Below are 52,074 nucleotides of genomic sequence, written 5' to 3' on the forward strand. Positions count from 1 at the left end.
CAGCTACGATACCACAAATTGCAGATACGACACCTACAATTGAGAATGCTGCTATATTACCGATAACATATTGGAAATAAAGCATTAATACCGCTGTTGTAGCTACATAACTAATAGCAAATAAAATATATGCTAAAGCTAACCACATTAATTGATCATTTTTAACAAGTGCACCAAAAACATCTTTAATTGAAGTTTTATCATTTTGTTTACGTAAAACACTATCTTCTTCTTTTGTTCCAAGGGCTGCAATCCAGCTTGTAACACCATATATAGCTGCAGCTATTAAACCAAAAGCAAACCATCCGCTAGAAGCTTTACCAGAAAACTTTGAAGTAAAAAATGCAACTATAGGAACTACTGCTAGAGTTGTACCATTTGCCCCTAATGATGAAGCAAAACGAGCAAAAGTTGCTAATTTTCCACGTTCGTTTGAATCTTCACTAAGTGCAGGTATCATTGACCAAAATGCTATATCTTTAAATGAATAAGTACAATCTAAAACAATAAAAACAATAATAAATGCAACTGTGAACAAAGTTTGATTACCTGTAGCTAGTCCAAAAAAATTAGTAAATAGCATTACTAGGCAAATTGCACTGACTGTTCCACCAAAACAAAGCCATGGACGAAATTTTCCCCATCTAGTTTTGGTAGCATCTATAACTCCACCAATAAGTGGATCAAATACGATTTCAATTAACCTAATACCAACAACCAATGTTGTAACTAAACCTATCATTTTCGTCTGAACTTCTTTTGGTGCTCCTTCAAACATAGCTTTGGTAACAAAAATCATAAAATATGTTGATAGTGTTGCATAATAAATATCATGACCAAATGCACCTAACGCATACGCAATTCTTTGTTTCATTTTTATACACATTCCTTTCATTTCTTTAAATATAAAAAGCTTAATGTCTTTAAAAGAATTTTTAGTTTATTATTAAACATATGAATTCAATTTCACTTTTAGATATAAATAACCTTTAATTACAGAAAACCTTTACTATAAACTTTCTAGTTACTTCACTTGCACATATAGTAGAACTGGTAAAATACATTCTTAATATAATACTGGATAATAAATATCATCACCTAATAGACAATTCTTTGTTCTATTTGTACACGTTCACATCCCTTTTATTTCCCTAAATACATAAAACATAATGTCTTTAAGAGAATTTTTTTGTTTGCTATTAAACATATAAATTCTATTTTACTGCAGATATAAGCAACCTTTACTTATAGAAAACCTTTACTATAATTTTTCTAATTGACTCATTACTTATATAATAACACCATTGAAATTTATCTGCAATATAATGCTGCGAAATTTTACATTTCACTGCATAAATAAATTTAAATTAATACGTATTAAGATATAAAATTAAGATAGCTATTTTAATTTTTATTCAATCAAGTTTAAAACATTCCTATAGAAAATGTTTTCTTTTATACAATTTTATTTTACCAAATATTTCTTAATAATACAATAGTTTTTTTTTAACGTTTTCAATAAGTTTAATAGTACAATTAATTTATTAAACCTAAAATTTTATTTAACCCCTCCCCAAGCGTTTGGTTTATAATGTAACAAAAAAAGAGTGGTAAAAATAAGTGATTTTGTAAAGTTACCAGAAACACTTTAAAAAAGAGCAAACTGACCTTAAAAAAAGTGGCTGCCCAAATATCTATAACTTTACTTAGCAAAAACAATTATTTTATATGGATTAGTCTTAGCAGTAATGCTCTTGGTTGTAAATCCATAGATAACGATTAGATTTATATTTCCAGGATACCTATAAACAAAAACTTATGGTAACTAGTACTGCACTATTTTTTAATTATATAATCAATATATCCCTGTTTTATTTTCTGCCCTTCATAGATTCTTTCTAAAACTCTATTTTCTTTAAATAATATCTTCATACCTTTAAAATATTTATCTGCTTCATTAATATCATATGTAGTGTAAAAATTTACATCTAAAATTCCGTAGGTACGGAGAATTTTTTCTCTTGAACTACCGTGGAAGCAAAGTAGCAATGCTGAAGGAACGATTAAAAAAAATCCTAATAAATCTTGGTTCAAAAATTGTAAAACACTTAGATATTTCAATTGTCCGAGTATTTTTTCAGCGAGTAAACATACACGGGGCTTGGGCTTTGCCAATTGTCCTTCTTATCTTTAGTATTTTATGACTTTTGAACCTTAGATTTATAGGACTTTTTTAACGCAACGAAGCATTGCTACTTTGCATTTTTTACACATTAACTGCTTCTTTTTCATTAACGCTTTGAGAATTTTCCTGTTTTTTATTAAAAGGCACAGCTATTAAACCAAATATTGATATAATTCCTGTTATCAAAAAGCATTTATTATAAACTTTATAGCTTTCTTCCTCCTTTATTTTTGAAGTATCATCAATTATTTTATCTACTTCTTTCTCCTGAACCTTAAAATTTTCAATTACAGAAGCTTTCATTTTGTCAGGCACAGTTTTTAATACTGCCGCTTCCTTACCTATAAATATATTGTGAACAGCTGACTTTGAAAAGCCACTAGAACTTTTACTGTTAGAAGTCTTTATTTTATCATTAAACGAAGTCTTTACTTGTGCTTCAAGAACTGTGCTCTTGTTTATTTCTGCTGATATCTTATCCTTTGTGTTTTGAACTGCAGTTGTCATAAAATTGCTGCTAAGAGTTGATACTAAGGCTATTGCTATGCAGGCACATAACTGTCTTAAACTATTTTGTATTCCTGAAGCCATGGCATTTTTATCCTTAGATATCTCTTCATAAGCAGTTTGATAAAGTGACGTTGTAATTCTGACACCAATTCCAAGGAGTATAAAAGCTGTAATAATTATTGTCATATGATTTTCCTTATTCATAAAGGCAAACATAAGATTTCCTACTGCTACTATAACTATGGATACAAAGGATACAACTCTATCCGAAATATTTTTAGCTATAAGTGGCAGAAGCGGTGCTGATATAAGTGCCGCCACACTTGGAATTCCCATCATTAAACCTGCCTTTAAAACTGAATAGCCAAGAGTATTTTCAAAATAGAAGTTAAGTAAATAAGATACAGGCATGTAAGCAAAGAAAAATACGGCTATTAAAATTATTGAAGCTGTAAAACTCTTAACTTTGAATAAGCTAAATTCAATCATCGGATTTTTTATTTTCATTTCATATATTGCAAAAGCAATTATAGATGCTGCTGAAAGTATAAACATAACAATAATTTTAGTGCTGCTCCAGCCATAATCATTTCCTTTTACAAGAGAAAAAGTTAAGGCACCGAGGCCAACCGCTAAAAGAATGCAGCCTATAAAATCTATTCTCTTTTCTATAGTTTCATCGTAACATTCGTTAACATATAGTGCTCCAAGTATAAATGCAATGATAACAAAAGGTGTATTTACATAAAATATAGCTCTGTAATTAAAATATTCATTTAAAATACCACCAATAACAGGACCAGAAGCTGCTGAAATGGATATTATCATTCCTACAATAACTGCTAACTTGCCCATGGCCTTTTTTCCAAAGAGTTCAATTCCCAGTGGTATGGAAAGTGGTGTTAATATAGCTGCTCCTACACCTTGAAGAATTCTAAAGGCTATTAGCATGTTTAAAGAATTTGCAAATCCACAAAATATTGATGCAGCACCAAATAAAATAAGACCAATTAAAAATAATTTTTTTCTTCCATATATATCTGCTATTTTTGAAAAATTAATAAGTAATGAAGAAAAGGCAATTAAATATGCAGTACTTACCCAGGATATCCCTGTTGTATCAGTATTAAAATAAACTGCCATGCTTGGAAGCGAAACATTTACTATAGTACTATCAAGCACTGTTAAAAAACATGCTATAGCTATTGATATAAAAGCTAAAATTTTTTGTGATTTTTTCATAATTAAATCAATTCCTCTCTTAAAGATAAGCCATTTTGATAGTTGGAACGGTTTATCTATATATGATACAATAATTTCATAACTTGAAGTTGAATTCAATTTCAATTTATATATTAGCATTATAATTTAACTAAGTCAATATGTCTTGATTTAAATTTACTTAAGCTATACAATAAAAAAAGCTTCTAATTTTATGAAAGGAATACAATAAAATGGATAAAAAAATAAAAAAGCCAACACAAAAAAGATCTATTGAAAAATATGAAAAGATTATTACAGCCGCTTTTAAGCTTTTTAATGAAAAAGGCTATTTTAACACCACTACTACAGATATTGCCAAAGAAGCCAATATTGCTACCGGCTCTGTATATACATATTTTAACGATAAAAAAGATATTTATATTGAAATTTCAAATAGAATAAGCAAAAATATATTTGAACCTACAGAAAGCTTTTGGGAGGAAAACAAGAAATTAGACTTCAAAAATATTGAAAATGTAAAAAAAATCTTTAGAATCTTTATTAAAGACATGATGGGTTATCATAACTTCTCAAAACTTTTTCATGATGACATGACAGCTCTAAAGCTTCTGGATAAGGATATTGCCTTATTAGACAAAAAAAATTCTAAAACACGTATAGAACGCACAAGAAACATACTCAATTTGCTTTCTATACCATTTAGAAGTAAAGAAGCTTCAGATGTATTTCTTCATTACTGTAATGTTCTAATAGATGACGTTTGCCATCAAGTTCTCTATGATAATTCTATTAAAAATACGGATTTATATATTGAGCAAGCTGTAGAGATGCTGTGCACTTTGTTAAAAAATACATCAGATATTTAACTATGTAATTACGTATTAAAAATATATATAAAGTTAATTTTTTATATTTCCATGGACAACAAAATGCACCTTCAATTTAAAGAAGGTGCATGAAAATTCCGTATCCACCATAACATGTTTTAAATATTGATTGCTGCGTAAAAGCTCTCTCTAACAGCTGAAGTAATATTTCCTATTTTTCTACAGTCACCAACAACATATGTTTCATCAATAATATGTGCTAACTCATCTGCTGCTTTGCTATTTGGTCTTACACCAAGCGATAAAATTACAGTATCACATTCTAAATTTTCTATGCTGCCATCCTCTTTAGTTATTACCGCTCCCTTATCTGTAACTTCTGTAAGTCTAACTTTTTCAATAACCTTAACACCTGCTGACACTGTCATAGCGCGAAGTGTTTTGGATACCAACATACTAGCTGCTCCCTTTGCATCAATTTCATTAATAGTAAGTATATCAATAATTGTAACATTATGACCAGACTCTGCTAAAGCGTATGCCGTTTCTGTACCTGTAAGTCCTGCACCTGCTAAAACTAAATTTTTACCGACCTTAGCTTTTCCTGTATCAACATCAGCTGCTAGAACTACATTTTTACCATTAATGCCAGGAATACTCGGAATAATGGGGCTAGCTCCTACTGCAATAATTAGAGCATCTGGATTTTCTTTTATAATAAGTTCTTTAGTTGCAGTGGTATTGAGCCTAATCTCAATCTCTTTAGTTTTATTTGTCATATTTACTGTCCAATCAAAATATCTCTTAATATCACCTTTAATTGGATTTGAAGCTGCTGGAATTAGGCTTCCCCCAAGCTTACCTTCTTTTTCAATAATAATAGGTCTATGGCCCCTTTCCACTAGTCTTCTTGCAGCCTCCATACCAGCACATCCTCCGCCAATAATAAGCACTTTTTTGCTTACCTCAGCTTTTTCAACCTTAATAAGCTGCCACTCTCTTCCAACCATAGGGTTAACTGTACACCTAATAGGCTTAGGGCAAGCATGTGGATCTGAGCCACCTGTACATATGCAACATCTAATACAAGGTCTAATTTCATCAGCTTTACCTAATCTTGCTTTATTTACAAGGTCTGGATCTGCAATAAAACTTCTAATCATGGCAACCATATCAGCTTTACCCTCTGCTACTGCCTTCTCTGCTAGTTCCATATTAAAAGAGCCAACTGCTACTACAGGTATATCTAATTCCTTTTTAAATTTTTCTGCTAAATGCAAATTTGTTGCCATAGGTACATATGATGGCTGAATCATCATATTAATTACTGCTAAATTATATAAGTTACCAGCAGAAACATGCATTAAATCAACTTTATCTTGTATTGCTTTAGCATATTTAATTGCATCATCAACACCAACACCATTTTCTGTAAGTTCATCACCACTTATACGCCACTCTATTGCCATGTCATATCCAATTCTTTCACGAACTGCTAAAAGAATTTCTCTTGCAAATCTTGTCCTATTTTCTATGCTGTCACAACCATATTCATCTGTTCTTTTATTCATGGCTGGAGAAAAGAAATTAGCAATGGTATGTCCATGTCCACCATGAATCATTATCATATCAAAATTAGCCAATTTACAGTTTTCTGCTGCATCTGCAAAGGACTTTACAATATATTTTATATCTTCCTTAGTATAGTCAGCTGGCAAATGTTCTTCATCTCTAAGGTTAAGCTCAATAGACGCAAGTGAACCATATCTGTGAATAGCATCCGTTAAATTAAAAAGACCATGTACAACATATTTATTTGACAAATTAACAACATACTTTGAATGACTTGCATATTCTTTAGTAACAGGACTGTCACCAACTGTCACAATACCTGCTCCTCCCTTAGCCATAGCTGCTGTATATGCAATAAATTCATTTGTAATATAACCATCTTCTGTAGTTGTAAAAGGTTCTGCTGGAGATACCTCAATTCTATTTTTTGCAGTAAGTTTACCAAATTTAATAGGTTTAAATATATTATCAAAAGTTTTCATTTTTACCCCTCCTATATTCCCCTAACGGTTAACTGCCCACTACTTAAGGTTTCTCTTTTTGTTAACAGAATGATACTGGCATGATATTATGTGGTCATCAATCATCCCAATTGCTTGCATAAATGAATAGATTATTAGAGGTCCAACAAATTTAAAGTTCCTCTTTTTCAAATCCTTACTAATTTTCTGTGATAGCTCATTTTCTGCTGGAACTTCGGATTCACTTTCCCATTTATTTATAATGGGTTTAAAGTCTACATATTTCCACAAATAGTTAGAAAAACTTCCAAATTCATCTTGTATTTTTAATACTTCTAATGCATTACTCCTTACAGATTTAAGCTTTAGCCTGTTTTTAATTACAGCATATTTCTGCCTTATTTCTTCAAGTTCCTCATCACTTAATTTTGAACAATACAAAATATCAAAATTATTAAAAGCCTTTTTATACTCATCCCTTTTAGAAAGCACAGTGCTCCAGGATAGTCCTGCTTGAGCTCCCTCCAAGGAAAGCATTTCAAATATATATGTATCATCATAACTTGGTATGCACCATTCTTTATCATGATATTTTTGCATTATTTCATTTTTACCAGGCCATTTACAATTATCCATACAATCACTCCAAACACTTTTAAGTACAGTTATTATAACATTTTATTTTGACAACTGCAGGTCATATTATGGATGAATAATTTAAAATTGAAAAATTCCAAATTCCAGTCTTATCCTAATAAACAAGGTAAATCATCCTTAACTGGAATCTTTTCACTGTTATGCCTTTCAGTTTACTGGCATATTTTTCGCATAGGCCACAGCAAAAAAATACTTATCTTTACAATTTGAAGATATTTTTTTATAAATCTGGACACTATTTTAGGAATACCCCAAATGTATACAGGATAAGCTATTCCAACCCTAGTATATCTGGTACAAGTTAACCTTTAGTTTATCATTTCCTCTACTAAATTGTATCACAAAATATCATCTAAACTATTGGCCTTATAATATAAAAAAGATAGCAAAGCTCTTAGCATTAGAGTTTTGCTATCTTTTTTGACCATACATTATAGATAGACAACGTGAAACTTAAAAATTTAAAATTCTAAGTTTATTCTGAAAAACTAGGATTTGACTTAGAGTACAGAGTACAATTAACAGAGGACAGTGAAGGATGATTTTTTTCTGCTATCGCTTCAAAAAATCTTAAACTTAATGCTTGCACATGGCTTAAAACATAATATTCAGCGCAGCCGATACTATAATAAGTTCTAAGATTTACCTAAGAGAAGCAAAAGATAAATTATCCTTAACTGTCAATTATCCTCTGTCCATTGTCAACTGATTAAGTCGTACAAAATATTACTTGTAAAATTATAAACATTGATCATTTTAATCTTTCAGGTTGTCTATCTACGTCCTTATACCCGTTGAAAAATGAATTTATATTTTTTACCATATATATTCTTTCTTTATAACTTAAATTTTTGTACCATCTCGCTGAGCTTCTGAGAAAGTTCTGCTTGACTTTGTGAAGATTTTGCAACTTCAGTAATAGCAGCAGTAACTTCGTGAACACTACTCATTATTTCTTCTGTACCATTAGCTGATTCTTCTGCCACAGCAGATACGTTCTGCATAGCTCCATTTATTTGCGTAGTTGCTCCATTCATTTGAGTTGAAGAAGAATGAAATTTATCTATAAGTTGAAGCATGAACCCAGCATCCTTTTCATATTGAATCCCCGTATTCATGAGAAGTTCATAGTTAGGCTTTACATTGCTTCCCATAAATTCAAGCACCTGCTCTCCACTTTGTGAAAGATTTTTAACTGCTGCTTCAACTTGCAACACCATACTTTGAATTCTAGTAACAGCTTCAGATGACTCTTCAGCAAGTTTACGTACTTCATCAGCAACTACAGCAAACCCTTTTCCATGTTCACCTGCCCTTGCAGCTTCTATAGCGGCATTTAAAGCAAGTAAATTGGTTTGCTCTGCAATGCTGCCAATAGAATCGGCCATTGTTTTTACCTCTTCTACAACTTTAACATCTTCAATTGCCTTTAAAATATTTGAGCGGCTTTCATCGTAAATTAAATTGCCCTTTTCTATACTTTCTGCAGCTTCCTTCTTTATTTTAACAGCACGATTTGTTATTTCCTTCACCGAAACCGAAGCGGACTTGGCATCTTCTAAAAGTATATCTGCAGTGCCATTTATCTCTTCTGCAGAAGCACTTACCTCCTCGGTTGTTGCACTTAAATCTTGAACTCCACTAGCTATTTCATTTGTAGATTCATTTACAGCTTCCATTTTTGCTGATATTTCTTCAGTTGTTGCCGAAAGCTCCTCACTTGTAGCACTTATGTCATTTGCGCCATTCATTATTTCAAGTATCAAATTTTTTATATTATCCCTTGCTACATTTAGTTCCTTTAACATATTGCCTATTTCATCCTTTGAATCTATTTTAATATCCTTAGTTAAATCACATTTACCAAAGGCTTCAGCAAATGACAAAGCTTCTTTTACCTGCTTTGAAATCATAATTGCGATAAAGGTCCCTAATAAAATTGCTACTGCAAAACTAAATATTACTACAAAACTTGTAATAAATAATGAATTTGTATAAGTTGAATTGTTTTCCTTGTATGCTTCATCAGCTTGATTTACATTATTCTTTATTAATTTGTCCATATCTGAGTAAACTTTTTTTCTAATTTCAGTAATTTTAGAAAATGTATCAGCAGCTTCAACATAATTGTTTTCATCCACAGATTGTATTACTGAATTACTCACCTCAATATATGAGCTAAAATTGTTCTTTAAATCTGAAAAATCGCTTTTTTCTGATTGTGAAAGTAAGGACTTTTCATATGTACTTATAAGCTTATTATTGGTGGAAAACATATCATTAATGTCACCCTTTATACTGTCTTTTTCACTGGCATTCTTTTGATATACAAGCTTTAATAAATCAGAACGCACATCAGAAAAATTTTCTTTAATAGTAGTTAAATTATTTATAGAAGCTAGATTATAATTATACATAGAAGCTGCATTGGAATTAATTTTATTCATATTAAATAGTCCAATTATTCCTATAATACCTACTAATATTGCTACTATAATAAAAGCCAATATTAGCTTTTTAGCTATTTTAAGATTTTTAAACCACGCCATAACTTTCCTCCTCTCATATACATTATAAAAACATTTTATAACATAAAAATCCAAGTCATTGATAAAAAATTGTTGTAATGGATATTACTTTGTCATAAAATTTATTTTCAACTAAATATAGCAAACTTTCCCTCGATATTTAATATATTTTTGAATAATATGAAAGGAATGGTTATAATATGGAGAATTTAGACATTAAAATAAGCAGCATACTAAATACTTTTTATAAAACCACTGGTATAAATGCAGCTTTTTCAGACACTAAGCTTAATCTCATAACCTTTAATACTGAAAAAAAAAACAGCTTATGATTTTTCTATTTTAGGCATGAGTGAAATATCTTCATATCTAGCAGAAGGCTTCTCAAAACCTCCAGTAAAGGAAGCTTCATTTTATACATATTTTTTACCAAATAATTTTATATTCAATATTGCTTTTGTAATTAACAATGGAGACTATATGGGTGCCTTTGTAACAGAACCAATGTTAATAAAAAGTCTTAATAAAAAAGAAATTGAAAAGCTTTTGTGCTATTCATCTTTATCCTTAAAAAATAAAAAGGTATTAGAAAATTTGATATTAAAAATACCTGTAGTGCATTATGATCAAATCAAGCCTATAGGTAATGTTCTACACTGTCTTTCAAAAACTGTTTTTGAACCAGAAGTACTCCAAGTTTTACATGGATCAAGTATTGATTCTAACACAAATATCAGTAATCTAAAAATCAATAAAGACTATGATTTTTCCATCCTGCCGCATTCAAAAAATAGTACTAAATTTACTTCTTTTACAAATATAACTACCTTGATAAAAAGTGGCAATACAGAATTGCTTATAAAAACCTTAAGCAAAATTAACATAGTAGAACTTCTGGATAATAACTTATGTGATTCAGATTTTATTAGAGCTTTAAAAAACAATTTTATTAAAATTTGCTCTATGGCATGCTGTATAGCAATCGAAGCAAAAGCTCCATATGAAAAAATCATGGACATTACTGATACTTATATATACAAGGTTGAAAATTTACAAAACATAAATGACATTTATAATCTAATTAAGGAGGCTTTAATTTCTATTACAAACATTATTGCTAAAAGCCATAGAAATTCTTATTCCAAATATGTTAACAATGCTATGAACTATATAGAGCAGAATTATGCAGAAAAAATTTCATTAGAAATGCTAGCAAAATACACAAACCTTAGTACTTACTATCTATCAAAACAAATAAAAAAAGAAACTGGATTAAATCTTCTGGATAATGTTAATAATATTAGAATTGAAAAAAGCAAATATTTACTACTTAATACAAACATAAGCATACTAGATATCGCTCAAAAGATTGGCTTTAACTATCAAAATCATTTTGCAGCAACTTTCAAAAAATTCACTGGCATTTCGCCAAATGAATTTAGAAAAACTCTTGGACATAAAGAAAATTTAAATAAAGACAACTGCTCTTCTGATAAATTTTCTAAACAATTAATTGAAAAAATTCACATTAAACTTTCTATGTTTTCAAATTTATTTGATACTGCACGTATTATAGATCCTATTAATCACAATTCCATTGTAATTAAAGATAAGGAAAACATTATGTGCAAATGCTGTAATCCTAAAAATCAAAACGACTACTGCGAAAATTGCATTTTTATTGCGGCATACTTACAAAATGAAACAATCTTCAAAATTTATAGTAAACATAAAAAGATTTTTTTAGCCGCGGCTATTCCCGTAACCTCAGGAAAGATTACATATATTGTAGAAGTATTAAAAAATGTTTCTAATAAAATTTCAATTAATGTAGATGAAAAAAATTTAAAGAAGTGCTTTCTAAATGTCAAAGAAGATTTTTTAATTAATAAAAATACTGAACTTACTATTCCTCAAAGTAGAATATATATTAACAAAAAACTTAATATAAATATCCGGAGCAGTGCTCTTTATAAAAAATCTCTCTTCATAATTTTATTTACCCTTGAAAACCCAAGTTCCACAACAAATTCCCACCAATATAATACATATGATTATGTAATAAGTACACTTTGTCACATCATATCAAATTCATTATTAAGTCCAAAAGATTGGGTTGGGCAATATACTAAAAATATATTTCTGCTGGCACTAAATGACATCAATTGCAAAACTGCCATGGATACTGCTAAAAAAATCAAAGAAAAATTTAATTTTACTATGCTTCGTAAAAATAAGGAATATTCAAAATTTGCTTTAACTTATGGTATTGCTTCTTATTCTAACAATACACCTAATCCAGAAACTTTTATAAAGCAAGCATTCATAAATATGAATAAAAATTAAAATAAATTTAAGTTAGAAAAATAACAAAACATCCCAAAATTTTGTTATTTTCTAACTTAGATTAATGTTTTTTAATTTTATATTCATTAAATTAACTTTGAAACCTTACTTAACTCTTCTGACCTTGCAGTTATTTCCTGTACACTTGCAGTTATTTCTTCCGTAGCTGAAGCCTGTTCTTGACTTGAAGCTAAAGAGTCTTTACTTTTTTCACTTACTTCTGTAACTTTCATTTTAATATCATCTGTCAACTTTTTAATTCTTGGAACTGTGCTTATTGACTGTTCTGACAGCTTTCTAATTTCTGATGCCACAACACTAAACCCTTTACCTGCCTCCCCTGCTCTTGCAGCTTCTATTGATGCATTAAGTCCCAGCATTTTTGTTTCATTTGCAACTTTTTTTATAAAAGTAGATACCTCATTAATTTCCTCTGAAAGAGTTATAATCTCTTCTATATTTGAATTAAGCTGCTGTTCGTTAGTATGTATTTCTGATGCAGAAACTGCCAATTGTTCGATTGCCTTTGATATATCTGTAAGACCATTTTCTACGTTTTCTGAAATTTCTCTAAGCTGAAAAGCTACTTTTTTTGGTGTTATGAATCCAAGTGTTGCAACAACTTCCGTTCCATTATCTTCATCATAAAGAGGATGGTTTACTACTAAAACTGGTTCACCGTACTTACTTGCATCAATTTCTATGAACTGAGGCTGCTTTGATTTTATCGCCTTGAAAGCTATATCTGTATCTTTAATCTCATATCCAATGCTTATTGAAGGCATATCAAATTTTTCAGAAGGCTGTCTATATGCAACCTTCTCAAGATCAGTCATGTAGATAAACGCTCCTTCATGAAACATATCTGCAAGAATAGGTGCAAAATCTTCAAAAGCTGCTGCAACAGGATGAAGTTTTGGAAATACTGCTGAAAAGCATCCATTTATCTTTCCGGATTCATTTCCCACAGGGATTGCAATAGTTATAAGCCTCCTTCCATATAAAGAACGCGGAATTTTTTCTGTAACAATTTTATCTTCACTCATGGCATGGCAAGCTATACTATCATTAGGAATTTTACTGCCAACATAAAAAATGTCCATATCAAATTTTTTTGTTGCCTTTTTCCACACTACTTCCCTTTCTTTAATATTTAAAAACATTATGCCTTCTGGAATCATATCAGCAATGATATCACAAAATGTCTTTATAGATTCTAATTCATTATACTTAATCATATATAGTTGCCCCCTTTTATTTGTTAAAATTTCACTTCTTATTCAGTACCGTAATTTAAGAACATAATTTGACATAATATTTTACAAATTTAATATCCTTAATTTGCAACTTTTTATAATTTATTTAATACTATATTCTTCTTATTTCTCAAAATTCCTCCTTTTTTAAATTTTTTTTATTTTCGGACATTATTTTTTATTCTTAGCTAATATATTAAAAAAATAGGCCAATTCCATATGCAGAAATTGGCCTATTGTAACACTACTTAGTTTATTAACTTTTCCATCTTTTAGCCTTATCTATAGAAATTCCAAATTGATCAAGTACTTTCATTATGTGATGGTTTATTATATCATCTATAGTCTTAGGGTTATTATAAAATGCCGGCATTGGTGGCACCAGCTTAACACCTATCCTAGACAATTTAAGCATATTTTCTAAATGTATTGAACTTAATGGAGTCTCTCTTGGACATAAAACTAATTTTCTACTTTCCTTAATCATAACACTGGCTGCTCTTGAAATAAGATTATCATCAAATCCATTTGCTATAGAGCCCAGTGTTTTCATGCTGCAGGGCAAAATCACCATTCCCTCAGTTATAAAAGATCCACTAGAAATACCTGATGCTAAATCCCTGTATTCACAATTAAAATCTGCTAATCCTTTTACATAATCCAAGGTATATTCTGTTTCTATTTCTAAATTCTGTTTTGCCCATTCGCTCATAACAAGATATACACTTATATCTTCAATGTTCTTTAATATTTCAAGTAACCTTACTCCATAAATCGTCCCTGTGGCTCCTGTAATTCCAACTATAATTCTCATATTATACTCCTTGCTGCATTTATTAAAGATAGCCCATCTGAAACTTCAAATTATTTGTACCAAAATACTGACTTATAATCACTTTGGTGGTTGGAAAGTTTTAGCTACATTTTAACTTTAAACACAATTCTTCTGTAATTTTAAGTGCTAAATCCTTAACACACTCTATCTCCTCTTTAGTTATATTGTCAAAATGTATACCGCAGCATATTACAAAATTGCCAGAGTACTTTTTATTTAACACCTCTCCAACAGCTTCTGTAACAAACTTTTCTTTATGTGTTCCAAAGCCAATCGTCTCAGCTTCTTTATCGTAACTAAAAGTTATTGAGCCAATATGCTCTTTTCCACCAGTTATGATTACACACAAATCTTGTCCCATTGCAACAGCCTGTAGTCTAAGCTTTATCCTTTCTACCTGTCTATCTATTGTTATCATTTGCTATTCCTTATCTTTAAGGATATCTGGAATTGGTGGCATTACTGGAAGAGAATTTATATCCTTACGATTTATTTTAAATCTTTTATCATATTTTTCTGGATTTATAATATCTTCACTTTCTGTAGATCTCCATGAAAAGTTACACTCATTGCATATATATACTTCCCATGCATCATCTTTAGGTGCTTTTGTTAACAATTCTACTTTTTCAGAATCACATCTTGGACAAATCATTTATTTATTCCTCCTTAAATTTTCCATGTAGTTATACCAGTGATTGCTCTTTTCTGGCGGATCTAATGGATTTACCTTCCTAGCCACATCTGGAGCAACAGGTGTAGTAGCATCAATAATAAGTTTTGTATGCATTCCAGCAGGCTCTGATGAAGGATCAAGCGGCATACCTGGCGCATTTGGGATAAGGACTACATCTTTATCTGGTCTTACCCTTGTAGTAAGTGCCCACATAACCTGTGGAAGATTAAATGGATCTACTGTTTCATCAACTACAATAATTATTTTAGAATATGGCATTCCATGTGGAGTTGATAAAAGTCTCATAGCTACTGACTTTCCATATCCTCCAAATCTGCACTTAGTAGAAATTATAACGCCAATTCCATGAGTGTACATTGCATTAACCGCTGCAACCTCAGGGAAATCTCTTTTTAACTGCCTATAAAGAGGCAAGCTTGTATTTAATCCAACTAAATAATCAACTTCTGTCCATGGCATTCCTATATATAAATTTTCAAATATAGGATTTTTTCTATAAGTTACTGCTGTTATTTTTATTTCTGGTTGAAGCCTAGCTCCAGAATAACTTCCCGGGAACTCACCAAAAGGTCCTTCTATTTTTCTAGCTCTAGGAATAATATATCCCTCTAATACAATTTCACTTCTAGCTGGAATATCTAAATTTCCATTTTCACTCTTTGTAAGTTCTATAGGTTGTCCTTTTAATGCTCCAGCAAATTCATATTCTGACTGAGCATATTCTATAGGTGTACTTGCCATAAGATTAAGTACCGGTTCATTTCCTATGCATATTGCTACTGGAAGCTTTTCATTTCTTTCTTCCGCTTTTCTTAAGTGAACTGCTATATCATGAAATTGGAGCGGCTGAATCCCAAGTAAATCTTTTCCCTTTACCTGTATTCTATATGTACCAACGTTCTGCTTTCCAAAATCATCTGGATCTTCAGGATCTCTTGTAACCGTAAGAGCTTTTGATAAGTAAAAACCACCATCATATTTATTAACTCTAAATAGTGGAAGTATATCAAAGAGATTGATATTCTCTGTTATCTTAACTTCTTTAACAGGAGCATCATTAACCCAAACTGGTTTTACAGGATAGTTTGACCATCTTTTATCTAATTCAAAAAACTGTTCTTTAACGGGAGTATTTTTAGGAAGCCCAAGCATAAGCGCGTGGTTTTGCCATGAACCATGTACATTTAATAGCACACTATTATTATAACCTTTAATATTTTTCACCAAAACAGCAGGTCCATTATCTATATCTGCAGCTGACTTCCCTATTGCTGCCAAATCTGGTTCTGGCATAACTTCATCTTCAATTTCTATTAACTGTTCTTCGTTTTGTAGTACCTTTATAAATTCTCTAAGATCTCTATATATCATATTTCCACTCCTTTATACAAAATTTTATTTTATTTTTTATTTTATGTCATAAATTATACTCTTAAAGCAATTTTATATCAAGATTTTACATATTTGCATTTATAAAATATAATATAACAACATTTTCTTACTCAATACTAGCTTTTTAATTACTTTTTTCGGTTTTATTTTAATAATTTATTTATATCTATCCAATTTTAAGCACAACTTATTTGATTAATATTTCCTATTGTACTATAATTTACTCATATTCAATTATTTAGTTTAATTACATTTTTTATTTTAATTTTCACTTTTTATGTATAGGAGGATATATGATGACACAAACTTATGAGAAATTTCTTTCAGATCCTTATTTTAATGAGAATGAGGATTCTTTACTACTGTACTTTTTAGATAAAGCCTGCCCTATGTTCCAGGAATCTTTCCCTTTAGATACTGCTATAGGTGTAACAGATAAAGAAAAATTTTTATGTTACTATAACGGTAAAGAATTAAATTGTGGTGAGCTTGAAGGTAAAGCAATTCCATATGGAGGACTTATTACAAAGGCTCTGCAATCTGGAAATATAGAAAGTGGCTTAATGCCTAAAGAAACTTATGGAGTTCCTTTCAAAGCATCAGTAATACCAATAAAAAATAAAAACAACAAGGTAATTGGCACATTAAATGTAGCTGTAAACTTAAAAAATCAAAGTATCTTATCACAGGTTAGTGAAACAATTCAAGCTTCATCCGAAGAATTAAGTGCCACTTCACAGGAAATTGCGTCATCTGCCCAATTGCTTTTAAACAAAGTTCTAGAAGTTCAAGATTATACAAATAAAATAATGAACAGCATAGGTGAGACTAAAGAAATATTAGACTTTATTAACCGAATTTCAAAAAATACTAAACTTTTGGGACTTAATGCTGCTATTGAATCAGCAAGAGCAGGTGAAGCTGGAAAAGGTTTCTCAGTTGTAGCTAATGAAATTCAAAAAATGTCACAATCTAGCAATGAAGCTGTAAGCAACATCAAGAATATTTTAGGAACTATAAATGATATTGCAGCTAAACTAAATGAAAAAGTCAATGAGACCACAGATATATCAAATACTCAGGCCTCAGCCACAGAACAAATCTCAGCTTCTGCTGAAGAACTAAGTTCCTGCACTTCTAATATTACTGAGATTGCTAAATTAGTATAAGCCTCAATTTTTAGTACATAAAAAATATAATTGCTACCCTATCTAAACAAATTAAGCAGGTAACAATTATAAATAAAAAGGCTAAAAGCTTAAAATAGCTAATGTTAAAACTCTATAAGTAATATTGGGGACGCTTTAATCAGTTGACAATTGTCAATTGTCAACTGATATATGTTCACATAACTAACATGTTCCAAAATAAATTTCAAGTTTCAGTATGGTTTATCTTTAATATTGCAACCCCTTAATTAACTTACGCTAACCCTATTTCTTCCACTTTCCTTTGCTTTGTATAGGGCAATGTCAGCATTCTTAACTATTTCGTTATATGAAAAATATTCACCAGATTCCTTTTTACAATATTCCGAAACACCAAAGCTAGCAGTAACCTTAATAGGTATATCTTCATAAATAAAATTGTAATTTTCAAAGGCAGCTCTAATGCTTTCAATTAATGACACAGCCTCCTTAAGCGTCAGCTTTGGTAGAAAAGCTATGAACTCTTCACCACCATATCTTCCTATAAAATCCTTATCCCTAATTTTACTTTTAGATATGTATGCTATTTCCTTTAAAATATAATCTCCTGCCTGATGTCCATAAGTATCGTTAACTTGTTTAAAGTAATCAATGTCAAACATAAATAATATCCCTTTATCATCTTGTTTTTCTAATTCAGTAAGCTTGTTACCCACAAGTTCTATAAAGCATCTTCTATTTAGTATTCCTGTAAGCTGATCAAACTTAGCCATTTTCTCCAGCTCAAATATAATATTTTTTTCCTTGGTTACATTAGAAATTAGTATGGTACTTCCTATTTTATAGCCTTTATAATATAAAGCTTTGGGTCTTGCTTTAAAATAACTTATATTATCCACAGAGACAATACTAAATTCAAATACATCCTCCTTAAAACTTTCTGGTAAATTCTCCTGTGAGTATTCTTTTTTACTTCTGCACCACATTTTTAGTGACTTTCCAAACTCAGGAGCTTCCCTTGTACAAGATTCTATTTTTGTACCAATAATGCTTCTGTCTAAGGCTTTAAACACTTCTTTTGCAGCATAATTAAAATCCTTAAGATTAAAATCAGTATCTACGACAAGTACACCATCATAAACCCAATCAAATATTATTTCTCTAGACATAGGAATAATATGCATCATATCAAAAGGGTAAACAGCATATGCAAACACTACATAAACAAAAAACATTATAAATGCACCATAGTCCATTTTAAGCGGCACAATTTGAAATTGATCAAACCCTTCAAAAAATAAAACACTTATTGATGCACAGACCATTATTTTAAGCTGATGACGTTCAAGCCCTACTGCTTTTGAAAAGGCTTTATAATACATTGCAATTGAAATTATCATACAAACATAGAAAAAAATATAGTAAAGGTAATACCAAAAACACTTTTGGTACGATAAAACATAAAAGTAGCCGTTATTAATTAAGGTTTCGTTCCTATACATTAAATGAAAGTAATCATTTGTATACCTAAATATAACTGTAAGTATAGGAATTATAAAAAGAATCGATATGCATGTCCTACTAATTTTTTTATCTTTAGCTGCCAGGGAATGAGCTTGTATAATCCAAAGTGATGGAATAAAGGCCAAGCCTAAATACTCAATTTTACCCCAAAGATTCACATCTCTAAGTGATGTAGAGGTTATTTCCATGCCATAACCAAATGCATACACTGCCGAACATAGGCAAAGAAAAAAAAGCGGTAATGCACCCAAAGCCTTTCTTCTTCTCCAGGAACAAAAAGCAACGACAAGGATGCTGAAGGTTTCAATATAAAGAAAACTACTTAAAAGATTACTTATCCTTTCCATGAACCTGCTCACTTTCTACGAAATATATTAAAATAATAGCTTTTAATTTTATTTTAATACATATGCAGAAACAATGAAACATTATGAACAGTTTTTAACAATAAGAATAAAACTGTCCCATTAAGATGTTAAATCACAATTTATAAAGGCTGCTATAGATAGACAACTTGGAAGATTTAAATTCACAATACCAAGTTTATCCCTATAAACTGTAAATTGAAGAAGAGTAGAGAGTAAGGAGTAGAGAGTAGAGTGAATGTGGATTTACCTTTCGCTTCTCTCAGATAAATCTTAGAAATCATTAGTATTAGCTGCGCTAAATATTATATTTTAAGCTATGCGCCAGCATTAAGTTTTAGATTTTTCGTAGCGTTAACGGAGAAAAATCATCCTTCACTGTACTCTGTACTCTAAGTAAAATATTAGTTTTTAAGAATAAACTTAGTGTTAGCCATTTCAAACTTTCAAGTTGTCTATCTATTAAAGATAAACCACTCTGAAACTTGAAATTTATTTGTACCAAAATGCCGTCTTCTGGGCATTATGGTGCACATGAATTTAAATAGTTGAAGCGGTTTATCTATAAGTAATAACAATAGTAAATGAATATGCATATATTGGAGTTTTAGCATAAGCCCATGTAAGGCAAAGTAACAATGCTGAAGGAGCAGTTTAAAAAAATCCTATAAATCTTGATAAAAAAAATCGTAAAATATCTTTATATTTTACGATTTTTTTATCTTAGATTTATAGGACTCTTTTAATACCATGAAGCATTATTACTTTGATTTGTTTTTTGATATTATATCAAAAGCAACTGCTGCTAGTAGAACAGATCCCTTAATTGCCATCTGCCAGTCACTACCTACTCCAAGAATTGACATACCATTATTTAATACACCCATAACAAGGGCACCAATTATTGCTCCTATAACTGTTCCAACTCCACCTGTAGCTGAAGCTCCTCCTATAAAGCAGGCAGCGATAGCATCAAGTTCAAAGTTATTACCTGCAGTTGGTGTAGCTGCCATTAAACGTGCTGTAAAAACAATACCAGTTATTGCAGAAAGAACTCCCATGTTTACATAAGTTAAGAATAAAACTTTGTTTGTATTTACACCAGAAAGTTTTGCAGCCTTCTCATTACCTCCAATTGCATATATATGTCTTCCAAAAGTAGTCTTAGTTGTTATAAAGGAATATACAACTATTAATACTGCAAGTATAACGAGAATTACTGGTATTCCTTTATAAGTTGCAAGCCAGAATGCGAATAAATTTAATACTGCTAATATAACTGCAAGCTGAGCTATAAAAAACGGAACTGGAAGTACATCAAAGCCATATTTTTTCTTGCTAACTCTTTTTTTGATTTCAAGCATTAAATATACGACAGAAATTATTACTGAAACTAAAATTGTTGTAGCATTAAAGTTTGGATTTTTCCCCAAAAAGTCTGGTACAAAGCCACCGCTTATCTGCAAAAATGCTTTTGGGAAAGGTGATATGGTTTTACCTTGAAGCACTATTAATGTTAATCCTCTAAATAGAAGCATACCTGCAAGTGTTACTATGAAAGCTGGTATTCTCACATAAGCTATCCAAAAGCCCTGCCATACACCTATTAATACTCCTACGAATATACCTATAATTATAGCTACTGGTATACTTACCTTCATTGTTACTATAAGAGTTCCTGTTATTGCACCAACTATAGCAACTACAGAACCAACAGAAAGGTCAATATTACCTCCTGTAAGTATACACAAAACCATACCAATTGCCAGAATAATAACATAACTGTTCTGAAGAATAAGATTAGTAACATTCTGCGGTTTTAAAAGTATCCCATGAGTTAAATACTGAAATAGTGCCATAATAACAACTAAAGCAAGTAACATCGCATATTGTCTTAAATTATTTTTAAATATTCCCTTTATTTTATCCACTTTCTATACCCCCTTACCATTTTTCACAATGCATTTCATAATGCTTTCCTGTGACGCATCCTTACGATCAAGTTCTCCAACAATTCTTCCTTCATTCATTACATACACTCTATCGCATAAGCCAAGAATTTCAGGAAGCTCTGATGATATTACAATAACTGATTTACCTTCCTCTGCCAATTTATTTATAATTGTATAAATTTCATATTTAGCACCTACATCTATACCTCTAGTAGGCTCATCTAGTATCAATACATCTGGCTCTGTAAATATCCATTTACTTAAAACTACCTTCTGCTGATTACCTCCAGATAGATTAACAGTTTTCTGCAAAATACTTGAGCTCTTAATGTTTAATTTTTCACGATACTCTTCTGCAATACGAATTTCCTTATTTTCATCATTAATACCATAACTACTTATTTTATCTAGATTAGCTAATGTAATGTTTCTTTTAATATTATCTATAAGATTAAGTCCGGCTTGCTTACGATCCTCTGTAACATACGCAAGTCCATTATTTATTGCCTGCTTTACATTTTTAAGAACAATCTCTTTGCCATCTTTTACGATAGTACCAGTTATGTGCTTACCATAAGATCTTCCAAATATGCTCATAGCAAGTTCTGTTCTTCCTGCACCCATAAGTCCTGAAAATCCAACAATTTCTCCTTTTCTAACCTTAAAGTTTACATCCTTTACAACCTTTTGCCCCTCATTTACTGGATGAAAAACATTCCAATCCTTAATCTCAAACGCAACTTCTCCTATCTTAGGATTTCTCTTTGGATAACGATTTGTAAGATCACGACCAACCATTCCTTTTATAATTCTATCCTCAGTCATGTCGTGGACTCCCTTTGTGAGAGTTTCTATAGTAGTACCATCACGTATTACTGTTATTTGATCGGAAACCTTTTCAACTTCATTAAGCTTGTGAGTAATTAAAATTGAAGTTATGCCATCTTTTTTAAGCTCCAACATAAGCTCTAGTAAGTTATCAGAATCCTCTTCATTTAGAGCTGCTGTAGGCTCGTCTAATATAAGTAGTTTAACGTCCTTCGCAAGTGCCTTAGCTATTTCAACAAGCTGCTGCTTACCAACACCTATATCTTTTATTAAAGTGTTAGGATCATCATTTAAACCAACCTTTTGTAAATACTGCTTAGCCTTCATATAGGTTTCATTCCAGTTAATAAAGGAAGACTTTGCTCTTTCATTACCAAGAAACATATTTTCTGCTATTGAAAGGTAGGGAACCAAAGCCAATTCTTGATGAATTATAACTATGCCCTCTTCTTCACTATCTTTTATTTTTTTAAACTTACATTCTTTACTGTTAAATATTATATTTCCGGTGTAGCTGCCAAAAGGATATACTCCACTTAATACATTCATCAGTGTGGATTTACCGGCTCCATTTTCACCACATAAGGCATGAATTTCGCCTCTATTGACCTTTAAATTTACATTGTCAAGGGCTTTTACTCCGGGAAAAAGCTTTGTAATATTTTGCATTTCCAAAATTATATCAGCCATATCTATGCTCCTTTCTAAATATTGATACCTATAATTTATAAAAGGACTACTTTACTTTTCTAAATTTAGCGCTGCTAGAAAAAAACAGAGTACAGTGCACAGTGTAGAAGGTAATGCCCCAAACATCATCCAGGATTACCCTCACTGTACTCTAAATAAATCTTTGTAATATTCTTATCTAGTGCAGCTGTCCTTCTTTAAACTATTTAATATCTGACTCACTGTAGTATTTTGTATCGATAAGAACTTGTTTGTAATTGCTCTTATCAACGCTAATTGGATCACATAAGAAAGATGGAACAACCTTTGAACCATTATTATAAGTCTTAGTATCATTTACAGGAGCTTTCTTACCTGAAACGATAGCATCAACCATCTTTACAACATTAGTTGCAAGATTTCTTGTATCCTTAAATACTGACATTGATTGTTGATCATTTTTAAGTGCAACTACGTTTGGCTTATCGCAATCTTGTCCAGTTAAAATAGGGAATGGTTTGCTTGAAGTACCATAGCCTGCATTCTTTAAGGAAGCAACTACACCAATAGCTAAGCTGTCATTTGGTGAAAGAACAACGTCCAATTTAGCACCACTTGCATATTTTGAAGTTATAATGTTATCCATTCTTGCTTGTGCAGTTTCTGATTTCCAGCCTGAAATTGCAACTTTATCAAAATCAACTTGTCCACTTTTAACTACTAATTTTCCATTGTCGATATATTTCTTTAGGACACTCATTTCACCTTGGTAGAATACTTTTGCATTATTGTCATCAGGGGATCCACCGAAGACTTCCATATTGAAAGGTCCTTTGCCATCCTTTAAGCCTAACTTATTTTCAATAAACTGACCTTGGATAACTCCTACTTTAAAATTATCAAAGGTTGCATAGTAGTCAACATTAGGTGTATTCATTATTAAACGGTCATAAGATACAACCTTTACTCCTTCATCAGATGCCTTTGATAAAACGTCTGTAAGTGCTGAGCCATCGATAGGTGCAATAACAATTACCTTATCTCCTGAAGTTATCATATTTTCAATTTGTGATACTTGAGTATTAACATCATTCTCAGCATATTGAAGATCAACTTTATATCCTTTAGCTTCAAGCTGAGATTTCATATTTGTTCCATCTTGATTCCATCTTTGAAGTGATTTAGTTGGCATAGCTACACCAATTTTAGAATCACTTGCTTTTTTACTTGTTGTGCTTGAACTGCTAGATGTACTTGAACAACCAGCAAATCCTCCTATCATAGAAGCTGTTAATAAAGCTATAAGAAACTTTTTCATAAAAAATCTCTCCTTTAGTTTTTTATTGTTTTCCCTTGATCTGATACTATAATACCGTAAACGTTGTCATATTACCCTACATTAAATTGTTGTAAACCTTTACTTATATGTCTTTCTTTCATATAAAAAAAGTGCTATATAGCATTTTGTTGCTATGTAGCACTTTTTTGCACTGGCTCTATGTTCTTAATTTATACTCGGAAGGTGTTACCCCCTCAATCTTTTTAAATACTCTGCTAAAATAGTTTGGATCATTATACCCTACTTCATAGCAGATTTCTTTTATACTTCCAAAACCACTTTCCATCATATCTTTAGCTTTTTCAATTCTTAAATCCGTAAGATAATCCATATAATTTTTGCCTACTGAAGCTTTAAATATTTTACTAAAATAAAATGAACTTACTCCAACGTGATGAGCAGTTTCTTCTAAAGTAATGTCTTTGTTATAGTTCTCCTTAATAAATTCTTTAGCTTTTTCTAATAATTCCCCATGCTCACTATTTATTCTTCTGTCAGCTGCAGTAAAATCCTGCTCCGCCAGTTTACTTTTTTGCTCCTCTTTATTTGAATCATTAAAATCTTCATAGTGATTAATACCGCTGACGCTTGAGCTAAGAGCTTCACTGTAAGATTTAGAAAGCCTTTCTATGCTGTTATAATTTCTTCCTATACCAATGCTTATATTAATCCCTATTTTTTTTCTTATAGCCTCTGCCATTTTGCCAGCGAGAGATACAGACTCTAGCTTTATAGTATATTCGTCTGAGTTTTCACTGCACTGAACAAACATAACAATATTCTTTGTAAACATGCTGCTTATGATGGCATCGTAATGAGGCTTTATAAACTCCTCCAGGCAGCTTTTAACCTTGCTTTTCACTTCATTAGTTATTTCATCATTAATTCTTACTACCATACAGTATCCAGCTTCGAATTTAAGATTTAAATAATTGAGATATGCTTTATAATCAATAGCCTTCAAATTATCCGATATAATTGCATAAACAAGTTCATTTTCCAGCATAGGCAGCATTGCATAGATTTTTTCTTTAAGATCAAATTCCACGGTCCTATTTCTTTTTTGTTCTTCTAATATATCCAAAGCCTTATTAATTCTTTTAATAAGTTCATCCTTTTTAAAGGGTTTAAGTATATAATCCTTTACCTCATTTACTATAGCTTCCTTTGCATAAGCAAAATAATCATAAGCTGTAAGTATAATAAAATACGTGTTATTTAAACTCTTTTTTAGCTCCTTTATTGCTTCAAGTCCATTTATACCTGGCATTTTTATATCTGCAATAACAATATCCGGCTTAACATTAAACCCTATTTCTATGGCTTCCCTTCCATTTTTAGCTTCATATATATTAAATACCTCTGTAAAAGTATTGGCTATTACCTTTTTAACTGCCTTTCTTTCTAATTCCTCATCATCTGCAATAAGTAAGTTAAACATTTTATTCCTCCATATTGTTTCAATTTGTCCTTAGTATTTTGTGCTAAAAGGAATTCTTATAAACATTTTTGTACCCTGCCCTATTTTACTTTCAATACTAAAAACATCATCAAAATTATATAGTACCCTTAATCTCTTAATTACATTAGAAAGTCCAATTCCAGAGGTATGGTGACAATTACTTGACTGTTCCTCACAAGCTAGCAGCTTCTTTATCTTTTCCTCTGAAATACCAACCCCATTATCCTCAATTTCAATTATACATTGATTATCCCTTTTATATATTCTAAGACTAATTATTCCGCCTTCTTCTCTTCCTTCTATGCCATGTATAAATGCGTTTTCTACAAGGGGCTGAAGTGTCATACCTGGAAGAGGGAGCTTTTTAAGCTTGTCGTCTACCTCTACATTAAACTTTATTCTATCTCTAAATCTAGTTTCTTGAATATGCGCATATTTCTTAATTATTTCAACCTCTTGACCAATAGTAGACTGAGCCTCAAGAGCACTTAAGCTGTATCTAAGTATATCCGCTACATACACAATAAGCTTTTCTGTTTCTTCAGCATCTTCAATAACAGCAGTTTGAACTATAGTATTAAGTGTATTAAACAAAAAATGAGGATTTATTTGTGATTGAAGCACCTTAAGCCTAGTTTCCTTTAACATATTTTCTACGAGTAGGTTTTTCATTTCCTGGTCTCTAAGCTGTTTCTCAACATTTGCTTTTTCCTTTATCTTTTTTATGAGATTATCTATGGCTTTAACCATTTTATTAAAACCTTCTGCTAAAACCTCTATTTCATAGATAGAATAATCTATTTTAACAGCTTCAAATTTTCCCTTCGATACCTTTTGAGAATGAAGCATAAGCTTTTCTAAGGGTACAGTAATTGTATTGGAAAAAACGATTGCAAAACCTATACACCATATAATAATAAAGAGTAAAAGCATAATTATTATATTGCTATTTTTTCTAGTTGCATTCTCTAAAAGCTTATACTGCTGATTATTATACTTTAAATAGTTTGCTTGAAGTCTTTTAACATAATCATCACAAAAGCCTGCCATTTTCTTTGTTTCTTGGAAATCCGGGTAAAACACATCAGCTTTATTATTTGAAGTATACTTTTTAAGTGTTCTATCTCCGGATTCCCTGTAGCTTTGTATAACTCCCTTTATATCCAGTAAAATCACACCGTTATCATTATCCAAGACCTCTTGTAGGCTTTTAACCTTATTCATGGCACTTTCTCCATATTTAATATAATCCTCCCAATCAGATGGAGAATTAGTTGTAAAATACTTATCAAAATACAGTACAGATAAATTCATATCCTGATTTATGCCATCAATCTTCATAAGCCGTCCAAGCATATCACTGTACTTAACTTCAAAGGATTTTGTATTGAATATAGAATAAAGATTTATTGATGTCATAAGCACTACAATAAATGCAATAAAGGTGAGCAGCTTAAACTTTAAACTTTTACGATTCATAGCCTTTACTCCTTCTTATTTTTATTGTAGGAATCTACATTGCTTTGAGTAACAACTATGGACTTCGTGATATTAATGCTCTTTAAAGCCTTCCCACTAATTTTATCCATAATCATATTTATGCTTTCATATCCCATATCATAGGGTCTTTGTACAATTGAAGCATATATAATACTGCTTCTTATAAAGGCTAAAGTTTCAGGCAAATCATCAAAGCATATTATTGTAATTTTGTTCTGCAAGTTATTTTCCACAACTGATTTAGCAGCACCTATTCCATCAACAGCACTTACGCAGTATAAAAAATTCACTTCAGGATGCTCCCTTATAATTTTCTCTGCGGCAAGCTTTGCATTAAGCTCATTGGAATTTGAAGATTCCACAGAAACTATGTCTACTCCAGGCTTAGTACTTAAATAATTTTTAAAACCATTTAACCTTTGAACCTGATTTGTTGTATCAAAACCGGCCATTATGACACCAATTTTAGGATCTTCACTTGCTTTTTCCCATAAAACCTCTCCAGCTTTTTTTCCTGCTTCCACATTATCCGTTCCAACATATGCAATTCGCTTACTTTGCCTTGCATCTGTATCTATAGTAATTACAGGAATGCCCTTTTCAATCCCTTTATCTATAATAGATGAATATTTTTGTTCCTCTTGAACATAAGTTATTATTCCGTTAACCTTTGCAGCAATATTCATGTTAATAAGGTTTAAATCTTCATCTGCATTTGCCGTGCTTGAACCATAATATTCTAATATACATCCTCTTTCCTTAGCTGCTTTTTCAGCGCCCTTTTTTACTATCTGCCAGTAGGGATTATCCTTAACATGGGCAATCAATGCTATTCTGGGCTGTTTTATATTCACCTCAGTATTTTGAACAGTTTTAAAATTGGCAAGCTTTATGACAGCTGCAAAAATAAAAATCAGCAATACCGCAATAAGTATATGCATTCTGTGTTTTCTAAGCATTTTTATCTTTCCTCCTATTTAGAATGACATGCGCTGTTTTTAAAACCTTTACATATATTCTATCAAAGAGTACTGCTTTTATATACTTTTAAATATTTCCATTATTAAAGAGACTGTAGCACTAAAAAATTATTAAACTGTAATTTAACATCTTTAGTACCACAACCCCTTAGATTAAAACAGTAAAACAAATAGACTTTCCATCCTCACTTACTGCAGAAATTCTTCCATGGTGATTATCTACTATAGATTTTGCAATTGAAAGTCCAATTCCATAGCCTCCGGTTTCTCTAGACCTTGAAGCATCAGACCTGTAGAATCTATCAAATAATTTATCTATATTATATTTATCTATATTATCCGCCGTATTATATACTTCCAGCTTTGCTCCTTTTTTTACAGCAGATAAAGAAATTTTGATGCTTTTTTCCGCATTAGAGTATTTTGTGGCATTGTCAACAAGGGTAGAAACAAGCTGACGTATACTTCCCTCATCTCCATAAAGCTTGAGCCCCGGCTGAATGTCCATTATTAACTTTTTATTTTGTTTTTCTGCAATAACCTCGAAGGGAAATGCTGCCTCGAAAACTGCATTGCTTAAATCAAAATCAGAAAATACCAGTTTTATATCACCCTCGTTCATTTTAGAAAGCATTAAAAGATTCTTCACAAGCTTATCAAGACGGTTCGTTTGGTTTCGAATGCTTGTAATCCATTCATTTTTGCCAGAAGTCATCTCAAGCACATCTGCATTAGCCGATATAATTGCAAGTGGTGTCTTTATCTCATGTCCTGCGTCTGTAATAAACTGCTTTTGCTTTTCCATGCTTTCAATTATTGGATTAATTGCTTTCTTAGAAAAAATTGATACAAGGATAAATACAAGCAGAAGAGTAACTAATGCAACGGTGCAAGAAATAAGTAAAAATGAAGTTATTTCCTGATTCTGCATTCTATAATCTATGAATATAAACATTGAACCATATGGTTCATCTACTACAGCATACTTATAAATATCTTCATGTCCACTTTTTTTGCCGCTCATGAGTATTTTATTTGCATAGACCAATGCATCCTCTGAAGTAACCGCCGCAACATGCTGTGTATCCATTTCTTTAATGCTGCCATCTTTATTAACCTTTACTATAAAATATCGTGTTTGAAACTGAGTTTCTGGATTTATCTCAAAACCAAATTTTTGCTCATTAAGTACAGCTGTTCCCTTTTTGTATTTGGGGAACTCTCCCTGATTTTCCGAAAGAATTTTAATGGCACCATTGGCTTTGCGATCCATCTCATAATAATTAACCATATTAATGGAACCAAGGAGAATAAACACAACCAAAGCCAGCGACCCCATTGTAATCATAATAAATCTTCTTTGCAATTTTTTAATCATTTGTTTTATCCTCCTTACTCGTACTACTCTACTTCTAGCTTGTAGCCTGCTCCTCTCACTGCCTTAATTTTCACATTAGCCTCTAAGGCTTCAAGCTTTTTACGCAAATAAGATATGTACACCCATACAACATTCGTCTCGGCTTCTGAATCATATCCCCAAATTCGTTCCATAAACTGTTCTGCAGAAATCAACCGTTTTGGGTTATTCATTAGCATTTCAAGCATCTGAAACTCCTTATTTCCAAGCCTTAGTGAAGATTTTTCATTTGACAATTCATAGTTTTCTTTATTAAGGCTGATATTACCCACTTCTATTATATTGGGTGTAAATTCAGATTTTCGCCTTGTCATAGCTCGTATTCTAGCAAGAAGTTCTCCCATAGCAAAGGGTTTACTTAAGTAATCATCTGCTCCCTTATCAAGCCCAACAATTCTATCTTCAATTTCAGCCCTTGCAGTAAGCATCAAAACCGGTGTATAGATTCCCTTTTTTCTTAACTGCTCCAGTACCTCAAGTCCGCTAAGCTTTGGCATCATAATGTCTAAAATAAGTGCATCATAGTTCTCAGAAAACGCAAAGTCAATTGCCGCTGCTCCGTCATAAACAGCATCCACTGAATAATTATTATGTTTTAAAATAGCAACTAAGGCATTTGACAGTTCTTTTTCGTCTTCAGCCAGTAAAAGTCTCATCTTTATCTTCTCCATCTCTATCTTTTATTTGTGTTATCATATCTCGAATGGTCTGTAAATTCAAATCCGTTGAAGCAATTTCGTCTGCACATCTCTTTAACTCCTCAACAATCATCTTTTCACTTTGAATACTTTTCTTATATTTTAATTGATGCTCCAAGCTTGCCCAGCAATCCATTGCAATAGTGCGTATTTGAAGTTCACAGTACACCATTTCAACTCGATTTTCTAAATGTATTGGCACCTTCAAAATCATATGATAGCTTCGATAACCACTTGGTTTGGGATTTTTAATATAATCTTTTTCATTAATAATTTTAATATCCTTCTGATTTCTTAGCATATTTACAATCCAATAAATATCCTCTAAAAACCTGCAAATAACACGTATTCCAGCTGCATCATGAATTTCACTTAAAGCACTATTTACAGTGACAGGAAGTTTTTTTCTCTCTAGCTTCTCTTTCATACTTTTAGCTGACTTAATTCTTGCTTTACAGTGTTCAATTGGGTCTTCAAGTTTTTCTCCTAATCTACATTTTCGAATAATATCCAATCTTGAAATCACTTCAATAATTGCTCCCTCTAATAATACATAGGATTCTTTATAAAATTCCTGTTCCGGCAATAGTGTATCACATTTAATGTCATATTTAAGCTGCTGCATAATATATTTCCTCCCAAATTTTATATATGATAAACAAAATAAAAAATTTAAAGCTGGTGCTGGTAATTTCAATCTTTTAGCTTGTCCATCTATACAAATTATATTCCTCCAACCTTAAACGAACCTTAAAATATTATAAAGATATTTTAAATTATATAAGCTAAAAAAACTTATTAATTCTATCATCTACGGTCACGCTGGAAAATGCTATAATAGTCTCTGTCATTGCATAGGAAGATACATTGTTTATAAATTCTTCTATTTCGTCTAAAGTTTTAACTGATAATTTAACTAAAAAACATCCATCACCAGCAGTCCTATAACACCATTCACTTCTTTTATATTCCTTAATGAAATCTTTAAATTTTTCATACTGTCCATTTCTCATGGTTACCTTAATTATGCAATCAATGGACAGTCCAAGCCTCTTTTTATTTATTTTAATTGTATACCCTTCAATAATGCCATCTTCCTCCATTCTTCTTACTCTTTCAGTAACTGCTGGTGGTGAAAGCTTTATATGTTTAGATAATTCCCTTATAGATAATCTGCTATCCTTTTGTAACTCTTCTAAAATCAACAAATCTATTTCATCTAATTTCATTTGTAAGCACTCCTCTAAAATATTCTTTTAAATGACATATTTATTATTATATTATGTAGCATTTAAAATACACAACCAATACTATACCTTGTATAATATTAATTGTAAGAAAAATATATTTATAGAGGAGAGATATTATGGCAAAAATAACTTTTTCACAAAATGGGAACTCACCCTTTGAAAGGCTATTAGGTCACAATAATTTTATCTTAAAAAACTGGTCGTCTTTAGAAGAATGCTTTTTTAGCAGTACCACATTTGCACCCAAGCTAAAAGAAGAAGTGAGACGTACTCTTGCTTTCAACAATGGATGTAAATATTGTATGGCCAAAGGCAGTCCTTCTAGCGAAATAGCTGATTCTAAAATTCTAATTGCTGTTAAAATTGCAGATATTATTTCTAAAAATCAACCTATTGATGATGAATGTTTCAATAACTTAAGAACCGAGTTTAATGACAGTGAAATTTCCGAGCTTATTGCCTTTATATGTTTTATAACAGCTTCTCAAAAATTTGGAGCATTACTTAATTTAGAGCCAAGCTGTCCAATTTAGCAATAAATATGATATAAAAAATACAGCATTAATCCTTTGCCATATATTTCACTTGCGATTATGCTTCAATTAACAATGTATCAAAAAATAAATTGTTATACACTATATATTGCAATTTATCATTGATTATGATGAGCTTTTTTCAATTAAAAAGGTATTTTATTAAGATATAAAGAACAAGATCCTTATTGCACCTCAATCAATTATGTATTACTATGTAATAATAGTTCAGATGAAGATAGCGGGAGAGCTATGGCTATAGCCATTCACCGAAGAAGTAAATCTTTCAGGTATCTATATATACTTTTAAAGTAAATTTACTATTTGTTTCTCATAAATTCACAGAAACATTGAAATTTTATAAAAACAAATAACAATTTACTAATTAAACTTATATAACTAGAGATGACCGTTATTGGATGAACCCTTGGAGAGACTCTTAAAGAGCACCGAAGGAGAAAGCTGTAAAAGCGAAACTCTCAGGTAAAAGGACAGGGGAAGAGTAACATATCTTGCAAAACAACATATTATAAGTTACTTCATTTATATCTTATCTGTCCCATTTGTATCTCCAACAAAAATACTTACATAGGAAAGGGCATTCTTTATATACATGCCTTTTGACTAAGATGGAGGAATAAAATGGATCAATCAAAATCACAAAATGAAAATTTATCAAGAGGACTAAAAAATCGACACGTTCAATTACTTGCAATCGGGGGTGCAATTGGTACAGGTTTATTCCTCGGTTCAGGCAGATCTATTCACCTAGCTGGCCCATCTATTTTATTTGCTTATATGATAACTGGGACAATTTGTTTTTTGGTTATGCGTGCACTGGGAGAATTGCTAGTTTCCAATTTAAATTACCACTCCTTTGTAGACTTTGTACAGGATTACCTAGGAAACGGAGCAGCCTTTATTACTGGATGGACTTACTGGTTCTGCTGGATTTCACTTGCTATGGCTGATGTAACTGCTACAGGACTCTATGTGCAGTACTGGCTTCCTAATGTAGCCAGATGGGTTCCAAGCCTTGTAGTTCTTGTAATTTTATTGATCATGAATCTTACTGCAGTAAAATTGTTTGGTGAAATGGAATTCTGGTTTGCCTTGATTAAGGTTGTTGCAATTTTATCGCTAATTATAGTTGGTACCATTATGATTATAAAAGGATTTTCTACAAGTGCCGGTAACTCTAGCTTTGCAAATCTGTGGAAACATGGAGGCTTATTTCCAAATGGTGCAAAAGGCTTTATCCTTTCCTTTCAGATGGTTGTATTTGCTTTCACAGGAATAGAATTAGTAGGACTAACAGCTGGAGAAACTGAAAATCCAGAATATGTTATTCCAAAGGCAATAAACAATATTCCAATTAGAATTATTATCTTCTATATTGGAGCACTTACTGTTATTATGAGCATATACCCATGGAATTCAATTAATCCAGACAAAAGCCCATTTGTACAGGTATTTGCCGCAGTAGGAATTGCAGCAGCAGCAAGTATTGTAAATTTCGTTGTATTAACATCAGCTGCATCCGCTTGTAACAGTGGTATCTTCAGCACAAGCCGTATGGTTTATTCCCTTGCTAAAGAAAATAATGCACCTGAGTCAATGAAAAAGCTAACTTCACGTAAAATACCTTCTAATGCTGCCTTGTTTTCTGCAACTGTCATTTTAATTTCGGTTATTTTAAACTATATTATGCCGGAAGGAGTATTTGTACTTATTACAAGTATATCAACCTTCTGCTTTATATTCATTTGGGCAATCATAGTTATCTGCCATATAAAATATCGTAAGACTAATCCTGAGCTTGCCCTCAAAAACAAGTTCAAAATGCCATTTTATCCGGTAGCTAACTACGTAATCCTAGCATTTTTCGCTTTTGTTATAGTTACCTTAGCACTTAATAATGAAACTCGTGTAGCCCTATTTGTAACACCTGTATGGTTCATAATGCTTGGAATAATTTATAAGATACTTAAATCAAAAAAGAAAAATGAAGAAAATGTTAAAACAGATTTAGCATAAACTTAAAAAGTAGACATTGGTTTAGTAACTCATTGTCTACTTTTTTGTACTCATACCCTTAATTAAGAGCTTTTAAACTTATATCCTTGTTAAGCTTAACTGCTAAAACAATCATGCCTGTTATAGTAATAAAATCAGCAATTGCTTGAGAAAAAATAACTCCATTTAAACCAACAAAATGAGGTAAAATTAAAATGCAGGGAATAAAGAAAACACCTTGCCTGCCTATACTAAGAAGCCAGCCACCAGCAATTTTCCCAAGTGCTAAGGAAAGCATACCATATATTGTTTCTACTCCCATTCCAATAAACATTACAACATTAACTCGAAGTGCAAATTCTCCAATTTTTATAACTTTTAAATCATTAGACGTAAATAGTGAAACTACAGGAGTTGCAAATACAAATAAAAGCACTGATACTACGATACAAAAGGAACTAGTCCAGATAACTCCAACCTTTGTTGCTTCCTTCACCCTATCATATTGTTTTGCTCCGTAGTTATATCCAGCAATAGGCTGAAATCCCTTTCCAAAACCTGCTACAGCATAAGCAATCATAGAAGTAACACGCGTCACAATTCCCATTGCAGCTATTGCAGCATCCCCATATTCTCTTGCAGCAGTATTAGTAAGTCCCATAGCTACGCTTGTTGTGAGCTGAAACACTAGCATAGGAATGCCAATTTTAAATATTTCTTTATAAATACTTCCATCTATACGAACAGCTCTTGGTGAAAAACTAAATACACTTTTCTTTTTTAATATATACATTAAATACATAAATGAAGTGATACCTTGTGCAAGTGCAGTAGCAATAGCAGCTCCAGCAATTCCAGTGTTAAAAACGTAAATAAATATAGGTGCAAAAATCACATTGAGGACAGCACCCATAAGCATAGCAAACATTGAAATTTTTGAAGCTCCTTCACTAGTTGCAATATTATTCATTGTCACATTAAAAATATTAAAAATTGAACTGATAACATAAATTACAGCATATGTACGAGCATAAGGATAAATAGTATCTGTTGCACCAAGTGCATATAAAATTGGGTGTAGTAATAATATTATAATAGCAATAGCTGCAGCTGCAATTACTAAGCTAGAATATAGTGCAGTTGAAGCTACATGATTGGCCTCTTCCCTGTCATTAGCGCCTAAAAGCCTTGGAATTGGGGCTTCTCTAAGCATTTTAATATGTTTTTCATCCTTCATAATGAACCTACTAAGTTCTAAGATTTACCTGAGAGAAGCAAAAGGTAAATCACCCTTAACTGTCAACTGTCCACTGTCCACTGATTATTATCTATCTAGTCTAACCTTCTGTATTCCTTAGGCGAGCAGCTATTTATTTTCCTAAAATTACGATGAAAGGTTCTTAAACTATCATAGCCGCAATTTATCGCAACTTCATCAATAGATTTATTGGTGTTTTTAAGCAAATAGCACGCCTGTGAAATTCTATAGTGATTTAAATAATCCGTAAAATTCATGTTCATGAGTTTAGTAAAAAGTTTTGATAAATAATAATAATCATACTGTAAACCCTTTGCAACAGTTTTAAGTGTACAATTATCAGCATAATTTTTCTCTACATAAAGCAAAACTTTATAGAGTGTCTTTGTTTGGGAAGACTTCTTAATAGCAGCGAACGATGTGTGATTTACAAGTTCAGCACAAACAGCATATAAAAAGCTTTTTTGACTATAAATTGAATTCAATTTTTCAACATCAACTTTTCCATCAAAATGCAGTACATTATCATTTGGAATAAAATCCTTAAACCTCATAAAAAAATCGCCAACAAGTTCCGGTGAAAAAAGTATAATTGTAATCTCTGAATGATCAATAGTCTTAAATTCATGCATCTGATTATTAAATATAAATGCAATATCGTTTTTCTTAAGCAAATATTCTTTTTGATCTATAGATACACAAAGCTGGCCGTCATTTACAAATATAAGCTCATATGCCCTATGAAAATGAAGCGGAAAATCATAATTCTTTAATGGGAAAGACCTAAATAGTTCTTCTTCTATTCCATGCTTTTCAAAAAACATCACAACACCCCCTAATATAGATAAACCACATGGAACTTAAAAATTGCAAATTCAAGGTTTATCCCGCCAAACTATAATTTGAAGCAGAGTAGAGAGTAAAGAGTAGAATGAATGTAGATTTACCTTTCGTTTCTCTCAGGTAAATCTTAGAACTTAATAGTGTCAGCCGCGCTGAGCACTATATTTTAGGCGCTTTGCGCGCATTAAGTTTTAGATTTTTCGAAGCATAGCAGAGAAAAATCATCCTTCACTCTACTCTCTACTCCCTACTCTTTACTCTGTTTTTCAAATTCTAATTTATCAATATATCTTTGCCATTCTCTCTCTTTATTTTCAGTAGTTTATCTAAAAAAACACAAATATTGTCTTAAAGTATACTACATTTTGAATAGAACTAACAACTGCTATTTCTTATAATAAAAGAAAACGAATTCATAAGGAGGATTATGTATATGGAATATCATGTAGCAAAAACTGGGTCTAATCAAGGTAAAGGTACTAAACAAGATCCATTCTTAACAATAAATAAAGCAGCTTCCATTGCAACAGCTGGAGACATCGTTACAGTTCACGAGGGAGTATACCGTGAATGGGTTAACCCAAGGTGCAAAGGCTTAAGTAACAAAAGAAGAATCACTTACAGAGCAGCAGAAGGTGAAAAGGTAGTTATAAAAGGTTCTGAACAAATCAAAACTTGGCAGCACGTTGAAGGTAAGGTGTGGAAGGTTGTACTGCCAAATTCATTTTTTGGTGACTATAATCCCTATGAAAAAGAATTGTTTGGAGATTGGCTCGTTGTAGATGAAACCAGGCATCTAGGAGACGTTTACCTAAATGGTATGTCCTTTTATGAGGTAAGCAGCTTCAATAAACTAATTAATCCGGTTATGAGAACAGAAATACTTGATCACTGGACACAAAAAATTGTTCCTATACACAATCAAGAGCAAACAAAATATGTTTGGTTTGCAGAGGTTGATGCTGATAACACAACTATTTATGCAAATTTTCAAGATGCCGATCCAAATAAAGAGCTTGTTGAAATAAATGTACGAAGATCTTGCTTCTATCCTAAAGAGACAGGAATTGATTATATTACTGTAAGAGGTTTTGAAATGGCACAGGCGGCAACACCATGGGCACCTCCAACAGCAGATCAACCTGGATTAATTGGTGCAAATTGGAGTAAAGGCTGGATTATCGAAAACAATGTGATTCACGATGCAAAATGCAGTGCTATAAGCCTTGGCAAGGAAGCTTCCACAGGAAATAACTACTGCTCCCTCCGTAAAGATAAACCTGGATATCAGTATCAGCTAGAAGCTGTTTTTTCCGCTGAACGAAATGGCTGGAGCAAGGAAAAAATCGGTTCACACATTATCCGCAACAATACAATCTATGACTGCGGTCAAAACGGTATTGTAGGTCATTTAGGCTGTATCTTTAGCGAAATCCACCACAATCATATTTATAATATTGCTCTAAAGCGTGAATTTTATGGTTATGAAATAGCAGGTATTAAGTTTCATGCAGCTATAGATGTCCATATCCACCACAACCGCATTCATGACTGCTCTTTGGGCTTATGGTCAGATTGGGAAACTCAAGGAACAAGAATCAGTAAAAATTTATTTTATAATAATAATCGTGATTTATTTGTGGAAATAAGCCATGGACCATATATTGTAGACCATAATATTTTGGCTTCTGAACATAGCTTGGATAATGCCTCACAGGGTGGAGCATATATAAACAATCTAATCTGTGGTAAGATGGTTCAATGGAAAGGACTAGACCGTTCTACACAATACCACCTTCCACACAGTACAAAAATTGCAGGCTTTTCATTTGTTTATGGTGGCGACGACCGTTTCTACAACAACATCTTCATTGGGAAAGACAGCTTAGAAAATGTTGGAACCTCCCATTATAAAAATTACACCACTTCATTAGAAGAATACATTGAAAAAGTTCATGAAAAAGACGGTGATCTTGAAGTATTTGTATTAGTAGAGCAGCCTGTTTATATTAACAGCAACGCATATTTTAACGGAGCAGAAGCATTTGAAAGAGAAAACTGCAATTTAGTTGATGAAAGCTTTAACCCAAACTTCTGTATCATTGATAAAGGAGAAGAAGTATACCTTTCTTGTGAACTTCCAGAAAGCTTTGAAAGCATTCTCGGCGAAATTAAATGCACAAAAAACTTACCTAAGGTTCGCATTGTTGATGCTGAATTTGAAAGCCCGGACGGCAGTAATTTAGCTTTGGATACTGATTTTCTAGATGCAAAGAAAGCCGAAAAAAGTTCATTAGGACCAATTTCTCTTTTGAAAAAGGGTAAAAACTACATTAAGGTTTGGTAATTGTCTTTTTGTAAAATGTAGTATAATAAATACAAATTTACAATTAACAGAGGAGTAAAATAGTATGAATGTAAGCATAAAAAATGTAATAGAGGCTCTGACAACTCCAGCAGTGCCCATTGAGAATAATGTTGATGAGCTTCAATTTGGAAATCCTAATACAGTGGTAACAGGGATTGCTACAACCTTCCTCGCAACTCAGGAAGTTATTGAAAAAGCCAAAGCCTTAGGTATAAACCTTATTATTTCTCACGAAGGCATATTTTATAGTCATAGGTTTAATTCAAAAATAGCAGAGGATAACAAGGTGTATAAAAAAAAATGCCAAACCCTTAAAGAAAGTGGGATAGCCATATATCGCTATCATGACTACCCACATAGGTATGCACCTGATGCAATTACCGCTGGACTCCTTAAAAAACTGGGTTTTGAAGACTATGAGGTAGAAAATAGGCAGATTGCATCTATTTTAGAAATACCTCAAATGACGGTGAAGGAGGTTATTACTCACATAAAAAATAAGCTTGGCATCTCAAATATTCGTTTTACTGGAGATTTATCAATGCCCTGCAGGCGAGCTGGCATATTAGTTGGATACAGAGGTAGCGGTGAAGTAGCAATACCTCTCTTTGAAAAAGAAAATTTGGACATAGTAATTTATGGTGAAGGTCCAGAGTGGGAAACACCAGAGTATGTAAGGGATGCAATATATCAAGGACAAAATAAAGCTTTAATTGTACTTGGACATAGAGAAAGTGAAGCCGCCGCTATGGAGTATCTAGTTAAGGAGCTTCAAAACAAGTTTCCAGATGTACCCGTTAAATTTATAGCTGAAACACCAGTCTTTAAGACAATATAGATAGACAACATGGAATATTAAAATTAGCTGAATTCTATTTTAGAACATGTTGGTTATATTAACATATATCAGTTGACAATGAACAATTGACAGAGGACAGTGAATGATGATTTACCTTTTGCTACGCTCAGGTAAATCTTATAACTTGATAGTGTCAGCTGTGCTGAGCACTATATTTTAAGCGCTTTGCGCGCATTAAGTTTCATATTTTTAGAAACATGGCGGAGAAAAATCATCCTTCATTGTGAACTGTGCATTGTGAATTGCATCAACTTCCATTTTATCTATATCAATCTGCTACTAGAATTTACTTAGTTTTCAGCCTCAACAATTCTTCCAACGGAACTAGGAATTTATTAACTCTAACCTAACTCCTAATTTTAACCCCATGTCTATGCTTTTTTTCTTCACCTTTTTGCTGATTTATAGATATTATCTATATTTCTACATTTCATACATCTCTACATAATTTCATAGACATAATAGACATAGATGGCTTCAAAGCCTTATATTTTGTGGCTTTAGGTAATGTCCTTGCCCATGTCCTTGGAGCAGTGCACAGTTCACAATTAAATGATAATTTACCTGAGAAAAACGAAAGGTAAATCAACCTTCACTCTACTCTCTACTCTCCGCTCTGCCTTACAAACGCCTTTTGGTATCCATAAATTCGTCCAAATCTAAGTTTTCCCGTTCCCTTTGGATACGGCTGCCAGTCTTCTATTTTTCTTAAAATATCATTAATTTCTTTTGCTTTAACAGGATTCATTTCTTTTACAGCGCCTTCAAGAAGCTCTACCCATATTTCCATTGCACACACTTTGTCTCTTTTAACAGTTCCCTCTTTAATTTCACCAAAATCATTTCCGTGAATATAAAGCCTTCTAGCTGCAATGTCAAGCTCATTCCAATTTTCAGGCAGCAATCTGTTAAGGTATTCTCTAATTAAACCTTCCTTGGAACTTACCTCTGTGTGCTGTTCTTGAACCTCAACAGCTTCCCTTTCTACATCATGTGTAAGGAATAACTTTTCTCCACTCTTCCAAAGCATCAAAGCTTCTGCCCATATCTGATTTACAGTAGCTTGATTCATTTCCTGCCATAAATTTTTATTACTTTTATTTCTTCCTACAACCACAGGCCAGTAACGCCTATTTCCGGTTTTATCTCTTAAAAAATCATTATCATTAGTAGTTCCAAAAAATACACACTGCCTTGGAAACTTTGTTACACGTTTGCCATAAGCCTCCCTATAAATGTCCTCTCTCTTGGATATAAAGTGCTTTACAGCTTCTGTTTCAGCTCTTTTAGTTGCCGACAGCTCTGCCATTTCAATAATCCAGGCATCTTGCAGCTGTTCATAAGCATCTTTTCCCTGAACGGTAATCAAAGAATCAGAATACCAATTTTGACCCAAAAGATTTATAATGTGACTTTTTCCTATTCCCTGCTTGCCAACTAAAACCAGCATATAATCAAACTTTGTTCCCGGTTCAAACACACGGGCAACTGCTGCCGTTAAAGCCTTTCTAGTTACCATCCTTGTATAGGTATTATCCTCTGCGCCAAGATAATCAATGAATAAGGTTTCAACTCTATTTTTTCCGTCCCACACAATTTCCTCAAGGTAATCTCTAATTGGATGATATTTATTCTTCTCCTCCACAACCTGCAGTGCATCATCTATTTTTGTTGGTGAAGTTATACCATATACTTTTTCTATGTAATACCTTAATGCGGCATCATCACTGTCCTTCCAAGAATCACCTTCTGATATATTTTTTAGCTTGTGCCATGGAAGATTACCTCGTATAGTTGTCCTATGTGAGAACTCATTTAGAGCTATTTTTCCTTTTAAATATTGATCATTTTCAAGAATTAAAACTATATTGCCTATTGTACTTTTAAAAAGCCCTCTTTTATCAACCTCAAGGAGCTTAAGCCACTCCTCACTTGAAGTTTCAAAATCCTCAAGCATAAAATCCTCTTTTGCTGCCTTTAATTTTTCTTTTCCAATAGTGCATTTTACTTCTTCATCTTTTCTTATAAAATCCATCATAGCCTCATAAGAAGGAATCTTTACAACCGGTGTTCCTTCCTTAACCTCAGAATCCAGCTCTCCAAATTTATGAAGTCTCACTAAATCAAAAGCATTGCAAAGCTTGCCCGAAACAGGATCTGTCCCATGATGTGAATAAGCAAAATCACCATTTTCATAAATTATAAGACCTCCTGAGGTTGAACCTTTTGCATAGGTATACCTGTTTTTATCTACGCAGGGTACATAAATATTGCTTAAAAACTTATCAATTGCAGCTGGCACAGAATACGTTCTGCAAAATGCACCTACAATTCCAGCCTTTTCTCCTGGACTCCCCTGCCTATCTGCTGATTTTTTTCTAATTTTCTTGCATCTTGAAGCTTCTGGCCATAAACCTGGGTCATGCCAGTCTTCATATCTACTTAAAACCTCATCTGGATTTAACCATTTCCCCTCTTGATGCTTAAAAATAAATTCTCCATTTTTCGAGGTAGAAGGCCAGTACATAAGTCTTGAGGGTTCATAGGTTGTATCATCAAAATACTCTATTCCTATATCCTCCGCAATCTTTCTTGCTGCTGCTTCATATTCCTCTGGCGTAACAGTTCTTCTTAGTGGAATAACCAATCTAAATCTTGGCATGTCTTTACTATGCTTATGTGTTGTGTACATGCAGCACTCAAAATCAAAAAGCATTTCTATCATATCCCACAGCCCAGCCTGTCCATAGTCAGCATCGAGGGTGATAACACTTCTATTTAAAACTGCTTCACCCTTTCTTCTGCCTTCTTTCAAATATCCTCCTACAAAGCCTCCAACGTCTTTTATGTCATCCTGCTCATCTTTAGGAAGTTTTTTATATTCCTCATAAGTTTCCGATGTTCTTGCAACTTTGCATACTTTATGTAGAAACTGGGACCACTTAATTTTTTCATTTTTCCATTTCAATTGTCTCCGATTTCTGCCAACGGCAATTGTAATAATTCCATCACTAATGATAACCACCCCCAAATAAGAGTAGAGAGTAAAGAGTAGAGTGAATGATGATTTTTCTCCGCTACGCTTTGAAAAATCTAAAACTTAATGCTTGCGCATAGCATAAAATATACTTTTCAGCGCAGCTGAAACTATAAATTCTAAGATTTATCTGAGAGAAACGAAAGGTAAATCTACCTTCACTCTACTCCCTACTCTCTACTCTGCCTTTTAGTCTTTTTTATAGTATTCTGCTTCAAACCCTGCTGCTTTTAGTGGAAGTCCTGGCGCCCACCATGCAGCTTCTCCCATAATTTCATTTACTTCTTTTAAAGAACCAAAGCCTTTTGGCACATCTAGTATAACTTCATCATGTACATGAAATACTATTTTATAGCCTGCTTTGTTTAGTCTTAGCATGGCTTCGGCTAGAGAATCCCGTGCAATTGCTTGAACTATATTTTCCGTAAGCTTTCCTCCATAGGTGCTTATCCTTCCCCAGGTCTTAGAATTCTTTTCTATTCCTTCATAGGTTAATTTTGATTTGTTAAACCTTATGTCCTTTTCAATTCTTGGTCTTACATAGGCAAGCTTTCTTCCAGAGGGCAGCTTAATAAACAAAAATCCTCCACTCACAAAAAATCCAAGGCCATACTGCATTTTTACTACTTTCTTTTCCCCTACTGCTTTTATGGCTGCGTTTTCAATTTTTCTCCAAAGGCTTACTATATTAGGATTTGATTTTCTCCAGGCTGAAACTATTCCCGGAAGTTCTTCTTCCTTTAGTCCAAATTTTAAAGCTCCCATAGCCACAAGTGCCGCAGCGCCACCTTGATAACCGCAGGCAAGGGTTGCTACCTTTCCCTTTTGTCTAAGTGCATATTCAGGATTTCCTGTTACTATTTTTTCTATTGGAACTCCAAACATCTTGCTGGCAGTCATTTCATAAAGCTTTCCACTGCTTTTAAAGGTATCTATAACCCACTTTTCTCCTGCAAGCCATGCTATAACCCTAGCTTCAATGGCACTAAAATCTGAAACTATAAACCTTGAATTGGTGGAGGGAATAAAAGCCGTTCTTATAAGCTGGGACAAAACCTCTGGCACACTAAAGAACAACGGCTCCAGCATTTCATAATCACCGGATTTAAGCAGCTGCCTTGCCTCACATAAATTTTTCATATCATTTCGAGGTAAATTTTGAGTTTGCACCAGTTTTCCAGACCACCTGCCTGTGCGGTTTGCTCCATAAAACTTCATAAGTCCCCTCACTCTTTCGTCTTCACATATGGCCCTTTTCATGGCTTCATACTTTCTAACAGAAGTTTTAGACAGCTCACGTCTAAGCTCAAGAACTCTTTTAACGGTGCTATCTTTTACCGTGCCTATAAGCTCTTTTACTTTTTCTTTTGATAAACTTTCAATCTTTGTACCCCTAGCTTCAAGCCAGCATTTTAGCTGCGCACCACTATTTGGATTTTGAAGCCCCGTTAAAGCTGCCGCTTCTTTCATTTTTTCATTTTCATAGGCTTCATAACATTCTATGGCATTATGAACTAATACCTTGTCTATTTTCACTCCTGCATCATTTATTTTCTGATCCAGTGCCCAAAGCTGCCATTCTCTATTCTTCGCAGGAAACTCCTCTAATTTTTTTCTTACAGCCCTTTCAACCTCTACATCCTCTTTGCAGTAGGTTTTAAATATATTCCATCTTTCCATATGTTCCTGTGGTAAATTGCGTTTTTTCTCAGCTTTTGCTTTGCAAGGCATACAGAAATATCTAATAAGATTTTTTCCTACGCCCATTTTTTGATGGCTTAAATTTAAACACTTAGCTGCTCCATCAAGACTTGCGGGAAGTCCAAGTGTTAGTGCATGAACAGCACTGCACCGCCACTGTTCTGGCTGCATTGGCTCATTTAAATATTTTGCGAGGCAGGTTCTTTCAAAATTTGCATTGAAAGCTGTTTTTATAACCCTTGGATTTACTAAATCTTCTATGATTTTTTGTGATAATTTTTCTCCGCAAGCTAAATCTATTATGTCCACAGGCTCATCATCATAAGCATAAGCAAATAATAATATTTGAAAATCTTCTGCCTCTGTATATGCATAAACTCCGCATTTTGTAATATCTACACTGGAATAAGTTTCTATATCAATGGATAGCAAAAAATCACCCCCGGAAAAGACAGTGACAAGTGACAGGTGATAAGTGACAAGTTTAGTATGATTTTCTTCCTCTCCTCGTTCGCTGCCGAAAATCATACAATTTATATTCTCACATTTTCCTGAGGGAAAATGAAGTTAAAATTAAGTTTAAGAGTTTTTCGTAGTGAAGCAGAGAACAACTCACCTTAACTTGTTGCTTGTCCTTTGTCACTTATCACTGCCTTTAGGTTTAGTTTAGAAAGTCTTCCTCTGCATTTTGTACTGCGTCAAAATCCTCTTCCGGTCTGCTGTGTCCGTCTATGCGTTCTCCATCTGATAATTTTTGAAGATTTTGAAGTCCGCAGGCTATTCCCTTACTTCCGTTAACATTGTAAGCATAAAAAGTGATGCTTGCCCTTCCGTAGCAGCCGCTATAAAACTTGCTTTGGTCTGTTATGGCTTGTACATCTTTGTCCACGATGCCAGGTTTCATGCTGCTATTTGCATTTATAAAATAACTATTTAAATAAGCTTCATTGTCCGGCATGTCAATGTCTCCATCTTTAAGTGGTGTTTTTAAATCCTCTGGTACATTTCCTCCTAGTCTAGCTATGCCTTCCTTTTTAGCTACTTCAATGGCTGCTTTTATTTTTTCAAGTGCTGCCGTATCCGATTTTGGTATTATTAGGCTTACTGAATATTTGGGATCACTTCCATTAATACTTGCAGGCTCCCAAACGTGGACGTAGCTGAATCTTACTTTTCCTGTGACAATTTTCATAAACAATCTCCCCTTTTTCAGTTCACAGTACACAATGCACAGTTCACAGTTAGTGTTGATTTATCTGCCTTGCAGTTAGATAAATCTTAAAACTTAATAAAAACAATACATAAGATTTACAATAGATAAGTCTAAACTTGTTTTAAAGATTTTCCGCAGTGAAACGAAAAAAAGATCATCCTTCACTTTACTCTCTGCTCCCTACTCTACCTTAATTTTTATTGCTTCTTTCAAAAGTTCTTCATATTTGTCTTTAGAAATTTCCGTTAGTTTTTTAGCTCCAAATTTATTTATGAGTCTTTTTACCTCCTGCTGTTTGTCTTTTTGAGAAAGTTTTGATAGAACTGATCTTACTTCTTCTAGAGTTGGTATTTTTGATTTTTCATTGTTTTGAAGATTTTCTTTTGGGGCTTGTACCTCTTTAGGCGGGCTTTGAAGACCTGCATTTATCTGCACTTCTGCTTTCATTTGCTCTAGTGCTTCGGCTAAAGCTAATACTGCATTTACAATATTGGGACAATCGATTTTAACGTTGATATTAATATCCATTTAGAGTGGCTCCTTTCTTTAGGTACTCTATAGGTATAATATGCTAAACTATAAGTTTTGCTAAAATAATATTCTAATTTAGAGAAATTTTTTAATTGTTAAAGTAAAACATCAAATATTGGAGAAATAAAAAAGCAAGAATACTTGTATTATTTTACGCAAATATTCTTGCTTACAATTTTATAAAACTATTTATACTATTAAAGTTTACTTTTTATAATACAGCTGTACTTTTTTATTAGGTTTTTTATCATAATAAGAAAGAAATTCTTCTAATTTCTTATAATATATTTCATTCTCTTCCTTTGGAATTAATTTAAACCATTTTTTTGGTCTAGATACAATTTGAAAATTCTTTAATTTTTCAATCGTTAACTCAATTGGATATATTTCGTTATCTTTTAGTTGTAATTTGTCTTTTATATAATCATTAGTATGATTCTTATGCGGCAACAGTATGTATTTGAAACATTTTTATAAGCTTCACTTTGATATATAATAATCTAAATACATATTCATTTGGCCAAAAAAATAATGAACCAGCCTACTCTATTTCAGTTGATTCATTTTATATTTTCACTGCATTATTAATATTATATAATCAACATACAATATTAACTGTATTAATTCTATTATTATATTTTTTAATTAAACATACTTTATAAAGTTATTTAATTTTAAATCACGTAATTTATTTCCACCCATAAGCTTCTAAAAATTTATCTGGTATTCTTAATTCTAATTGTTGTTGAAGTTCTTTACAGAAAATGTCGAAATCTGCTTTCTCATACCATTTCTGACTATTTTTTAATGCACAATCTCCATATGCTGTTGGATCATGTGAAAATCGTATTTCTTTGTTTGCATTATAAGCATCATCTAATGCTGGTACATTAAATAAGTCAAACATATCCTCATCGGTTATATTATACTTACTTTTTACAACATCACAATCATTTCCTAAACTAAAGTATGTTGTATCACCAGCCATTACTGTATAAGAGTCTTTTCGTGGAATTGTCCAATCTAAAGTTCCATCAGCTTTTACCATTGGTTTATATTTACCTAAAGTTATTGTATGCGAGTTTATATTTTGTATAGATTCTGCTCTTATCCTTTCAAAATCATCTATTGGTATTTTCCCATTTACCTTACCATCAACAACCTTTAAGCCATCTATTATGCTATTAGCTCGTGTAGACTCCTTAGCACTATTTCCACTGCTAAATACAGTCTCTCTTATTTGTTATTCGTATACCCTGAAATGTTTCAAGGTATCCTTAGTTACCGTCTACCAATCTATCTCCTATTGTATCCAAAGTTAGACCTTAGAGAGAAAATTTCCAATAGATACCTTTACAGTATCCATTGGAATTTTGTTATTGGCTTGTATCAGACATCAAAAGAAGCTTTTACAGTATACCCTATGTTTTTATAGCCAATTGCATTGAAACCTCTTTTTAATGGCTTTTTGCAGTTTTTAGAATGTATTTTTCTTATTGTTACTACAAAACTTACTACAGAATTCTAATTATGCAATGAAACTGAACCTAATCATTGTTTGTTTTTCTGTATTTACTTATGCTCAGTTTTTTTGCATCTATTTTTTATTAATTTATGAAATGAGTCTTAATTAATGTATATTATAAAAATTGTGACACTATCTAAATTTCCCTTCTCGTCCAAACTATGCTACCATCTGTTAGCCTTACTTCAATTATTGGTGCATTTAAATATATTTCTGTCAATCCTCCCTCTTTTAATTTTCCACTATAGTTTTTTGGTTCTAATATTTTCACTATTCTAAGTAGACATGCATAAAATTCCTCATATCCTTCTTCATCCATATCCAATCCATTATCACTTTCATGTATTCCATTTTCTTTAGCTAATATAACTACTCCATCATTATATTCAACAATTAAATCAATACCATCTTCATATTTAGTCATCTCTTTAATAAACTCATCCATTACACTTGCCTCCTAATAAACATTTGGATTTGATGGAATTATATGTGCACCATTTTTCCCATAAGTTATCATTCCCATAGTGGTTTCTTCATATAATCCCGTCTTAATATCGTAAAATTTTCCTATAACTTGCCCAAAATCAACTCTTTCTTTATACTCACTAACCTTTGTACCTGTTCCTGCAAATTCATCTAAAAGTTTGTCAGCATCGCCAGTTAATATACTTTTTTGCTGTCCAGCATTAACTGCTTGATTATAATTATTCGTACCAACGATATGCTTATCTTGTTGACCTTGATTTATTTTAACTGGCTTTCCATCAATGTATCTTTCACCATCTTTAATTACTATTTCTAATTTATCAGCATTACCTGCCCCCTTATCTCCTTCTCCTTCTTTCACACCAGAAGGCTCCACATCTTTAGCTTCTTTACCTGTAACTTCAGCCTTCCCTTTTCCATTCTTAATAGCATCCGTTACAGTCTTTACCTCTTCATTGCTTACTGAACAATCATTATGCACAAGTAAACTGCTTTCACCTGCAAAATATGTGTGATAATCTTCTACATTAAGATTGTATATTGCTTCTCCTGCTTCTGTATGCCTTGTACTTATGTCTGTTACTTCCTTATAAATTCCAACACTATCTTTTATTTTCTCGCCTGCTTTTATCTTTTCAGCTGGCTTAAAGCCTTCTTCTGTATAAAACAAATGAGGTGCTGTTGTCTCTATTTTTTCTTTTCCTATTGCTATTATTATAATATCTTTTTGTTACATTTAATCTAAGTTCCTTTAATCTTAATTAAATACCTGTCGTCATTAAAATTCCTCCTCAAAATTAGCAAATACTAATAGTATCAACAAACTACCATATTATCTACATTCATTTCAAGTAAATTTTCATTTGCAGAATATTTACTTTATTAAATAAAATGCTCCTTATAGTTTCAATTAAAAATGAAACTATAAGGAGACTCTTTTCTCGTTAGTTTAGTGATAACCTATTCATATGAAATATATATTTTTTCTCCATTATCAATGGCGTGCTTAAACAGACATATAATTTTTCTAAGAACTTCTTTTTCTTCATAATACTCAAAACTTTCAATATCAATTTCTTTTAATTGTTCATATGATTCCATAAGATTTTCAACTAGCCATGGACTTTCTTCAAACCACCCAATATCTAAATGATAATAATACGCTAAACCTGTCCAACCATTTTCCTTAGGTTCAACCTTTTCTATAAATCTAATGAAATAGCCATCCCATATTCCAAATTCCTCTTTTTCCCCATTTATTTTTACTAATGTAAAAATCATTTCTGGTTCACCTTCAAAACCATCATAATACCTTTCATCAATTTCACACATAATTACCCTCCTACTTTGCTAACCAATGGCCTGATTCTAACAAATCCATTTGTTCTTTTGTGCTGCTGTTCCTACTCGTGTTTCAGTATTTCATCTTGCTTCATATGTATAAGTACCATCACTCCACTTATATTTTATCTCCTGATAGCCTTTATTCATAGTTTTAGCAATTATATCTCCTAAATTTGTAATACTTCTAAGTATCTATTACGATTACTTAATATGCCCTACTATATCGCTCCATAGATCCATTTTCTGCATCTACATAAAAGTAATAATCTGTATACACACCTTTTTCTTTTATCCAACCAACAACTGAAATATTGATACCTTTTTGAATTGCAAAGTTACCATTATTCATTTAATTCACTCTCCTATTTAACTACATACCAATTTTCATCAAAATAAATAGCCTCTAATGTTTCATTACCACTTCTATCAACTTTATATATCCCAGAATAATCATTTAATTCTACAAGTACACTTCTTGATATTGTATACTCTGGAGAACCTAAACCACCTATCTCATTTTTCGTAAATCCATTACCTTGAAATGGAGAATTCATCTTTGTTAAATCATCAACGTTTATATCACATGTTTTCGAAAATTTTCCCAATTCCTCGTCAGTAGTTCCTCCAAAAGGTATCTTAATATTTTCATTGTTATCTGTTGTAAGCGCATTACATACATTGAATCTTTTGCAGGATTTTTATATGGAGACCCATCATATCCCAAACCAAAGGTATTAAAATAATCATTATAAGTTTTCAATCCTGCTGTATCTTGAGCTTTTGCTACACAACCAACGACCGTTTTACTATATTCTCCATTATTTATGTAATTTTTAAATGTTCCATCTGGTATTACTTTTGACATCAATGTGCCACTTTCAAGCATCTCATAAGAATTACGTATCTCATATATCGTTTTTAATTCGCTTTTATTTAGTTCACTAATTGGTTTACTTGATAATAGCTCAAATTCTTCTACTAGCATCATCATTTTAAATCATCCTTCCATTATTATTTTTTAACATGAAAAAAGACTAACAAAGGAAATTATTATCCAATGTTAGTCTTGATTTTTTATTATTTAGGTTGTAGCTGGGTCAAAGATTGGTTGCTCTTAGGTTACAGCAAACCATTGGTACATATAGTTTGGGTCGCAAGGGCGTAGTTTCAAGCAACTTTATTTTATTATTGAGTATTGCTATTAGCTTGAATTAGTTACCAAAAGAGGTTTTTGCTGAGGCTCCTATGTTTCCCATAGTAGTCAACATTGAAACCTCTTTTGGATGTCTATTTGCAGTTTTTAGCCTGTGTTTTTCACTTAGTATTGGACAAACTTATTGCGTAATTTAAATTATGAATTCACTCATATTCCTAATTTTCTTTGTTTTAACTCTATTTATTAATAGTATTAATTTATGCATCCAGACATTAACTAATTTTATAGTAAGAAACTCTATATATACTATAATTTTATTTTCTTGTTATTAGTTATTATTAGAGTAATATTTCTTTAGATTATTCATCCCTTTAATAAAATTTAAAATAGCATTCTTATCTAACATTAGATTACTTAAATGAAGTAAAAAATCAAATTCATCTTCATCATCTCCTAAAGTTAAAACAAATGGACTTATATATGGTTCATATGTAATATCACATACAATTACATCCCTTATTTTTACTCGAAAATTACGTTTGCCATCTTTTAGTCTTTCATTAGTGCAAATTATTTCATCTGGATTAGTTTCATACTTATTATCATTATATTGGAAATATAATTTATCATCATCAACATATATTCCTAATAATTCGCCATCTTCACTAAATCCACCTATACCATTCTCTATACTATTTACACTATCTGCATTAATTATTGAATATCCATGTGGTTTTATATTAATATACGTGTTTATTTTAGAATAATTTTCTAACAATATCACATCTATTCCCTCCTAATGAATTATTCCTAATAATGTATTTATTACATCATCCTTTACCATTGATTTTTGAATTACAATATTCCATATCTTCTCATCATTTATATACATACCTTCTTTAATTAATTGCTTTTTATATTTATTAAACAACCATTGTGCATCTGGACCTATTGGATTCTCATATTTTTTTATATTTCTTGCTTCTAACCCTGCTCTCTCTTCAGCAGTCATGCTTGCTCTAGCTGTAACTTTTTGTTGATTACGTGTATCTACAACATGTTTTGCTATATCTTCCTTAGAAACCCCTTCTGAATTCATTCTTTCAATATCAATTTCTAATTGCTTAGATGCGTCAAGATAATCCTTCCTAACATTTTGCATGTCCTTCGCCCAATCGGCATCAGTAAAATCATATTTGGGGTTATAGTATGGAGTGCCTTCATTTGGTAAATATCCATATGCCCCATTGTCATCTGCATGTATTTGCTTAAGCACATTAGGCTTTACTTCGTCTAAAGGAATTCCTTCACCAGTTTTACCAATTCCAGCTTTACTTACCCCCTTAGTATTATTTCCAGTACTAAACACAGGCTCTTCTTCAAAATTTTCTAATGCCTCATTTATTCTATCTGCACTAGCTAAACCTCTAAATGCTGTTTGATAATCGCTTGCAATGTCTGCCAAAATACTCTGTTCATCGAAAGACATTGTTGTTAGCTGTGCGTCTATTACTTCCTCTCCCTGAGTTTTTGGACTTGCTTTTTCTCCTGTAACTTCCTCAGTAAGCCAGTCTGCAAATTT

General features: G+C 32.1%; 44 protein-coding genes, 1 pseudogene and 2 riboswitches (1 of these 47 running past the window's edge). Of the genes and pseudogenes, 8 read left to right on the forward strand and 37 right to left on the reverse strand.

Features of this window, described 5'->3' with window-relative positions:
- The 3 genes from ACJDT4_RS15995 to ACJDT4_RS16005 all read right to left on the reverse strand — a co-directional run.
- Positions 1–874: the 5' portion of a glycoside-pentoside-hexuronide (GPH):cation symporter gene (locus ACJDT4_RS15995; protein ID WP_406788580.1), read on the reverse strand. It extends 524 nt beyond the left edge of the window; 874 of the gene's 1,398 nt are visible here — the first part of the coding sequence; it begins with the start codon at positions 872–874; the stop codon falls past the left edge of the window.
- Positions 875–1,836: 962 nt separating this feature from the next.
- Positions 1,837–2,094 carry a hypothetical protein gene (locus ACJDT4_RS16000; RefSeq protein ID WP_406788581.1) on the reverse strand — a complete coding sequence of 86 codons (258 nt, stop codon included), beginning with the start codon at positions 2,092–2,094 and terminating at the stop codon, positions 1,837–1,839.
- A gap of 172 nt (positions 2,095–2,266) precedes the next feature.
- Positions 2,267–3,937, reverse strand: coding sequence for a DHA2 family efflux MFS transporter permease subunit (locus ACJDT4_RS16005; RefSeq protein WP_406788582.1), 1,671 nt, complete (start codon positions 3,935–3,937; stop codon positions 2,267–2,269).
- 212 nt (positions 3,938–4,149) lie between these two features.
- Between ACJDT4_RS16005 and ACJDT4_RS16010 the strand changes: the two genes are divergently transcribed.
- Positions 4,150–4,785 carry a TetR/AcrR family transcriptional regulator gene (locus ACJDT4_RS16010; protein WP_406788583.1) on the forward strand — a complete coding sequence of 212 codons (636 nt, stop codon included), beginning with the start codon at positions 4,150–4,152 and terminating at the stop codon, positions 4,783–4,785.
- Positions 4,786–4,904: 119 nt separating this feature from the next.
- Here the strand turns inward: ACJDT4_RS16010 and ACJDT4_RS16015 are convergent, their stop codons facing one another.
- From ACJDT4_RS16015 to ACJDT4_RS16025, 3 genes are all read right to left on the reverse strand, one after another.
- Positions 4,905–6,800, reverse strand: a complete 1,896-nt coding sequence (locus ACJDT4_RS16015; RefSeq protein ID WP_406788584.1) for an NAD(P)/FAD-dependent oxidoreductase — start codon at positions 6,798–6,800, stop codon at positions 4,905–4,907.
- A gap of 39 nt (positions 6,801–6,839) precedes the next feature.
- The gene (locus ACJDT4_RS16020) at positions 6,840–7,415 is read right to left on the reverse strand and encodes a DNA-3-methyladenine glycosylase I (protein ID WP_406788585.1); all 576 of its coding nucleotides are present in this window, start codon (positions 7,413–7,415) and stop codon (positions 6,840–6,842) included.
- A gap of 857 nt (positions 7,416–8,272) precedes the next feature.
- On the reverse strand, positions 8,273–9,985 hold the full coding sequence (locus tag ACJDT4_RS16025) for a methyl-accepting chemotaxis protein (RefSeq protein WP_406788586.1): 1,713 nt from the start codon (positions 9,983–9,985) through the stop codon (positions 8,273–8,275).
- Positions 9,986–10,164: 179 nt separating this feature from the next.
- On the opposite strand from ACJDT4_RS16025, the gene ACJDT4_RS16030 reads away from it, so the two are divergent.
- Entirely contained in the window at positions 10,165–10,296 is a 132-nt protein-coding gene (locus ACJDT4_RS16030; RefSeq protein WP_406788587.1) for a hypothetical protein, read from the forward strand.
- Between the two features lie 16 nt (positions 10,297–10,312).
- Positions 10,313–12,310 carry a helix-turn-helix domain-containing protein gene (locus ACJDT4_RS16035; RefSeq protein WP_406788588.1) on the forward strand — a complete coding sequence of 666 codons (1,998 nt, stop codon included), beginning with the start codon at positions 10,313–10,315 and terminating at the stop codon, positions 12,308–12,310.
- An 86-nt stretch (positions 12,311–12,396) separates the two neighbouring features.
- On the opposite strand, the gene ACJDT4_RS16040 is transcribed toward ACJDT4_RS16035, so the two are convergent.
- From ACJDT4_RS16040 to ACJDT4_RS16060, 5 genes are all read right to left on the reverse strand, one after another.
- Positions 12,397–13,548: a methyl-accepting chemotaxis protein gene (locus ACJDT4_RS16040; protein ID WP_406788589.1), complete on the reverse strand. Its 1,152-nt coding sequence runs from the start codon at positions 13,546–13,548 to the stop codon at positions 12,397–12,399.
- A 274-nt stretch (positions 13,549–13,822) separates the two neighbouring features.
- A complete protein-coding gene (locus ACJDT4_RS16045; RefSeq protein WP_406788590.1) occupies positions 13,823–14,380 on the reverse strand; it encodes a UbiX family flavin prenyltransferase in 558 nt (185 codons plus the stop codon).
- A 100-nt stretch (positions 14,381–14,480) separates the two neighbouring features.
- A complete protein-coding gene (gene lpdD / locus ACJDT4_RS16050; RefSeq protein ID WP_406788591.1) occupies positions 14,481–14,819 on the reverse strand; it encodes a prenylated flavin chaperone LpdD in 339 nt (112 codons plus the stop codon).
- Positions 14,820–14,822: 3 nt separating this feature from the next.
- Positions 14,823–15,056, reverse strand: a complete 234-nt coding sequence (locus ACJDT4_RS16055) for a non-oxidative hydroxyarylic acid decarboxylases subunit D (protein ID WP_406788592.1) — start codon at positions 15,054–15,056, stop codon at positions 14,823–14,825.
- Complete coding sequence (locus ACJDT4_RS16060; RefSeq protein ID WP_406788593.1) at positions 15,057–16,469, reverse strand: non-oxidative hydroxyarylic acid decarboxylases subunit C; 1,413 nt, start codon at positions 16,467–16,469, stop codon at positions 15,057–15,059.
- A 317-nt stretch (positions 16,470–16,786) separates the two neighbouring features.
- Here ACJDT4_RS16060 and ACJDT4_RS16065 point away from each other — a divergent pair, with 317 nt between their 5' ends.
- Positions 16,787–17,659, forward strand: coding sequence for a methyl-accepting chemotaxis protein (locus ACJDT4_RS16065; RefSeq protein ID WP_406788594.1), 873 nt, complete (start codon positions 16,787–16,789; stop codon positions 17,657–17,659).
- Positions 17,660–17,907: 248 nt separating this feature from the next.
- Here ACJDT4_RS16065 and ACJDT4_RS16070 read toward each other — a convergent pair whose 3' ends face one another.
- From ACJDT4_RS16070 to ACJDT4_RS16120, 11 genes are all read right to left on the reverse strand, one after another.
- Positions 17,908–19,509: a histidine kinase N-terminal 7TM domain-containing diguanylate cyclase gene (locus ACJDT4_RS16070; protein WP_406788595.1), complete on the reverse strand. Its 1,602-nt coding sequence runs from the start codon at positions 19,507–19,509 to the stop codon at positions 17,908–17,910.
- A 779-nt stretch (positions 19,510–20,288) separates the two neighbouring features.
- On the reverse strand, positions 20,289–21,458 hold the full coding sequence (mmsB, locus tag ACJDT4_RS16075) for a multiple monosaccharide ABC transporter permease (protein ID WP_406788596.1): 1,170 nt from the start codon (positions 21,456–21,458) through the stop codon (positions 20,289–20,291).
- A gap of 3 nt (positions 21,459–21,461) precedes the next feature.
- Complete coding sequence (gene mmsA / locus ACJDT4_RS16080; protein ID WP_406788597.1) at positions 21,462–22,997, reverse strand: multiple monosaccharide ABC transporter ATP-binding protein; 1,536 nt, start codon at positions 22,995–22,997, stop codon at positions 21,462–21,464.
- Positions 22,998–23,199: 202 nt separating this feature from the next.
- Positions 23,200–24,294, reverse strand: coding sequence for a multiple monosaccharide ABC transporter substrate-binding protein (gene chvE / locus ACJDT4_RS16085; protein WP_406788598.1), 1,095 nt, complete (start codon positions 24,292–24,294; stop codon positions 23,200–23,202).
- Between the two features lie 178 nt (positions 24,295–24,472).
- On the reverse strand, positions 24,473–25,756 hold the full coding sequence (locus ACJDT4_RS16090) for a response regulator (protein ID WP_406788599.1): 1,284 nt from the start codon (positions 25,754–25,756) through the stop codon (positions 24,473–24,475).
- Positions 25,757–25,786: 30 nt separating this feature from the next.
- A complete protein-coding gene (locus ACJDT4_RS16095) occupies positions 25,787–27,256 on the reverse strand; it encodes a sensor histidine kinase (protein WP_406788600.1) in 1,470 nt (489 codons plus the stop codon).
- 5 nt (positions 27,257–27,261) lie between these two features.
- Positions 27,262–28,236 carry a substrate-binding domain-containing protein gene (locus tag ACJDT4_RS16100; RefSeq protein WP_406788601.1) on the reverse strand — a complete coding sequence of 325 codons (975 nt, stop codon included), beginning with the start codon at positions 28,234–28,236 and terminating at the stop codon, positions 27,262–27,264.
- A gap of 169 nt (positions 28,237–28,405) precedes the next feature.
- Positions 28,406–29,635: a sensor histidine kinase gene (locus ACJDT4_RS16105; RefSeq protein WP_406788602.1), complete on the reverse strand. Its 1,230-nt coding sequence runs from the start codon at positions 29,633–29,635 to the stop codon at positions 28,406–28,408.
- Between the two features lie 23 nt (positions 29,636–29,658).
- Positions 29,659–30,330, reverse strand: coding sequence for a response regulator transcription factor (locus tag ACJDT4_RS16110; RefSeq protein ID WP_406788603.1), 672 nt, complete (start codon positions 30,328–30,330; stop codon positions 29,659–29,661).
- Positions 30,311–30,997: a GTP pyrophosphokinase gene (locus ACJDT4_RS16115; protein ID WP_406788604.1), complete on the reverse strand. Its 687-nt coding sequence runs from the start codon at positions 30,995–30,997 to the stop codon at positions 30,311–30,313. Before ACJDT4_RS16115 ends, ACJDT4_RS16110 begins: the two co-directional genes overlap by 20 nt.
- A gap of 160 nt (positions 30,998–31,157) precedes the next feature.
- Positions 31,158–31,601, reverse strand: coding sequence for an Lrp/AsnC family transcriptional regulator (locus tag ACJDT4_RS16120; RefSeq protein WP_406788605.1), 444 nt, complete (start codon positions 31,599–31,601; stop codon positions 31,158–31,160).
- A 137-nt stretch (positions 31,602–31,738) separates the two neighbouring features.
- Here ACJDT4_RS16120 and ACJDT4_RS16125 point away from each other — a divergent pair, with 137 nt between their 5' ends.
- Complete coding sequence (locus ACJDT4_RS16125; RefSeq protein ID WP_406788606.1) at positions 31,739–32,155, forward strand: carboxymuconolactone decarboxylase family protein; 417 nt, start codon at positions 31,739–31,741, stop codon at positions 32,153–32,155.
- A gap of 232 nt (positions 32,156–32,387) precedes the next feature.
- Positions 32,388–32,471, forward strand: a riboswitch (glycine riboswitch).
- Between the two features lie 101 nt (positions 32,472–32,572).
- Positions 32,573–32,660: riboswitch (glycine riboswitch) on the forward strand.
- Between the two features lie 137 nt (positions 32,661–32,797).
- On the forward strand, positions 32,798–34,192 hold the full coding sequence (locus tag ACJDT4_RS16130; protein ID WP_406788607.1) for an amino acid permease: 1,395 nt from the start codon (positions 32,798–32,800) through the stop codon (positions 34,190–34,192).
- A 58-nt stretch (positions 34,193–34,250) separates the two neighbouring features.
- On the opposite strand, the gene ACJDT4_RS16135 is transcribed toward ACJDT4_RS16130, so the two are convergent.
- Positions 34,251–35,408, reverse strand: coding sequence for an MATE family efflux transporter (locus ACJDT4_RS16135; protein ID WP_406788608.1), 1,158 nt, complete (start codon positions 35,406–35,408; stop codon positions 34,251–34,253).
- Between the two features lie 95 nt (positions 35,409–35,503).
- Positions 35,504–36,253 carry an AraC family transcriptional regulator gene (locus tag ACJDT4_RS16140; RefSeq protein WP_406788609.1) on the reverse strand — a complete coding sequence of 250 codons (750 nt, stop codon included), beginning with the start codon at positions 36,251–36,253 and terminating at the stop codon, positions 35,504–35,506.
- A gap of 452 nt (positions 36,254–36,705) precedes the next feature.
- Between ACJDT4_RS16140 and ACJDT4_RS16145 the strand changes: the two genes are divergently transcribed.
- Both ACJDT4_RS16145 and ACJDT4_RS16150 read left to right on the forward strand, forming a co-directional pair.
- Positions 36,706–38,619 carry a right-handed parallel beta-helix repeat-containing protein gene (locus ACJDT4_RS16145; RefSeq protein ID WP_406788610.1) on the forward strand — a complete coding sequence of 638 codons (1,914 nt, stop codon included), beginning with the start codon at positions 36,706–36,708 and terminating at the stop codon, positions 38,617–38,619.
- Positions 38,620–38,683: 64 nt separating this feature from the next.
- Positions 38,684–39,478 (forward strand): Nif3-like dinuclear metal center hexameric protein, encoded by a 795-nt coding sequence (locus ACJDT4_RS16150; protein WP_406788611.1) that lies wholly within the window; start codon positions 38,684–38,686, stop codon positions 39,476–39,478.
- 625 nt (positions 39,479–40,103) lie between these two features.
- On the opposite strand, the gene ACJDT4_RS16155 is transcribed toward ACJDT4_RS16150, so the two are convergent.
- The 13 genes and pseudogenes from ACJDT4_RS16155 to ACJDT4_RS16215 form a co-directional block, all read right to left on the reverse strand.
- Positions 40,104–42,518, reverse strand: coding sequence for a virulence-associated E family protein (locus ACJDT4_RS16155; protein WP_406788625.1), 2,415 nt, complete (start codon positions 42,516–42,518; stop codon positions 40,104–40,106).
- A gap of 207 nt (positions 42,519–42,725) precedes the next feature.
- Positions 42,726–44,669, reverse strand: coding sequence for a DNA polymerase (locus ACJDT4_RS16160; protein WP_406788612.1), 1,944 nt, complete (start codon positions 44,667–44,669; stop codon positions 42,726–42,728).
- Between the two features lie 229 nt (positions 44,670–44,898).
- Positions 44,899–45,429 (reverse strand): DUF2815 family protein, encoded by a 531-nt coding sequence (locus ACJDT4_RS16165; RefSeq protein ID WP_406788613.1) that lies wholly within the window; start codon positions 45,427–45,429, stop codon positions 44,899–44,901.
- 201 nt (positions 45,430–45,630) lie between these two features.
- Complete coding sequence (locus tag ACJDT4_RS16170; protein ID WP_406788614.1) at positions 45,631–45,978, reverse strand: rRNA biogenesis protein rrp5; 348 nt, start codon at positions 45,976–45,978, stop codon at positions 45,631–45,633.
- A gap of 691 nt (positions 45,979–46,669) precedes the next feature.
- Positions 46,670–47,029, reverse strand: coding sequence for a hypothetical protein (locus tag ACJDT4_RS16175; protein WP_406788615.1), 360 nt, complete (start codon positions 47,027–47,029; stop codon positions 46,670–46,672).
- Positions 47,030–47,642: 613 nt separating this feature from the next.
- Positions 47,643–47,951 carry a hypothetical protein gene (locus ACJDT4_RS16180; protein WP_406788616.1) on the reverse strand — a complete coding sequence of 103 codons (309 nt, stop codon included), beginning with the start codon at positions 47,949–47,951 and terminating at the stop codon, positions 47,643–47,645.
- A gap of 12 nt (positions 47,952–47,963) precedes the next feature.
- On the reverse strand, positions 47,964–48,713 hold the full coding sequence (locus ACJDT4_RS16185; RefSeq protein WP_406788626.1) for a polymorphic toxin type 50 domain-containing protein: 750 nt from the start codon (positions 48,711–48,713) through the stop codon (positions 47,964–47,966).
- 239 nt (positions 48,714–48,952) lie between these two features.
- Entirely contained in the window at positions 48,953–49,324 is a 372-nt protein-coding gene (locus tag ACJDT4_RS16190; RefSeq protein ID WP_406788617.1) for a hypothetical protein, read from the reverse strand.
- Between the two features lie 217 nt (positions 49,325–49,541).
- Positions 49,542–49,685: a hypothetical protein gene (locus tag ACJDT4_RS16195; RefSeq protein WP_406788618.1), complete on the reverse strand. Its 144-nt coding sequence runs from the start codon at positions 49,683–49,685 to the stop codon at positions 49,542–49,544.
- 13 nt (positions 49,686–49,698) lie between these two features.
- Complete coding sequence (locus tag ACJDT4_RS16200; protein WP_406788619.1) at positions 49,699–49,941, reverse strand: hypothetical protein; 243 nt, start codon at positions 49,939–49,941, stop codon at positions 49,699–49,701.
- Positions 49,911–50,327, reverse strand: coding sequence for a hypothetical protein (locus ACJDT4_RS16205; protein ID WP_406788620.1), 417 nt, complete (start codon positions 50,325–50,327; stop codon positions 49,911–49,913). The genes ACJDT4_RS16200 and ACJDT4_RS16205 overlap by 31 nt, the downstream gene beginning before the upstream one ends.
- 493 nt (positions 50,328–50,820) lie before the next feature.
- On the reverse strand, positions 50,821–51,276 hold the full coding sequence (locus ACJDT4_RS16210) for a hypothetical protein (protein WP_406788621.1): 456 nt from the start codon (positions 51,274–51,276) through the stop codon (positions 50,821–50,823).
- Between the two features lie 12 nt (positions 51,277–51,288).
- A pseudogene (locus ACJDT4_RS16215) lies at positions 51,289–52,074 on the reverse strand (hypothetical protein); the annotation flags it as partial.

Source organism: Clostridium neuense (assembly GCF_045310695.1).
Classification (GTDB): Bacteria; Bacillota; Clostridia; order Clostridiales; family Clostridiaceae; genus Clostridium_S; species Clostridium_S neuense.

What these genes read in the sequence shown, in the direction of transcription:
- ACJDT4_RS16005 (WP_406788582.1), bottom strand. Translation starts at nt 3,937, where the DNA reads ATGAAAAAATCACAAAAAATTTTAGCTTTTATATCAATAGCTATAGCA.
- ACJDT4_RS16010 (WP_406788583.1), top strand. Translation starts at nt 4,150, where the DNA reads ATGGATAAAAAAATAAAAAAGCCAACACAAAAAAGATCTATTGAAAAA.
- ACJDT4_RS16015 (WP_406788584.1), bottom strand. Translation starts at nt 6,800, where the DNA reads ATGAAAACTTTTGATAATATATTTAAACCTATTAAATTTGGTAAACTT.
- ACJDT4_RS16020 (WP_406788585.1), bottom strand. Translation starts at nt 7,415, where the DNA reads ATGGATAATTGTAAATGGCCTGGTAAAAATGAAATAATGCAAAAATAT.
- ACJDT4_RS16025 (WP_406788586.1), bottom strand. Translation starts at nt 9,985, where the DNA reads ATGGCGTGGTTTAAAAATCTTAAAATAGCTAAAAAGCTAATATTGGCT.
- ACJDT4_RS16030 (WP_406788587.1), top strand. Translation starts at nt 10,165, where the DNA reads ATGGAGAATTTAGACATTAAAATAAGCAGCATACTAAATACTTTTTAT.
- ACJDT4_RS16035 (WP_406788588.1), top strand. Translation starts at nt 10,313, where the DNA reads ATGAGTGAAATATCTTCATATCTAGCAGAAGGCTTCTCAAAACCTCCA.
- ACJDT4_RS16040 (WP_406788589.1), bottom strand. Translation starts at nt 13,548, where the DNA reads ATGATTAAGTATAATGAATTAGAATCTATAAAGACATTTTGTGATATC.
- ACJDT4_RS16045 (WP_406788590.1), bottom strand. Translation starts at nt 14,380, where the DNA reads ATGAGAATTATAGTTGGAATTACAGGAGCCACAGGGACGATTTATGGA.
- lpdD (WP_406788591.1), bottom strand. Translation starts at nt 14,819, where the DNA reads ATGATAACAATAGATAGACAGGTAGAAAGGATAAAGCTTAGACTACAG.
- ACJDT4_RS16055 (WP_406788592.1), bottom strand. Translation starts at nt 15,056, where the DNA reads ATGATTTGTCCAAGATGTGATTCTGAAAAAGTAGAATTGTTAACAAAA.
- ACJDT4_RS16060 (WP_406788593.1), bottom strand. Translation starts at nt 16,469, where the DNA reads ATGATATATAGAGATCTTAGAGAATTTATAAAGGTACTACAAAACGAA.
- ACJDT4_RS16065 (WP_406788594.1), top strand. Translation starts at nt 16,787, where the DNA reads ATGACACAAACTTATGAGAAATTTCTTTCAGATCCTTATTTTAATGAG.
- ACJDT4_RS16070 (WP_406788595.1), bottom strand. Translation starts at nt 19,509, where the DNA reads ATGGAAAGGATAAGTAATCTTTTAAGTAGTTTTCTTTATATTGAAACC.
- mmsA (WP_406788597.1), bottom strand. Translation starts at nt 22,997, where the DNA reads ATGGCTGATATAATTTTGGAAATGCAAAATATTACAAAGCTTTTTCCC.
- chvE (WP_406788598.1), bottom strand. Translation starts at nt 24,294, where the DNA reads ATGAAAAAGTTTCTTATAGCTTTATTAACAGCTTCTATGATAGGAGGA.
- ACJDT4_RS16090 (WP_406788599.1), bottom strand. Translation starts at nt 25,756, where the DNA reads ATGTTTAACTTACTTATTGCAGATGATGAGGAATTAGAAAGAAAGGCA.
- ACJDT4_RS16095 (WP_406788600.1), bottom strand. Translation starts at nt 27,256, where the DNA reads ATGAATCGTAAAAGTTTAAAGTTTAAGCTGCTCACCTTTATTGCATTT.
- ACJDT4_RS16100 (WP_406788601.1), bottom strand. Translation starts at nt 28,236, where the DNA reads ATGCTTAGAAAACACAGAATGCATATACTTATTGCGGTATTGCTGATT.
- ACJDT4_RS16105 (WP_406788602.1), bottom strand. Translation starts at nt 29,635, where the DNA reads ATGATTAAAAAATTGCAAAGAAGATTTATTATGATTACAATGGGGTCG.
- ACJDT4_RS16110 (WP_406788603.1), bottom strand. Translation starts at nt 30,330, where the DNA reads ATGAGACTTTTACTGGCTGAAGACGAAAAAGAACTGTCAAATGCCTTA.
- ACJDT4_RS16115 (WP_406788604.1), bottom strand. Translation starts at nt 30,997, where the DNA reads ATGCAGCAGCTTAAATATGACATTAAATGTGATACACTATTGCCGGAA.
- ACJDT4_RS16120 (WP_406788605.1), bottom strand. Translation starts at nt 31,601, where the DNA reads ATGAAATTAGATGAAATAGATTTGTTGATTTTAGAAGAGTTACAAAAG.
- ACJDT4_RS16125 (WP_406788606.1), top strand. Translation starts at nt 31,739, where the DNA reads ATGGCAAAAATAACTTTTTCACAAAATGGGAACTCACCCTTTGAAAGG.
- ACJDT4_RS16130 (WP_406788607.1), top strand. Translation starts at nt 32,798, where the DNA reads ATGGATCAATCAAAATCACAAAATGAAAATTTATCAAGAGGACTAAAA.
- ACJDT4_RS16135 (WP_406788608.1), bottom strand. Translation starts at nt 35,408, where the DNA reads ATGAAGGATGAAAAACATATTAAAATGCTTAGAGAAGCCCCAATTCCA.
- ACJDT4_RS16140 (WP_406788609.1), bottom strand. Translation starts at nt 36,253, where the DNA reads ATGTTTTTTGAAAAGCATGGAATAGAAGAAGAACTATTTAGGTCTTTC.
- ACJDT4_RS16145 (WP_406788610.1), top strand. Translation starts at nt 36,706, where the DNA reads ATGGAATATCATGTAGCAAAAACTGGGTCTAATCAAGGTAAAGGTACT.
- ACJDT4_RS16150 (WP_406788611.1), top strand. Translation starts at nt 38,684, where the DNA reads ATGAATGTAAGCATAAAAAATGTAATAGAGGCTCTGACAACTCCAGCA.
- ACJDT4_RS16165 (WP_406788613.1), bottom strand. Translation starts at nt 45,429, where the DNA reads ATGAAAATTGTCACAGGAAAAGTAAGATTCAGCTACGTCCACGTTTGG.
- ACJDT4_RS16170 (WP_406788614.1), bottom strand. Translation starts at nt 45,978, where the DNA reads ATGGATATTAATATCAACGTTAAAATCGATTGTCCCAATATTGTAAAT.
- ACJDT4_RS16175 (WP_406788615.1), bottom strand. Translation starts at nt 47,029, where the DNA reads ATGGTAAAAGCTGATGGAACTTTAGATTGGACAATTCCACGAAAAGAC.
- ACJDT4_RS16180 (WP_406788616.1), bottom strand. Translation starts at nt 47,951, where the DNA reads ATGGATGAGTTTATTAAAGAGATGACTAAATATGAAGATGGTATTGAT.
- ACJDT4_RS16190 (WP_406788617.1), bottom strand. Translation starts at nt 49,324, where the DNA reads ATGTGTGAAATTGATGAAAGGTATTATGATGGTTTTGAAGGTGAACCA.
- ACJDT4_RS16195 (WP_406788618.1), bottom strand. Translation starts at nt 49,685, where the DNA reads ATGAATAATGGTAACTTTGCAATTCAAAAAGGTATCAATATTTCAGTT.
- ACJDT4_RS16205 (WP_406788620.1), bottom strand. Translation starts at nt 50,327, where the DNA reads ATGATGATGCTAGTAGAAGAATTTGAGCTATTATCAAGTAAACCAATT.